This window comes from Burkholderiales bacterium, assembly GCA_035560005.1.
GTDB lineage: Bacteria > Pseudomonadota > Gammaproteobacteria > Burkholderiales > Eutrophovitaceae > DASRFY01.
In genome coordinates, this window is the sequence record DATMAN010000068.1 from 1 (window position 1) to 56,732 (window position 56,732).

The following is a 56,732-nucleotide window of genomic DNA, read 5'->3' on the forward strand; positions in this document are numbered from 1 at the left end:
ATTGTTAACGCGATATCGCCCAAGCCATTCCCCAATTTTAACTATCCGCAGTGTCCCGCGCTTGGACACCAGGCGGTGCTCCGCACGGCATCAGTCCTTGTGGATGGGATCAATCCATTTGACGGTCTCGGGCCGCTCGACCGGCTCGATGTCGAGATTGACGACCACGGCTTCTCCATCGCTCCGGACCAGGACGCATTGCAGCTCCTCGTCGGGCGAGGCGTTGATCTCCTGGTGCGGGACGTATGGCGGCACGTAGATGAAGTCGCCGGGCCCCGCTTCCGCGACGAACTCCAGGCGATCGCCCCAGCGCATGCGCGCCCTGCCGCTCACCACGTAGATCACGCTCTCCACCGGGCCGTGATGGTGGGCACCGGTCTTGGCCTTCGGGTGGATGAGGACCGTGCCGGCCCACAGTTTCTCGGCGCCGGTGCGCGCATGAGTGATCGCCGCTGCCCGGTTCATCCCCGGCGTCTGCGGCGTGTTGCTGTCCAGCTCGGTGCTTCTCACGACGCGAACGCCGTGGTACTTCCACTTCGGTTCCGCATCGACTTTCATGTGCGTCCTTCCCGGGCGAGCGTTCAGGCGAATTTCAGCATGAAGAGCAGCAGCGCGGTCGGCACGATGATGTTGATCAGTGCGAGCGCGTAGTAGGCGCGCGGCCCCTTGTCGCGTGCCGTTGCGTGCAGGAACGCGGCCACGCCGGATACGGCGACCACCACGCCGCCGACGGCGTAGAGCAGCGCGAACATCTGCAATCGGCTGTGGCGCTCCATCGGCGATGCATAGCCGAGCTGCCAGGCCAGATAGACGATGAGCGCGAGGTTGCAGGCCAGCGGGACAAAGTAGACCAGCGCCTGCCGCCACTGCAATTTCAAGCCGCACCCCCATCGAGCGCCCGGCGCAGCACGCGCGCGACGTGCCATGCGGGTCGACCGGCGCCGTCGCGTATCTGATGCCGGCAACTGGTGCCGTCGGCAACGAGCAGCGCCTCGGGCGCCGCGCGTACCGCCGGCAGCAGCGCCGCCTCGGCCATCTTGCGGCTGATGGCGAAATGCTCGGCCTCGAAGCCGAAACTGCCCGCCATCCCGCAGCAGCTCGATTCGATTTCCCGCACTTGCAGCCCGGGAACCAGTGCCAGGGTCTCGCGCACCGCGCCCATCGTATCGAAGGCCTTCTGGTGGCAATGCCCGTGCAGCAGCGCCAATCGTTCGAGCCGACCGAAGGGGGCAGCGAAGGAACCCGCGCGCGCTTCGCGCGCGATGAATTCCTCGAGCAGCAAAGCGCGCGCCGCGAGCCCATCGACATCGCCCCGCGGCAGCCCGAGCACCCGATACTCGTCGCGCAGGGTCAGCAGGCACGACGGTTCGAGTCCCACGATCGCGCGCCCGCGCAGCACGTCCGGGCGCAGCGCCTCGATCATCCTGCGCGCCTCCGCGCGCGCCTCATCCACGAACCCGGCAGCCAGGAAAGTCCGTCCACAGCACAGCGGGCGTCCGGCGTCCTTCGGTTGCGCGACCCGCACCGTGCAGCCGCCCGCCCGCAGCACCGCGATGGCGTCGTGCAGGTTCTCGGGCTCGAAGTAGCGGTTGAAGGTGTCCGCGAACAGGACCACCTCCGGCCCGGCGCTCTCGCCGCTGGAGACCCTCATCGAGGGCGACGAAAAGGGCCGCAGGCTCCAGGTCGGCAGCCGACGATGGCGACTCAAGCCGAGAGTCTTGTCCAGAAGCCAGGCCATGCCCGGGATGGCGGCGCCGAGATTGAGAATCGGCGCCAGCCGGGAGAGCGCCGGCGCGTAGCGGGGCAGGAAGGCGATCAGTTTCTGGCGCGCGCTCGCGCCGCGCCGCTGCACGTACTGGTGAAGAAATTCGATCTTCATGCGCGCCATGTCGACTCCGGTGGGACATTCGCGCCGGCAGCCTTTGCAGCTCACGCACAACGCCATGGTCTGCGCCATGGCCTGCGAGGTGAGCGCCTCCCGGCCGAGCTGGCCGGAGAGCGCGAGTCGCAGGGTGTTCGCCCGGCCGCGCGTCAAGTCCTGTTCGTCGCGCGTGACGCGATAGGAGGGGCACATCGTACCGGCGTCGAACTTGCGGCAGTGACCGTTGTTGTTGCACATCTCCACCGCTGGCCCGAATCCGCCCCATTCCGACCAGTCGAGCGCGGTGCGCAGTGGCGGGACGTGATAGCCGGGCCGGTAGCGAAAGAGCGTGCGCTCGTCCATGCGTGGCGGTGCGACGATCTTTCCCGGATTCATCAGCCCGCGCGGATCGAACAGGCGCTTCACCTCGGCGAGCGCCGCCGTGAGCCGGCTGCCGAGGATGGGTTCGATCCACTCGGAACGCACCAGCCCGTCGCCGTGCTCGCCGGAATAGGCGCCCTTGAACTCGCGCACCAGGGCGCAGGCTTCTTCCGCGATCGCACGCATCTTCTGCGCACCGTCGCGGCGCATGTCCAGAACGGGGCGTACGTGCAGCGTGCCGACCGAGGCGTGGGCATACCAGGTGCCGGTGGTGCCGTGCTTCTCGAAGACCCTGCTGAGCCGCTCGGTGTACTCGGCCAGATGCTCCAGCGGCACGGCACAGTCCTCGATGAATGACACCGGCTTGCCGTCTCCCTTCATCGACATCATGATGTTCAAGCCCGCCTTGCGCACTTCCCAGACATCGCGCTGCAGCCCCGCTTCGGTGATTTCGACCACGGCTGCCGGAAGGCCGAGGTCTGCCATCAATTCGGTGAGCCGTTTCAGCCGGGAGAGCAATGTCGGCCGCTCCTCGCCCGCGAATTCGACCAGCAGGATCGCCTCGGGCTCGCCGCGGATGAAACGCTCGACGGCCGGGCGGAAGGCCGCGATGTCGCGCGCGAGCCCGAGCATCGTGCGGTCGACGAGTTCGACCGCGTCCGGATCCAGCTTCACGATGTGCGGGGTGCATTCCATGGCCCGCCGGAAGCTCGGGAAGTGCACCACGCCAAGGACCTTGTGCGCCGGCAACGGGGCGAGCTTGAGCGCGAGCCGGCGCGTCAAGGCGAGTGTGCCTTCCGAGCCGACCAGGAGGTGCGCCAGATTGTGCGCGCGGTGCGGCTGGACCATGTCGAGGTTGTATCCCTGCACTCGGCGCAGCACGGTCGGCCAGCGCCGCGCGATCTCCTCGGCCTCGCGCCGCACCACCGCGTGGATCTTCTCCACCAGCGCGCGGTAGCGGGGCGGCCCGCAGGCAACCTCTTCGCTGGGACCGAAGCGATACAACTCGCCGTCGGGCAGCCAGGCTTCGATGGCCTGCACGTTGTGCACCATGTTGCCGTAGCGAATCGAGCGGGCGCCGCAGGAGTTGTTCCCCGCCATGCCGCCCACCGTGGCCTGCGCGGAAGTGGACACGTCGACCGGAAACCAGAGACGGTCGCGGCGCAGTTGCGCATTGAGCCGGTCGAGCACCAGGCCGGGTTGCACGATCGCCTCGCGCCGCTCGATGTCGAGGTTGACGAGGCGGTCCAGGTACTTGGAGCAATCGATGACCAGGGCGGCACCGACCGTCTGGCCGCACTGCGAGGTGCCGGCGCCACGCGGCAGGACCGGGACACCTTCCTCCACGGCGATCTGCAGCGCCGCGCGCGCGGCTTCTTCGCTGCGGGGAACGACCACGCCGACCGGCTCGATCTGGTAGATCGAAGCGTCGGTGCTGTAGCGGCCGCGGGAAAAAGCGTCGAACAGCACCTCGCCGTCGACGTGTCGGCGCAGCCTGGCGGCGAGCGGGTGCGCGGCGGACCGGAGGGTGCTTCGCACCGGCACGGTCGGAGCGTTCACTGCCTGGAACTCGAGGCGGACACGCAGCCATGATACCCGACGCGATCGGCGCCACCGGCTTGAGGAGTGCCGCGGTTTCGACTAGGCTCGGCGCCATTTCTCCAGCCTCGACCGGTCCATGAGCAGCCGCCGCGGACGCCACTTCCTCCAGATCCCCGGCCCGACCAATGTTCCGGACCGCATCCTGCGGGCCATCGACCGGCCGACGATCGATCACCGCGGGCCCGAGTTCGCGCGACTCGCCCATGAAGTGCTCGACGGCCTCAAGCAGATCTTCAGGACGCGCCACCCGGTCATCGTCTATGCGGCCTCGGGCACCGGCGCCTGGGAAGCCGCGCTGGTCAACACGCTCTCGCCCGGCGACCGCGTGCTGATGGCGGAGACCGGCCATTTCGCCACCCTGTGGATGAGGCTCGCGATCCGCCTCGGGCTGCAGGTCGACTTCCTGCCGGGAGACTGGCGACGCGGTGCCGATCCGGCGGCGATCGAAGCCAGGCTCGCGCAGGACCGGGCGCACGCGATCAAGGCGGTCTGCGTGGTCCACAACGAAACTTCGACCGGTGTGACAAGCCGCGTCGCCGAGGTGCGGAAGGCCATCGACCGCGCGGGACATCCGGCGCTGTTCATGGTGGACACCATCTCCTCACTGGCCTGCATCGACTACCGACACGACGAGTGGGGCGTGGACGTCGCGGTGGGCGGCTCGCAGAAGGGGCTGATGCTGCCGCCCGGGCTTTCGTTCAATGCGACGAGCGAGCGTGCGCTCGCGGCGTCGAAGTCGGCGAAGCTGCCGCGCGCGTACTGGAGCTGGGACGAGATGCTGGCCAGCAACCGCAACGGCTTCTTTCCCTACACCCCGGCGACCAATCTGCTCTACGGGCTCAAGGAAGCGATCGCCATGCTGCTCGAGGAAGGGCTGGACCGTGTGTTCGCCCGCCATGCGCGGCTGGCGGAAGCCACCCGTCGCGCGGTGCGCGGGTGGGGGCTGGAGATCCTGTGCGTCGATGCGGAGGAATACAGCCACTCGGTCACGGCAATCCTGATGCCGCCCGGCCACGATGCCGACCGGCTGCGCGAGATCGCGCTCGAGCGCTATGACCTGTCGCTCGGCGCCGGCCTCGGCAAGCTGGCTGGGAAGGTGTTTCGCATCGGGCACCTGGGCGACTTCAACGAGCTGATGCTGGCGGGAACGCTGTGCGGCGTGGAGATGGGGCTCACGATTGCCGGCGTGCCGATTCGCCGGGAAGGCGTGGCGGCCGCGCTCGATTACCTCGGCGCTGCGCCGGCCGCGACCCAGCCGCAGGCCCCGGCGACGGCTTCCGGGCGGAGCTGATCGATGCCGCGCTGGCTGCGGCGCAATCGCACGGTGGTCGCGCTGTCGGTGGCGGAAACGATGGGCGCGATCGGCGCGCTGGAAGACGCGGAGGACCGGCGCGTGGCGATCAGTCCCGAGCAGTCCGGGCGCGGTTCCGTCACGACCGTGGCGAACTGCTTCTCCGCCAGCGTGCGCGCGCGTTGCTGCTGAAGCTCCCACACCGGCGGTTCCTGTACCTGCTCAGCGCGTTGCTGGCGGCGGAGTTCGCGATCCTCGCGCTCGCGCCTCAGGACCGCAAGGACTGGCTGCTGGAAAACGTTCTGGTCGTGCTCTTCGTCGGCTTCCTGTACGCCACCTACCGCCGGCTCACGCTGTCGCGCGTTTCCTATTTCCTGATCTTCGTCTTCCTGTCGCTGCATCTGATCGGCGCGCACTACACCTATTCGCTGGTACCTTACGATCGCTGGTTCGAGGCGATCAGCGGGCGCAGCCTGAACGAGGTGCTCGGCTGGGAGCGTAACAACTTCGACCGCGTGGTGCATTTCTCCTACGGATTGCTGCTCGCCTACCCGATCCGCGAGGTCTTTCTGCGGGTGGCGATGCTGCGCGGATTCTGGGGCTACTTCTTTCCGCTCGACATCACGATGAGCACGTCGCTGCTCTACGAGCTGATCGAGTGGGGCGCGGCGGCTGCCTTCGGTGGCGAACTGGGTCAGGCCTTTCTGGGCACCCAGGGCGATGTCTGGGACGCGCACAAGGACATGGCTCTGGCCAGCAGCGGCGCGCTCGCGGCGATGCTGGTCACTGCGGCACTGAACTATTGGGTACAGCGCGATTTCGCCGCAGAATGGCTGGAGAGCCTGCGGGTGAAGGAATCCCGCCCGCTGGGCGAGGACGAGTTCAGACGCCTGAGGGACGGGGCGCGGCCGGAGCGCTAGAAACCGAAGCCGATCGTCAGCATCGCCCCCGCGGTCCCGAAGATGATGAGCTCGCCGCCCAGCGTCTTGCCGCGAAAGCCGAGCGCCGGCAGGACGGCCGGGGCCACGCCGTAGCCGTTCAGCGGGATTCGATCCTGGTACTCGTCCTTGTATCCGTGCAGCAGGCCGGCGGTGATCTTGGCGTAGAACGCCTCACGCGTATACGGCAGCGTGTAGCGCTTGCCGACGTAGACGTATTGCGCCGGCTGGTTGAACGAATTGCGGAAGTAGGCGCCGCCGATCAGCAAGCCTTCGTCCCAGTAGCGCTCGACGTTGAGCAGGCCCTGCTGGTTGTTGTGCTCGGGTTTGGGCTCGAAGTGCCGGGTCAGCAGGCTGGTCTGGAAGTAGTAGCGCGGGTCCTCGTCCGCCGCCGAGGGTCCGGCAAGCATCAAGAAAGCGGCCGCTCCGACCGCAGCCAAAGTCTTCATGTTCGACATCCGCTGTTTGCTCCACTGCCGATGAACGCACGGACCGCGAGAAAGTCGCACCGCGCGGACCGCGCCGGGATCGGTCGATTTCGCTTTCGACCGCGCTGAGGGGGCGACGCCGGGCGATCCCGGACGGGATCGAAAGCAAGAAGCGGACAACCGCTCGTGTCGCTACGTGCCGACAGCGGAGCGCTGCGCCCCCGAGTCCGGCAGCGCGGCGCGAACCAGGCGGTCGCGCACCGCCGCCCACTCCGGCAGGTCGGGAGGCAATTCCACCACGATGAGCGGGCAACTGGCGCTGTCGAGCCGCCGCAGCAGGGCATAGAGATGTTGCGCATATTCCTCGGGCGATTCCGGCGCGACCTGCCAGAGCGCCGCGCGCGTGTCGCGCGGCCGGCCGCGCCGTGCCAGCACGGCTACGGGTGAGCGCCCGCCCTCCTTGCGCAGGAAGTTCTCGAGGTCCTCGGGATCGACCAGCCTGAGCGGCGTTCTGGGTGCGTAGTGCGAGGGCAAGGTGCCGGGCGCCCGGGGCGCCCCAGCGCCCGGCGCGCGCACCTGGACCAGCAACGCGTCCTCGATCTGCTTGGCGCTGACGCGCCCCGGACGCAGGATCGCGGGCTGCGCGCCCGACAGATCCACGATCGTGGACTCGATGCCTACCGGGCACGCGCCGCCATCGAGAATCATGTCCACCGCGGCGCCGAGATCTTCGTGTACGTGCTGCGCCGTGGTCGGACTCAGGCGCCCGAACTTGTTCGCGGAAGGCGCGGCGACCCCCCCGCCGAAGGCCTTGAGCAGGCGTTGCGCCACCGGGTGCGCGGGCACGCGCAGGCCGATCGTGTTCTGCCCGCCGGTGACGACCTCCGACACATGGGCGGCGCGCTTCAGGATCAGGGTGAGCGGACCCGGCCAGAACTTTTCCGCCAGCAGCCAGGCGCCGCGTGGAACGTCGGCGGCCCAGTGCTTGAGCGCGCTCATGTCCGCGAGGTGAACGATGAGCGGATGATCGGCGGGCCGGCCTTTCGCGGCGAAGATCTTCCTGACCGCCGCCGCGTTCGAGGCGTCGGCGCCCAATCCGTATACGGTCTCGGTCGGAAAGGCCACCAGGCCCCCGGCCCGCAGGATGGCAGCCGCTTTCTCGATCTCCTCGTCGGTTACCAAGCGCTTTGTGCCACGGAGAGTGAAAGAATGCAGGGCAACTATAGAACAGCGGCGAGAGCCGAGAAACCGAGAGCGCTCCCGCATTCGCTTCCGGCTCCTGAATCTGTCCGCGCTTCCGTGTTTCTGCGGTTGACTTGCCGGATCACGAGGTCAGCAGCCGCAAGGCCTCTTCGTACTTGGCGGCGGTCCTGGCGAGGATGTCGGGCGGCAGTGCGGGAGCCGGCGGTTTCTTGTTCCAGTGCTGCGCTTCCAGCCAGTCACGCACGAACTGCTTGTCGAACGACGGCGGGCTCGCGCCGACGCGGTATTGCGATCGCGGCCAGAATCGCGACGAGTCGGGCGTGAGCGCTTCGTCGATCAGGAAGAGCGTCCCGGCGGCATCGAGCCCGAACTCGAACTTGGTGTCGGCGATGATGATGCCGCGCCCGGCGGCATACTCCGCGGCCTCGCCATAGAGCGCGAGCGCCTTGTCGCGCACCTGAGCGGCGAGCGTCTTGCCGATTGCGCTTTCGACCTCCCGGAAGGCGATGTTCTCGTCGTGGGTGCCGGCGGCGGCTTTGGTGGACGGGGTAAAAATCGGCTGGGGCAGTTTTTCCGCCTCGCGCAAGCCGGGCGGCAGGGCGATGCCGCAGATCGATCCGGTCTTCTGGTATTCCTTCCAGCCGGATCCGGCGAGATAACCGCGCACGATGGCCTCGACGGGCAGCGGTCTGAGTCTGCGCACGACCATGGCGCGGCCCGCAACCAGATCGCGCTCCTCCGCGGCCACGACCGACTCTGGGGCGATGTCCAGCAGATGGTTGGGCAGCACGTGCGCGAGCTTGCGGAACCAGAACAACGACAGCGCGGTGAGGACGCGGCCCTTGCCGGGTACCGGCGTGGGCAGCACGACGTCGAACGCGGAGAGTCGGTCGGTCTGCACCACGAGCAGCTTGTCCTCGCCAACCGCGAAGAGATCGCGCACCTTTCCTCGATGCAGGAAAGGCAGGGACTTCAGGCGCACTTCGAGAAGGGGGCGGTCGTTCATGCGCGCTGCACCTGGCGCGGTCCACCCGGGCCGGGCGCCGCCGCGTCGCAGACGAGCAGCGATTTGATCTCGATCGCCAGCCCGAGCGCCCTTTCGAGATCCTCGTCGAGCACCGTGAAGTGACCCATCTTGCGCCCCGGCCTGGCTTCCTGCTTGCCGTACAGATGCAGCTTCGCCCGCGGATGGCGCAGTACGTGCTCCCAGCGCGGCTCGCCGGCCGCCCACAGCTCGCCCAGCAGGTTCACCATCACCGCCGGGCAGTGCATCGCGGTGTCGCCGAGCGGCAGCCCGCAGAGCACCCGGACCTGCTGCTCGAATTGCGAAGTCACGCAGGCGTCGATCGAGTAATGCCCGCTGTTGTGCGGACGGGGTGCGATCTCGTTGACCAGCAACGCGCCGTGCGCCGGCACGAAGAATTCGACGCACAGCACGCCCCGGTAGTCGAGCCGCTCGGCCACGCGGATCGCCACCGCGCGCGCCTCTTGCGCCAGTTGCGGCGCGATGCGGGCCGGGACGATCGAAACGTCGAGGATGCCGTTGGCGTGGCGGTTCTCCGCCACAGGCCAGGTTCTCACCGTGCCGTCGAATCCGCGCGCGACGATCACGCTGACCTCCTTGTCCAGCGCCAGCAAGCGCTCCAGCACGCACGGCTCGCGCTGAAGCCGCGCGAATGCGCCGGGAAGTTCGCCGCGGCCTGCCACACGGATCTGGCCCTTGCCGTCGTAGCCGAAGCGGCTGACCTTGAGCACCCCCGGCAGCAGGGCGTCGATACCGGGAGCGGTCAGATCCGATTCGCTGCGCACGACCGCGAACGGCGCGACGTCGAACCCGCTGTCGCGCAGAAAGGTCTTTTCGCGGATCCGGTCCTGCGCGATCGACACGCTGTCGGCCCCCGGGCTCACCACGCAGCTCGCCGCGAGCGTGCGCAGGCTCTCGGCCGGCACGTTCTCGAACTCCGTGGTGGCGGCCGCGCAGCGCCTGCCGAGGTCGGCGAGCGCGGAAGGGTCCAGATAATCCGCCGCAATGTGCAGGTCGGCCACGCTGCCCGCGGGGCTGTGCGCGCCGGGATCGAGCACCGCGACCTTGTAGCCCATGCTCTGCGCGGCCATGGTGAACATGCGGCCGAGCTGCCCGCCGCCGAGCAGTCCGAGCCAGGCGCCGGGTGCGATCATCGACCGACCGCCTTCGGCAACTTCATCGCCCGCACCTTGGCGCGCTGGCGGGCCCGGAACGCCGCCAGCTTGCGCGCAAGGCCCGCGTCGTACACGGCGAGCATCGCGACCGCGAACAGCGCGGCGTTGGCGGCGCCGGGCTCGCCCACCGCGAACGTGCCGACCGGCACGCCTCTGGGCATCTGCGCAATCGACAGCAGCGAGTCCAGCCCCTTGAGCGCGCGCGAAGTGACCGGCACCCCGAGCACCGGCAGCACGGTCTTCGAAGCGAGCATGCCGGGTAGATGCGCGGCGCCGCCCGCGCCGGCGATGATCGCGCGCAGCCCGCGGCGCGCTGCCTGCTCGGCGTACCGAAACATCTCGTCGGGCGTGCGGTGCGCGGACAGCACGCGCGCCTCGAAGGGCACGCCGAACTCGCGCAGCACCGCCGCCGCGTGCTGCATGACCTTCCAGTCGCTGTGGCTGCCCATCACGACGCCAACGAGGGGCTTGGGGCTGCGGATGGCGCGCGCCATGGTTCAGTGGGGCGACGTGAGCTTGAGTCCGACGATGCCGGCGACGATGAGGGCAATGCACAACAGCCGCGCCAGCTCCTTCGACTCGTTGAACAGCACGATGCCCAGCACCGCCGCACCGACCGCACCGATGCCGGTCCACACCGCGTAGCCGGTACCCACCGGAATCTCGCGCAGCGCCAGGGCGAGAAACACCACGCTGAGAATCATCGCCACCACGGTGATCGCACTGGGCCACAGCCGCGTAAAGCCGTCGGTGTACTTCAGGCCCACCGCCCAGACGATCTCCAGCAATCCGGCGAGCAAAAGCATGAGCCAGGCCATGGTCAACGCACTCCGCGCTGCGCCGGCCGCGGGAGAACCACGCAGCCGCCGCGCACGAAGGCCGCGGCGCGCAGGCCAAGATGTCGGATCAGTGCCGGCGCCATTTGCTATTTGCTCAGGGCCGGCGATGCTCGCCGACCTTCACGATCTTCATGGTGTTGGTTCCGCCCGGCGCGCCGATCGGCTCGCCGAACGTGATCACGATCAGGTCGCCTTCCTGGACCACACCGTTCTTGACCAGCTGCTCTTCGGCCTCCTGCAGCAACTGATCGCGGTCGTGGCCCTGATAGCCGATCATGAAGGGGAAGACGTCGCGGAACAGGCTCATCCGGTAGCGCGTCGAGACCTCGGGGGTGAGCGCGTAGATCGGCACCCCGGCATTCAGACGCGAGATCCATAGCGCCGTGGATCCGGACTGTGTGAGCGCGGCGATCGCCTTGACCTTCAGATGGTAGGCGGTGAACAGCGCCGCCATCGCGATCGACTGGTCGATGCGTGTGAACACGCGATTCAGAAAATCCCGGTCCAGCGTCACTTCCGCCGACTTCTCCGCCTCCAGACAGATGCGCGCCATCGCCTCTACCGTTTCCACCGGGTATTTTCCGGTGGCGGTTTCGGCGGAAAGCATGACCGCGTCGGTGCCATCGAGCACGGCGTTGGCGACGTCGGAGACCTCGGCACGGGTCGGCACCGGGCTGGAGATCATGGACTCCATCATCTGGGTCGCGGTGATCGTGAGCTTGTTGCGCTCGCGTGCCGTGCGAATCATGCGCTTCTGCAGCGCCGGCACCGCGGCATCGCCGACCTCCACCGCGAGATCGCCGCGCGCGACCATGATGCCGTCGCAGGCGGCGAGCAGATCCTCCAGCGCGTTGATCGCTTCGGCGCGTTCCATCTTGGCGATCAGCATCGCGCTGCCTCCGGCGGCGCGCATCAGCTCGCGCGCCATGTACATGTCGGCGCCGCTCTTCGGGAAGGACACCGCCACGAAGTCGGTCTTCATGGCCACCGCGGTCTTGATGTCTTCCATGTCCTTCGCGGTGAGCGCCGGCGCGGTGAGTCCGCCCCCCTGCCGGTTGATGCCCTTGTTGTTGGACAACTCGCCGCCCACGCGCACGGTGGTGACGATTTCCTCGCCGGCCACCTTCTGCACGTCAAGCACGATCCTGCCGTCGTCGAGCAACAGCACGTCGCCGCTTCGCACGTCGCGCGTAAGTTCCTTGTAATCCAGACCGACGCGCTCCTGGTCGCCTTCCTCGCAACGCGCGTCCAGGATGAAGACCTCACCCCTGGACAGCTGGATGCGCCCGTTCCTGAAACGGCCGATGCGGATCTTGGGACCCTGCAGGTCGCACATGATGCCGACCGTGCGCTCCAGCGAGCGTGCCACTTCGCGCACCGTTTGCGCGCGTGCCAGGTGTTCCTCGCGCGTGCCGTGGGAAAAGTTCATGCGCACCACGTCCACGCCTGCCGCGATCATCCGGGCGAGCACGTCGCGATCGCCGGAGGCGGGGCCGAGCGTGGCTACGATTTTCGTGCTTCGTTGCATGTCCAGCCAGACTGACCAGGAGAGGGCGCGGCGTGCGCTTTTCCTTGTGTCTGCAGGGGGGACAATCAGCCCCCGCGCTGCTCGAGGATCTCGATCGCCGGCAGCTTCTTGCCCTCGAGGAACTCGAGGAAAGCGCCGCCCGCGGTGGAGATGTAGCCGATGCGATCCGCGATCCCGAACTTGGCGATCGCCGCGACCGTGTCGCCGCCTCCGGCGATCGAGAACGCTTGCGAGTTGGCGATCGCGGCAGCCAGCGTCCGGGTGCCGGCGGAGAACTGCTCGTACTCGAAAACGCCGACCGGACCGTTCCACACGATGGTCCCCGCGCCCGAGAGCATCTCGGCGAGCTGCTTCGCGCTCCGGGGTCCGATGTCGAGGATCCGGTCGTCGTCGGCCACGTCCTTGACGTCCTTCACAGTAGCCTGCGCGGTCGCGGACAGCTCCTTCGCGCATACCACATCCACCGGCAATGGCACGTTGCCGCCGTTGGCCGCGACGGCTTCCATGACCTTGCGCGCCTCGGCCACCAGCTCGGGCTCTGCCAGCGACCTGCCGATCTTCCATCCCTTGGCCAGTAGAAACGTGTTGGCGATCCCGCCGCCGACGATCAGATGATCCACCTTCCTGGCCAGCTCGCTCAGGATGGTGAGCTTGGTCGAGACCTTGGCACCGGCCACGATGGCGATCAGCGGGCGCTTCGGAGAGGACAGGGCCTGCGTGAGCGCGTCGATCTCGGCGATCATCAGCGGACCGGCGCAGGCCACCGGCGCATATTTGGCGATGCCGTGGGTGGTGGCTTCGGCGCGGTGCGCCGTGGCGAAGGCGTCGTTGACATAGACGTCGCACAGCCTGGCCATCTTCCGGGCGAGCGCCTCGTCGTTCTTCTTTTCGCCCTTGTTGACCCGGCAATTCTCCAGCAGCACGACCTGGCCGGGCTCGACCTGCACGCCCTCCACCCACTCGGTCTTGAGCGGCACCGGCAGGCCGAGCAACTCGGAGAGGCGCGCGGCGACCGGCGCCAGTGAATCCTCGGGGCGCAATACGCCCTCGGTGGGACGGCCCAGATGCGAGGTCACCATCACCGCCGCGCCCGCGTCCAGCGCATGCCGGATGCCGGGAAGCGCGGCGCGAATGCGCGTGTCATCGGCGATCCTGCCCGCGTCGTCCAGCGGCACGTTCAGATCGGCACGGATGAACACTCGCTTGCCGCGCAGGTCGAGGTCGGTCATTCGCAGGATGGGCATCGGTGTGGCGCCTGGCTGGGCGCGGCGACAGCGCCGCGCGAATCCTACTTCGCGTTCATCAGAGCGACCGCCACGTCGAGCATGCGGTTGGAGAAGCCCCACTCGTTGTCGTACCACGAGCAGACCTTCACCAGCGCGCCATCGGAGACTTTGGTCAACGTCGCGTCGAAAATCGAGGAGGCCGGATTGTGATTGAAGTCGATCGACACCAGCGGCTCCTTGCTGTACTCGAGAATGCCCTTCAGGTCGGACTCCGATGCGTCCCTGACGGCCCGGTTCACTTCCTCGACCGAAGTCGCGCGTTTGGCGACGAAAGACAGATCCACGATCGAGACGTTGATGGTCGGTACACGGATCGCGAAACCATCGAGCCTGCCGTTGAGTTCCGGCAGCACCAGACCCACCGCCGCCGCCGCTCCGGTCTTGGTGGGAATCATCGACATCGTGGCCGAACGCGCCCGGCGCAGGTCCTTGTGATAGACATCGGTGAGCACCTGATCGTTGGTATAGGCGTGGATGGTCGTCATCAGACCGCTGGCGATGCCGATGCGGTCGTTGAGGGCCTTCGCCAGCGGCGCCAGGCAGTTGGTGGTGCAGGAAGCGTTGGAGATGACGGTATGCGAGGCCTTGAGCGTGCCGTGGTTCACGCCATAGACCACGGTGGCGTCGACGTCCTTCTCCCCGGGCGCGGAAATGATGACTTTCTTCGCGCCCGCCGAGATATGCGCGCTCGCCTTGGCCTTGCTCGTGAACAGGCCGGTGCACTCGAGCACCAGGTCCACGCCCAGTTCCTTCCAGGGCAGGTCCGCGGGATTCTTCTGCGCGCACACCCGGATGCGATCGCCGTTGACAATCAGGTAATCGCCGTCCACGGCCACACTGCCTGGAAACTTCCCGTGCGCGGTGTCGTAACGCGTGAGATGGGCGTTGATCTGCGCATCGCCGAGATCGTTGATCGCGACGATCTCCAGCGCGTGCTTCTTGCCGGCTTCGTAGTGGGCGCGAAGAATGTTGCGGCCGATGCGGCCGTACCCGTTGATCGCTGCGCGTATGGGCATATCGCCTCCAGCACGGAAAAACGGGAATTCTACACGCGACGCATTGCCCGGCGCGCTCCACAAACGGTCCCGGGTTGTCTATAGTGATCGCGCGCTGCCCGGAGGTCACAAGACCAGACAGCCCAGAACGAAACGAATCGTACCTATGGAGGAGATCCCGTGAAATCGCGTCCCATTCGCAAGACGTTGCTGTTGACCGCGTTGCTGCTGGCCGCTGGCGCGCTGCGCGCCGGCGAAGTGGAAGTGCTGCACTGGTGGACTTCCGGCGGCGAGGCGAGGTCGGTGGCCGAATTGAAGAAGATCCTGGAAAGCAAGGGCGACAAGTGGAAGGACTTCGCCGTGGCGGGCGGCGGCGGCGAGACGGCGATGACGGTGCTGAAGTCGCGAGTGGTATCGGGCAAGCCGCCCACGGCGGCCCAGGTCAAGGGTCCCGGGATCCAGGAGTGGGCGCGCGAGGGCGTGCTCGCCAACCTCGACGCGGTGGCGAGGGAAGGCCAGTGGGACAGTCTGCTGCCGCCAGTGGTCAGCAACGTCATGAAATATCAGGGGCACTATGTCGCAGTCCCGGTCAACGTGCATCGCGTGAACTGGATGTGGGCCAATCCGGCGGTGTTTCAGAAGGCCGGCGCCAAGATCCCCACCAACTGGGACGAGTTCGCGGCCGCGGCGGAGAAGATCCAGAAAGCGGGATTCATCGCCGTTGCCCACGGTGGTCAGCCCTGGCAGGACGCCACGGTGTTCGAGTCGATCGCGCTCGGCGTCGGCGGCGCCGACTGGTACCGCAAGGCGTTCGTCGACCTGGACCCCAAGGCGCTCAACAGCCCGACGATGGAAAAGGCCTTCGCCACGTTGCGCACCTTCCAGAAGTATGTCGACAAGGACGCCGCCAATCGCGACTGGAACCTCGCCACCGCGATGGTGATCAACGGCAAGGCCGCAATGCAGCTCATGGGCGACTGGGCCAAGGGCGAGTTCACCGCCGCCGGCAAGGTGCCGGGCAGGGACTATGCGTGCGTGCCGGCGCCGGGAACCCAAGGCGCCTTCACCTTCAACATCGACAGCTTCATCATGTTCAAGCAGAAGGACCAGGAAGCGCAGAAGGCCCAGGCTCACCTCGCGGCGGCCATCATGGAACCGAAGTTCCAGGAAGTGTTCAACCTGAACAAGGGCTCGATCCCGGTGCGCATGGGCATGGACCTCTCGAAGTTTGACCAGTGCGCCAAGGACTCGGCGGCCGAATTCTCGGCGGCGGCCAAGAACAACCGCCTGGTGCCGAGCTGGGCGCACGAGATGGCGATGCCGCCCGCCAACAAGGGGGCGATGTTCGACGTGGTCACCGCGTTCATGAACACGCCCTCCATGACGCCGAAGATGGCCGCCGAGCGCATGGCCGCGGCAGGCAAGAAATAGGCGAACAGGCTCCGCTGCGGGGACGGCCCGGCACCGTCCCCGCGATGCAGCGAAATCTTCTCGATCGCGCGGGACCATGAATGCCTCAGCCGCCCGGGCGGCGGCGCCGCCGGCCCGGCCGCGGTTCAGGGACGCCACCGACGTCGTGCTGCCCAAGATCGTCCTGGGACCGACGCTGCTGTGCGCGCTGATCTTCATCTACGGGTTCATCCTGTGGACGGCGTGGCTGTCCTTCACCGAATCGCGCCTGCTGCCGCGCTACGACTTCGCGGGACTCGTTCAGTACATCGCGCTGTTCGAGAACGAGCGCTGGTGGACCGCGCTCAGGAACCTTGCGGTGTTCGGCAGCCTGTTCATCGCCGTGTGTCTCGGCACGGGACTGCTGCTGGCGATTCTGCTCGATCAGCGCATCCGTGCGGAAGGCTTCCTGCGCGCCGTGTATCTCTATCCGATGGCGCTGTCTTTCATCGTGACCGGAACCGCGTGGCGCTGGATCCTCAATCCCGGTCTCGGATTCCAGCATCTGATGCGAAGCTGGGGGTTCGAGGATTTCACCTTCGACTGGATCGTCACGCCCGGCATGTCGATCTACACGGTCGTGATCGCCGGCGCCTGGCAGTCCACCGGATTCGTGATGGCGCTGTTTCTGGCCGGGCTGCGCGGCGTGGACGAGTCCATTATCAAGGCCGCTCAGGTCGATGGGGCCGGACTGGTGCGCATCTACACGCGCATCATCATTCCTTCGCTGCGCCCGGTGTTTTTCAGCGCACTCATCATCCTGGCGCACATCGCGATCAAAAGCTTCGATCTGGTGATGGCTCTGACCGGCGGAGGACCGGGCTTTTCCTCCGACCTGCCGGCGACGTTCATGTACACCTTCGCCTTCAATCGCAATCAGATCGGACTCGGCGCGGCGAGCGCGATGATGATGCTCATCACGGTGGTGGCGGTGATCGTGCCCCTGATGTATTCCGAGACGCGCAGGACGCACCGTGGCTGACACGTATCGCGAACGCGTAGCCGGCCCCCGGCTGCTCGGGCGTGTGGTCGTCTACACGCTGCTGATCCTGTTCGCGCTGTACTACCTGATGCCGCTGTTCGTGATGATCACGACATCGCTCAAGACGCTGGACGACATCCGCGCCGGCAACCTGGTCGCACTGCCGCGGGAGATCACCTTCGAAGCCTGGGCCAAGGCCTGGGCCAGCGCCTGCACCGGCGTGGACTGCGACGGGTTGAAAGGCAACTTCTGGAACTCGGTGAGCTTTGTCGTCCCGGCGGTGGTGATCTCGACGCTGATCGGCGCGCTCAACGGCTACGTGCTCACCAAGTGGCGCTTTCGCGGAAGCGACCTCTTCTTCACCCTGCTGCTCCTGGGCTGCTTCATTCCGTTCCAGGTGGTGCTCCTGCCGATGGCCCAGACGCTGGGTTACCTCGGTATCGCCAACTCCATTACCGGCCTGATCTTCGTGCACGTGGTCTACGGGCTGGCGTTCACGACGCTGTTCTTCCGCAACTTCTACGTCACGGTTCCCGACGACATGGTGAAAGCCGCGCGCATCGACGGAGCCGGCTTCTTCACCACGTTCTGGCGCATCATCCTGCCGCTGTCGCCGCCGATCGTCGTGGTGTGCGTGATCTGGCAGTTCACCCAGATCTGGAACGATTTCCTGTTCGGGGTCGTGTTCTCCTCGGGGCAAAGACAGCCCATCACGGTGGCGCTCAACAACCTGGTCAACACCTCCACCGGGGTGAAGGAGTACAACGTCGACATGGCCGCGGCGATCATCGCCGGGCTCCCGACGCTGTTCGTCTATCTGGTCGCCGGCAAGTACTTCGTGCGCGGGCTCACCGCCGGCGCGATCAAGGGGTAGGACGTCTCATGGCCGCGCTGTCCATCCGCAACGTGCACAAGGCATTCGGTCCGGTCCGGGTGCTCAAAGGGATCAACCTCGAAGTCGAGTCCGGCGAATTCCTGATCCTGGTGGGCCCTTCGGGGTGCGGCAAGTCCACGCTGCTCAACATGATCGCCGGCCTGGACACCGTGACCGCGGGAGAGATCTGGATCGGAGGCAAGCTGGTGAACAAGCTCTCGCCCAAAGACCGCGACATCGCGATGGTATTCCAGTCCTACGCGCTGTATCCGACGATGAACGTGCGCCAGAACATCTCCTTCGGCCTCGAAATGAGAAAGGTGCCCAAGGAGGAGCAGCGACGCATCGTCGAGAAGGTTGCGAAGATCCTCCAGATCGAGCATCTGCTCGAACGCAAGCCGTCGCAGCTCTCCGGCGGCCAGCGCCAGCGCGTGGCGATGGGACGCGCGATTGCGCGCGACCCGCAGTTGTTCCTGTTCGACGAGCCCCTGTCCAACCTCGACGCCAAGCTGCGGGTGGAAATGCGCATGGAGATCAAGCTGCTGCACGAAAAGCTGCGCGCCACCATCGTCTACGTAACCCACGACCAGATCGAAGCGATGACCCTGGGCAGCAAGATCGCCGTCATGAAGGAGGGGGAGATCCGCCAGATCGGCACGCCGCAAGAGGTCTACGACGATCCCGCCGATCAGTTCGTGGCAGGGTTCATCGGCTCTCCGTCGATGAATTTCCTGCCCACTCGCGTCATCGAGCGCGACGGCGGGCTGGGACTGGAAATGCGCGGCAGCGCGGGCGACTTCGTGCTTCCCGTGCACCGGCAGGCCGGGAAGCTGCGCGCCTGGGTCGGCAAGGAGGTCGTGCTCGGCATACGGCCCGAGCAGATCACCGACGTGCAGCAGTCGCGCGCCGATGGCGAGGTGCATCGCCAGCGCCTCAAGCTCGAACTCACCGAACCAACCGGTCCGGACACCCTCGCCTTCGTGCGGCTGAACGAGGTCAACGTCTGCTGCCGCGTGCGCCCGGATCAGTGCGCGCCAGCCGGACAGGTGATGGAGTTGCTGTTCGACCTGTCCAAGGCGGTGTTCTTCGAGCCCGGCTCCGAGAAACGGATCGCCTGAGGCGCAGCGTCCACCTCGCCTGCCGCACGGCGCGCCAGCTGTGAGGAGCCGGATTGGCGGAGCCACCTTCTACGGAAGCGTGATGTCGTCGTCGCGCGGGCGATGGCGTGCATAGCGGATCTTCAGCGCGATGATGGTCAGCGCCAGGACCAGGGTGACGACATTGGCCAGAATGATCGGCAGCGATCCGATCAGCAGGCCGTAGACGAGCCACAGCGCGACTCCGGTCGAAAAGATCAGAAACGTGCGCAACGACACGTCGCGCCCCGACCGGGTGGCGTAGATCTTCAGCAGCTGCGGAACGAAGGCGAGCGTGGTGAGTATCCCGGCCGCCAGGCCGATCCATTCGATGTAACGCGGATTCATTCTCCGCCGTCGAACACGCTGGCCAGTCCGCGCAGGGCCAGCGTCTGAGCCAGGATCACGTACGTCGGAATGGCGCGCAGGTACGCGCTGAAGCGGCCTTTGCATTCGAAGCGCGCGCGAAACGGCGAACGCCCGAAGTAGTCCCCCAGCTTGGGAACGATGCCACCGCCGATGTAGAGGCCGCCGCGCGCCCCCAAGGTGACGGCGAGATTGGCCGCGGCGGTTCCGAGCATGGCGCAGAACATCTCCAGAGTCTGCACGCAACGCGCCTCGCCGCCCCCCAGCGCCTGCCGGGTGATCTGCGCCGGGTCGGCGAAAGCCGGCCGCGCCCCGTCGAGCTCGCACAGCGCGCAATAGAGATTGAGCAGCCCGGGACCGCTCACCAGGCGCTCGGTCGACACGTGCTCGCCGAAACGCCGGCGCAGAACCCGCAGCACGGCGTCTTCGCGTTCGCTCATCGGACTGAAGGCGGTGTGTCCGCCTTCGCCTTGGATGGCGAGCCAGCGGCGCCCGTGCGGCAGCAGACCCGATACCCCCAGCCCGGTGCCGGCGCCGATGACGCCGATCGCCGCGCCGGGCACGGGCGCGCCGGCACCGATCTGCTGCTTTTCGGTGTCCTTCAGCAACGGCACGCCAAGCGCGAGCGCGGTGAAATCGTTGATCACTTCGAAGCGCCGCAGCGCCAGGGCCCGGCGCGTCGCCTCGATGGAGAAACCCCAAGGACCATTGGTGAGCCGAACGAAGTCGCCGGTGATCCCGGTGGCCACGTCGAATGCCGCTTCATGGACGACAGGGCAGCCTGCGTCGGCGAGATAGCGACGCACGGCTTCCACCGGGCCGGGAAAATCGGCGCACAGCAAAGTGCGCTCGTGCTGCGGCTCGATGCTGCCCGCCGCCACCAGCGCAAAGCGCACGTGCGTGCCGCCGACATCAGCGACGAGCCGGGGAGGTGGCTCGGTCATGACCAGGCCACGCCGATGCGCTAAGCCCCGAGCACGCTGTGCACCGCAGCCGCCACGGCCTCGGCGGTGAAACCGAAATGCTTGAACAGCTCGCCGGCCGGGGCCGACTCGCCGAAGCGGTCGATGCCGACCACCGCACCCTTCAGACCCACGTACTTACGCCAGAAATCGGTCACGCCTGCCTCCACGGCCACGCGCGGCAGGCCGACGGGCAGCACGGCCGCACGATACGCCGCGTCCTGGCGGTCGAAGACGCTGGTACACGGCATCGATACCACGCGCACCGCGACCCCTTGCTGCGCCAGCAGTTGGCGCGCCTCCATGGCCAGTGCCACTTCGGAGCCGGTCGCGATGATGATCGCCTGCGGCCGTTCGGCATCCGCAAGCACGTAACCGCCGCGCCGAATGACTTTGAGCTGCTCCGGCGAACGGGCCTGATGCGGGACGTTCTGGCGCGTGAGTAGCAGACTGGTGGGCCCGTCGCGGCGTTCGATGGCGGCAATCCACGCCGCCGCGGTCTCCACCGCGTCGCACGGACGCCAGACGTCCATGTGGGGGATGTAACGCAAGCTCGCCGCGTGCTCGACCGGCTGGTGGGTGGGGCCATCCTCGCCCAGCCCGATCGAGTCATGGGTAAAAACGAAGATGCTGCCGACTTTCATCAGCGCCGCCAGCCGCAGCGCGCTGCGCGCGTAATCGGAGAACACGAGAAACGTCCCGGCATAGGGGATGAATCCGCCGTGCAGGGCGAACCCGTTCACCGCCGCGGCCATGGCGAACTCGCGCACTCCGTAGAAGACGTAGTTGCCGCCGGCTTCGCGCGTCACCGGCCTGGAACCGGACCACATGGTCAGGTTCGAGCCTGCGAGGTCGGCCGAGCCGCCGATTAGCTCCGGAAGCGCCGGCCCGAACGCCTCGAGCGCGTTCTGCGATGCCTTGCGCGTGGCGATCTTCTCCGCCTTCTGGCCCAGGTTGGCGAGCAACGCCTGGGCACGTTCATTCCAGTCCGGCGGCAGCCGGCCGTGCATGCGGCGCGTCAGTTCCTCGGCTTCCTGCGGATAGCGGCGCGAATAGGCGCGCAGCTTCTCGTTCCACTGCGCTTCGAGCTGGGCTCCGCGGCCGCGTGCGTCCCAGGCCCGGTAGATTTCCTCCGGAATCGCGAACGGCGGATGGTGCCAGCCCAGGGCCGCGCGCGCTGCGGCGACCTCCTCCTCGCCAAGGGGCGCACCGTGGGCCGCGCCGGTGTTCTGCTTGTTGGGCGCGCCCTTGGCGATCACCGTCTTGCAGCACACCAGCGAGGGTTTATCAGTGACCGATCGAGCCTCGCGAATGGCGCGGTCCACCGCGTCGAAGTCGTGCCCGTCCACGCCGTCGATGACGTGCCAGCCGTAGGCCTCGAAACGCTTGTGGGTCTCGTCCGAGAACCACAGGCTGATATGCGCCTTCTCGGAGTCGATGGAAATGCCGTTGTCGTCGTAGATCACGATGAGCTTGCCCAGTCCGAGCACGCCGGCGAGCGAACAGGCTTCGTGCGAGATGCCCTCCATCAGGCAGCCGTCGCCCGCAAAGACATATGTATGGTGATCGACGATGTCGAAGCCCGGCCGGTTGAAGCGGGCGGCGAGCAGCTTTTCGGCCAGCGCCAGACCCACGGCATTGGCCAGCCCCTGGCCCAGTGGTCCGGTGGTAGTCTCCACGCCCGGCGTCACGCCGTACTCGGGATGACCGGGCGTTCGGGAGTGCAGTTGCCGGAACTGGCGCAACTCCTCGATCGGCAGGTCGTAGCCGGTGAGGTGCAGCACCGCGTAGAGCAGCATTGAGCCGTGACCGTTGGAGAGCACGAAGCGGTCGCGGTTGAACCATTGCGGATTGGTCGGATTGAAGCGCAGGTGATGGCGCCACAGGACCTCGGCAATGTCGGCCATCCCCATGGGCATGCCGGGATGTCCGGAGTTCGCCTTCTGCACCGCGTCCATCGCCAGCGCGCGAATGGCATTTGCCAGTTCGAGTCTTGTCGCCATTGCCTGCCCTGAGAGGAGGAACACAAGGACCCCGCGAGCGGGATCGCAGTGTCCGCGATTCTAGCGCAGCAGCGCTGGCAGACCCCCGCGATGCCGAGGCGGCAGGACCTGGAACCTAATCGTCGCTGCGCCGGGGCAGCTTCACGCCGAGTTGCCTCAGCTTGCGGTACAGATGCGTGCGCTCCATGCCCACCCTGGCCGCCACGCGACTGATGTTGCCGCCTTCGCGCCCGAGGTGGTATTCGAAGTAGATGCGCTCGAATGCGTCGCGCGCCTCGCGCAGTTCGCGGTCCAGCGGCAGAGACAGCGCGGCGCTGGGCAGCGGCGCCTCCAGCGTGGCCAGCGCATGCGTTACATCGGCGAGGCCGATCTCGGCGCCGCTGGCAAGTTGAGCGCAGGTCTTGACGACGCTTTCGAGCTGCACCAGGTTGCCGGGCCAGTGGTAGTTGCGCAGCGCGTTCAGCGCCGCTGTGTTGAAGCTGCGGGGCGGCGATTCCTTGGCCTCCACGACCCGCGCAAGGATCAGGCTGGCGAGTTCTGGCACGTCTTCGGCGCGCTCGCGCAGGCTGGGAACGCGCACGATGAGTCCGGCGAGCACTGCATAGAGCCGCGGATCGAACTCGCCGGCCGCGATGCGATCCGGCAGCGACGCCGAGGTGGCCGAGAGCACGCGCACCGCGGCTTGCTCCAGCCGACCCATCTCCTGCAGCAGGCGCAGTTGCGTTTCGCGATCGAGTTCGTGCACAGCGCGCAAGAACAGCACGCCTTCCGCGGCGCGCTGCGGCAGCGTCTCGGCCTCCGCGAGCAGCCTCGCCCCATCCTCCGGAGCGACCCACGGCGTGTTGGGCGCGTGCAGGTGACGCGCGCACAGTTCCGCCCCGGCCCCCGGCTCGGCCACGAACAGCACCGAGGTGCGCAACCCCTTCAACCGCTCTAGCTGGGAGCGCAGCCTTTCCACCGCCAGCGATTTGCCCACTATGACCAGCGCCGGTGCCACCGGGCCGCGAGTGGCGCCCTGCCGCAAGGCCGAACCCACGGTCGCCAGCAGCTTCTGCAATGCGATCGGTTTTTCCAGAAAGGCGTAGGCGCCGATGCGGGTCGCTTCCACGGCGGTATCGATGGTGCCGTGGCCGGACATCATGACCACGGGCATGGTGAGCTGGCCGGTGGCGGCCCATTCCTTGAGCAAGGTCACGCCATCGGTGTCCGGCATCCAGATATCAAGCAGCACGAGATCGGGCCGCGAGCGCGAGCGCAACTGGCGAGCTTCCTGAGCATTCTGCGCCAGTCGCACCTGGTGACCTTCGTCACGCAGGATCTCGGAGAGCAGCTCGCGGATGCCGACTTCGTCGTCGACGACCAGGATCTGGCTCACTGGTTGATCGCCTTGGGCGCGCTCGGCGCTATGGCCGAGGCGCGCGGCAGCACGATTTCGACGCACGCCCCGCCGCGGGCGGAGTTGGCGACCGAAATCGTCCCATTGTGTTCCTCGACGATCTTCTTGACGATCGCCAGCCCCAGGCCGGTGCCCTTGGTCTTGGTCGTCACGTAGGGCTCGAACAGGCGGCCGATCAGCGCTTCGGGAAAGCCGGGGCCGTTGTCGATCACGCTTACGCGCACCCCGCCCTCGATCGCCTGGGTGCGCACCGTCACCCGCGGCACGGAGCTGCCGACGACCGCGTGTTCCGCGTTCTGCAGCAGGTTGTGGATCACCTGCCGCAGCTTGCCGGAGTCGCCAGCCACGGAAGGCAAACCCGGCTCCAAGTCGGGCACGAGCTGCATGCGCGAAGCGGCATACAGGTCGAGCACCTCGCGGATCAGCAGGTTCAGATCCACCGGCCGCAGGTCCGGCTCGGGGGAGCGGGCGTAAAGGCTGAAGGCGTCCACCATGCCCTTGAGCGCGGCCACCTGGTTCACGATCGTCTGTGTCAGGCGGCGCAGCAAGTCGGCTTCGGCAGCTTCGAGCCGACCCGCGAGACGGTGCTCGATGCGTTCCGCCGAAAGCTGAATGGGCGTCAACGGATTCTTGATCTCGTGCGCCAGCCGGCGAGCCACCTCGCCCCATGCGGCATAGCGTTGTGCCTGCAGCAGATGCGTGATGTCGTCGAACACCACCACGCAGCCCAGTTCTCCGTCGGACGCAAGGCTCGATCCACGCAGCAGCAGGACCTGCTTGCCGGTTTGCGTGTGGACTTCGATCTGCTGCTCCCAGGAACCGCCGCGCGAGCGCGCAAACAGCGCCTGCGCGGCGCGCCCCACCCTGGCCAGGCGCGGTGCAGCGCTGTCCCACTGCTCGGCCACGGTGCCGACCAGCGATCCGAGTTCCATGCCCAGAATGCGCTCGGCGCTGCGGTTGGCGGCGCGCAGCCGGAATTGCGCGTCGAACGAGATGACGCCGGCCGACAGATTGGCGAGCACGCCCTCGAGGTAGGCCTTGGCGGCGGCGAGTTCGTCGCGATGGCGTTGCGCAGCGGCCTGCGCTTCAGCGAGCTGGCGCGTCATGGCGTTGAACGACTCGGTGAGCACGCCCAGTTCGTCGTGGGCGCGCACCGGTGAACGCTGACTGAAGTCGCCCTGCGCCACCGCGCGCGTGCCGGCGGCCAGGAATCCAAGCGGAGCCGAAAGTCTCTCGCTGAACATGATCGCGAGCAGCAACGCCGAGAGCAGCGCCAGCCCCAGCGAAAGAGTGAGCGTCAAGGTGTACAGGCGCTTCAGTCCGCCGCGCGAGAACGACAGCTCCTGGTAGTCCCGATAGGCTTCCTGCACCATGGCCGCGTCGCGCGCCAGTTGCGGGGCAACCGGGTGCATCAGCTGCAGCGCCAGTGTGCGACCCGCGCGATCGTTGACCGGTACGACCACCCGCAGGTGCAACTCACCCGGACCCGCTTCTTCGATTGCCGAATACGGTCGCTGCATGCGCACCTGCCGCAGCACCGTGGGCGATGGCAGCCTGGGCATCAACTCCTTGGGATCCACGCTGGAAAAGGCGAGGATGGTGCCGTCGCCCGCGAGCAGGGCCGCCTGGTGCGCCGCGGCTTGCTCGCGCAGAAGATCCAGCGCCGCCACCTGCCTGGCGCCGCCCTGATCGGCGAGCGCTAACGCCATCGTGTCGGCCTTGGCGCGCAGTTCGCGCAGCCGCGCCTCCAGCGTAAGGCGCCCGAGGCTCAAGCCGCCTTCGAGCGCCTTGTCGACCCGGACATCGAACCAGGATTCGATGGAACGCGCCAGGAACTGCACTGAGACCGCGTACACCAGCACGCCGGGCAAGACGGCGACCAGGGAGAACAGCAACGTTAGCCGCAGCGTCAGCTTGGAGCCGAAGACGCGCGCGCGCACCCGCCGCCGCAGCACCAGGAGCTGATAACCCACGAGCAGCATCAGCACCACCATCATCGCCACGCCGAGCCCGAGCAGCAGCGGCAGATCCTCCGCGAACAGGCTCGTGTTGGCGCTGGCGGTCGACAGCAGATAGAGCATCGACGCACCCAGCCCGAGCGCGACCGCAGCCAGCAGACGCATGCCTCGTGTCATGAGCAGCCGGCGCAACCGGCGCACGCTCTCCTTCATGGCGTCAAGGTCCAGCGATACCATTCGGAGGCGAGGCTCCAATCACGCGACGCCAACGCGTCGATCTGGAACGGCTTGGGCAGCTGCTTGGTGTCCAGCGCCATGCGGATCTGGGCCTCGTAGACCCTGCCGCTGACCAGCGCGTCGGTGTCGAGCACCCGCCGCCGGCTGAAGCGACCCAGCAGCGCGAGCGCTTCTTCCAGCGTATCGAAGCTCTGGTGAAGCGAGTCGATACTCAGCCGGTACTGGCGCGTGAGCGCGTTGTAGGCCAGGCGATAGCGCTGCTCGTGGGCAACGATGCGACGGTTCCACAGGTACAGGGTATACCAGCGCGGATAGATGACCTCGAACTGCACGACGAAATGCAGAGCCACGCCGCGAACCAGCGCCTCCTCGAGCGTCGAGTTCAGCTCGACTTCGAAGTTCGCCGAAAGATAGTACTCGCCTGCATTGGCGACGAGTTCCGCGGACTTGACGTGAATACCTTGCCCGGCCGAATTGAACGACCACAACAGCGCCAGCACACCGAGCAGCCGAGGCAGGTCAGGCCTTTTCCAGTAGGGCGTGAAAGAAACCATCGTGCTCTTCAGTGGGGAGCAGCAGTCCGCCGCCGGCGCAGGCGGGGGGAAGGAGGCGGGCGTCGGGATGCCGCGCCGTGAAACCCTCGATCTGCGTCTGACTCTCCTCTCTGAAGATCGAGCAGGTGACGTAGAGCAATTTACCACCGGGGCGCACGACCTGCCACAACGCGTCCAGCAGCGCGGACTGTTGCGCGCAGAAGCGCGCAATGTCGTCCGGGCGCCTCAACCACTTGATGTCGGGATGACGGCGCACTACTCCGGAGGCCGAGCAGGGCGCATCGAGCAGGACCCGGTCGTACGGCCTGCCATCCCACCACTGCGCCGGCGCCGCCGCGTCGGCTACGCGAACTTGCGCCGCAAGGCCCAGGCGGGAAAGATTCTCTTCGATGCGCGCCGCGCGCAGCGGATCGCGATCCAGCGCGAGGAGATCGATGTCGGCGAGCTCCAGCAGATGCGCAGCCTTGCCTCCCGGCGCGGCACAGGCATCCAGCACGCGCATCCCGGCGCGCGCTTGGAGCATGGGCGCCGCAAGCTGGGCGCCGGCGTCCTGCACCGAGACCTCGCCTGCGCTGAAGCCGGGCAACCCCTCAACTGGCACCGGCTGCGCCAGAATCACGCCCGATTCCCCAACCGGTCTGGCATCCATCGATGCGGCCTTGAGCTTTCTCAGGTAGTCCTCGCGCGAGATGCGGCGGCGGTTCACGCGCAGGCTCATGGGCGGTTGTGTATTTCCAAGCTCGAGTACGGCGGCGGCCGCAGCGCCGAGTTCCTGCTGCAGGCGCTCGATCCACCAGCCCGGGTAGGACCAGCGTGCTTGCGGGTCCTGTTGCGCGGAGGCGCGGATCTGCGCGCAGCGGCGCTGGTAGGCGCGCAAGATGGCGTTCGCGAAACGCTTTTGTGCGGCACCCCCGAGCGCGCCCGCGCATTGCACGGCTTGATCGACCACTGCGTAAGGCGCTTCCGGTGTGTACTCCAGCTGATAGAGCGCGACGTAGAGCAGGGCCGACAATCGTGCATCCTTCGGCGGGTAGGGCGCCAGCATCGCCAAGGCGAAACGCAGGTAGCCGAGCTGACGCAGCGTGCCGTAGGAAAGCGCGCGTGCGGCCCGGCGCTCAGCATTGGCACCGAGCGTGGTCTCCGCGTCTTCCAACGCAACCGACAGGTTGCGCCCGGCGAGCACGCCCGCGACAGCTTCTGCGGCTAGGCGTTGCGCATTGAACACGATCGCTCAAGCACCCAAACGCATTCCCGGCGCGAGCCGGTGACCGCGCAGGAACTCCTGGGCCCGCAGGCGTCGGCCCCCTGCTCGCTGCAGTTCGCTGATCGCCAAGGCGTCGGTCCCACAGGCGACGACGATTCCTCGCTCGTCGAGCGAGACGATCTGTCCCCCGGTTGCGCCAGCGGGCAGGGAGGCCAACTGCGCCGACCAGATCTTGATCCGCTCGCCGTTGAGCGTGGTTTGCGCGCCGGGAACCGGATTGAAGGCGCGTATCAGGCGTTCGATGGATTGCGCCGCACAGCTCCAGTCGATGATGGCTTCTTCGTTGGCGATCCTCGGTGCATAGGTCGCACCGAGCGCCGCTTGCGGGCGCGGCTCGATCCGGCCGGCCTCGATATCCTCCAGCGTCCGGATCAGAAGTCGGGCGCCCAGCGCCGCAAGCCGGTCGTGCAGCGTACCCGCCGTGTCCCGCGAGCTGATCGCTACCCGCTCGGACAGATACACGGGGCCGGTGTCAAGACCGGCGTCCATGCGCATGATGCACACGCCGGTCTCGGAATCGCCCGCGAGCAGCGCGCGTTGAATCGGTGCCGCACCGCGCCAGCGCGGCAGCAACGAAGCGTGGACGTTGATGCAGCCGCGGACAAAGAGATCGAGAACGGCTTGCGGCAGGATTTTGCCGTACGCCACCACCACCATGGCGTCGGCACCTGAGGCGCGCAGGCGCGCCAGCGCCGTTTCGTCTTTCAGCGTCGGAGGCTGGAACAGCTCGAGCCCGTGGCCTCGCGCGAGCGCTTTGACTTCGCTGATGGTCTGGGTCATCCCCCGACCGGCAGGTCGATCCGGTTGAGTAAGCACCAACACTATTTCGTGGCGGCTGGCGATCAACGCCTGTAGGGCGACCGCGGCGAAGCCAGGCGTTCCGGCAAACACCAAGCGCATCGCTAGAGGGGCCGCGCCGCGCTCAAAGGACTACGCGCTCCGCCTTCCTGAGCTTCTTGACGATGCGTTCGCGCTTGAGCGGCGAGAGGTATTCGACGAAGACCTTGCCGGCAAGATGATCCATCTCGTGCTGGATGCAGATCGCCAGCAGCCCGGACGCCTCCATTTCGAACGACCGGCCTTGCTGGTCGAGTGCACGCACGCGTACCCACTCCGCGCGCGTGACTGTCTCGAATACACCCGGCACGGACAGGCAGCCTTCCTCGCACTCGGTCTGCCCACGTGATTCCAGGATTTCGGGGTTGATCAGCACCAGCAGGCGATCCTTGGTTTGCGAGATGTCGATCACGATCACCCGCAGATGGACATCGATCTGGGTGGCAGCCAGCCCGATACCTGGCGCCGCATACATCGTTTCGGCCATGTCCGCGACCAGCGCGCGAATCTCGTCGTTGACTTCGCGCACCGGTGCCGCGACTTTGCGCAGTCGCGGATCGGGATAGCGAAGGATAGGGCGCAATGCCATAAATGCTTGCTAATTTAATAGACTATATGCAGAATTTAAACCAAAGTATTTGATTGCTGCGGGAACCGCAGTTCGTCACGCACGATGACGCGCCATCGGCGCAACCAAGAAACGGGGGCCTAGGATGGGCAAGAACATTATATCGGCGGCACTGGCTGTGCTCTGCATCTCGTTCGCCGCAGCACAGGACCAAGTGACGCCGGACAGCGAACCGATGCAGGCGGCGCCGCAGGAGGCTCCCGCGCTGGTCGAAAGCCCGCCTTCGCGATACGTCGTGGTGAAGGGCGACACTCTGTGGGGCATTGCCACGCGTTTCCTGCGCGATCCATGGCGCTGGCCCGATATCTGGGGGCTGAACCGGGACCAGATCAAGAACCCGCACTGGATCTACCCGGGCGACGTCATCGTTCTTGACCTGTCGGGCGCCACCCCGCGGCTGCGCTTCGAAGGCGACGGCGACTGGCAACTGCTCGTCACGCGGCTGCGGCCGCGCATACGCACTCAAGGTCTGCCGCCCTCGGCGATCCCGAGCATTCCGGCGGCCAATCTCAACGCCTTCCTGACCCGGCCGCTGATCGTGGCGCCGCACGAGCTCGCTTCCGCGCCGCGGATCATCGCAGCGCAGGAGACACGCGTTGTCCTCGGGCCCGGCGACACGGCCTATGCCCAGGGTCTCGTGCCATCGAAGGGCACACGCTATCACGTCATTCGACCGGGACGGCGCTTCGTCGATCCTGACACCCGGGAGTTGCTGGGCCTCGAAGCCCAGTACCTCGGCGAAGCAGGCGTGCAGGAGTTCGGCGAAGTGAGCACTCTAAAGATCGTGGGCGCCGTGCAGGAGATCGCACCGGGCGATCTGCTGGTCGACGCTCCGCCGACGAGCGCCGATCCCTACATGCCGCGAGCACCGCAGAGCATGGTGAGAGGAAAGATCATCGCCGGACCGAGCGACGCCGTCTCCGAGATCGGACCGCAATCGGTCGTGGTGCTCAATCGCGGCGCGCGCGACGGCCTCGAACTGGGCCATGTCCTGGCCATCCTGCGCGCCGGCGAGCGAGTGCAGCCGGCCGGGGCAACCAATGCCAGGGCGCGGGTGAAATTGCCGGACGAGCGCTACGGGATCGTCTTCGTGTTCCGGGTGTTCGACCGTCTGTCCTATGCGTTGGTGATGAATACCACTCGCCCCGTGCACGTCAACGACATCATCCGGACGCCCTAGAGTCAGCGGTCTTGCGGAGCATGCTCACGTGACGGAAACCGAGGCGTGGCTGCGCCTCGGACTCGTCTCGGGCGTGGGCCCGGTAGCCTTCCGCCAACTGCTATCCACGTTCGGCGAGCCCGAAGCGGCGCTTGGCGTCGGCGCTGGCGAGCTGCGCCACCTGGTCGGCGAAGAACTGGCGAGCGCCATCGCGCGCGGTCCCGATCCAGCGCTGCTCGATGCGACCCTGCAATGGCTGACCGTCCCGGGGCATCGACTGCTCACTTGGGCGGACGCCGATTACCCTAGACGACTGCTGGAAATCGCCGATCCGCCTCCGCTGCTGTTCGCAAAGGGTCAGTCATCGCTGCTGTCCCGCGCCGCGATCGCGATCGTGGGCAGCCGCAACGCAACCGCGTCGGGAGCCGCCAACGCCGAGGCATTCGCCCGCGAGCTGGCCGACAGCGGACTTACCATAATCAGCGGGCTTGCACTGGGCATCGACGCAGCCGCGCACCGGGGCGGACTGAGTGGCGCTGCCAGTTCCATCGCGGTGGTCGGCACGGGCCTGGACATCGTTTATCCAGCGGGCAACCGCGTGCTCGCGCACCAGATCGCCGAGCGTGGTCTGCTGTTGTCCGAGCTGCCGCTGGGAACCAAACCGCTCGCGGGAAACTTTCCGCGCCGCAACCGCCTCATCAGCGGCCTGGCGCAGGGGGTTCTGATCGTGGAGGCCGCCCTGCACAGCGGCTCGCTCATCACGGCGCGCTTCGCGCTGGAACAAGGGCGCGAAGTGTTCGCCGTTCCCGGCTCTATCCACTCCCCGTTGTCCAAGGGATGTCATCTGCTCATCAAGCAGGGCGCCAAGCTGACGGAGAGTGCGCGCGACATTCTCGAGGAGCTGCAAGTTCCATTTCGTGCTCCGGACATCGGCCCCGCGCGCGGCAACTCCGATTCCGAGTTGCTCGCCGCAATGGGCTATGACCCGATTGATCTCGACACGCTGTGCGCGAGAAGCGGCTTGACGGCGGAAACGGCTTCGGCGATGCTGCTGACACTAGAACTCGACGGCCGGATCGAACGCTTGCCGGGCGGAAAGTTCCAGCGCATACACTAGCTTGAGCGGGCGCATGTTCGACATCCTGGTGTACCTGATCGAAAACTATTTTCCGAACGGTGACTGTCCCGATGCCGAAACGCTTTCCAAGCGCCTGTGCGCCGCAGGTTTCGAAGAAGAAGACATCGCGGCCGCGCTGGCGTGGCTGAGCGGGCTCGAATCCCCGAATCGCGACGCAGACTGCGGCGAATTCGACAACAGCCGCGGCTTCCGCGTCTACACCGAGCAGGAGCTGGCGAGGACGACTCCGGAAGCGCGCGGGTTCCTGGTATTTCTTGAGAACTCGGGAATGCTCAGCGCGCCCCAGCGCGAGCTAATCATCGAGCGCGTGACCGCGCTGGAGGAGCCCGGCATCGGGCTGGAGAAGCTCAAGCTCGTCGCGCTGCTGGTGCTGTGGAATCAGAAACAAACGCTCGATCCGCTGGTCGTAGAAGAGCTGCTGGCAGGAACCGAGGAGCGGCAAGCAAACTGAAGACCTGCTGATGCGGGGTCTTGCGATCACGACTTGCCGCTCCCGCGGCAAGTTCTTATCATCTCGCCCTCTTTTTGCCCGGGCATCCACATGTCGCACAACGTAGTGATCGTCGAGTCGCCTTCGAAGGCCAAGACCTTGAAGAAATATCTGGGTCGTGGCTTCGACATCGTGGCGTCGTACGGGCACGTGCGGGATCTCGAGGCCAAGGAAGGTGCGGTCGATCCCGAACGCGGTTTCGAGATGAAGTACACGCTGGTCGAGAGAAACCAGAAGCACGTCGACGCGATTGCCAAGGCAGTGGCCAAGGCCTCCGATGTCTATCTCGCGACCGACCCCGATCGCGAAGGCGAAGCCATCGCATGGCACCTGGCCGAGATCCTGAAGAGCCGCAAACTGCTCAAGAACAAGAAGCTGCACCGCGTCGTGTTCTACGAGATCACCGAATCCGCGGTGAAGGAGGCGGTAAGGCACCCGCGCCACATCTCCATGCCGCTGGTGAACGCGCAGCAGGCGCGCCGCGCGCTCGACCACCTGGTCGGCTTCAACCTCTCTCCGCTGCTGTGGAAGAAGATCGGGCCCAGCCTTTCCGCCGGCCGCGTCCAGAGTCCCGCGCTGCGCCTGATCGTCGAGCGCGAGCAGGAGATCGAGAACTTCCGGAAGCAGGAGTACTGGACGATTCACCTGGACACGCACAAGGGACGGCACGCGTTCAGCGCCCGCCTGTACCAGTACAAGGGCGAGAAAGTCGAGCAGTTCTTCGTGCGCAGCGAGGCGGCGCATCGCAAGCTGATCGCAGATCTGGACAAGCTCGCCAAGGGCTCGGTCACGGTCGCGCGGGTCGAGCGCAAGCCCAAGTCGCGCCAGCCGGCGCCGCCGTTCACCACGTCGACGCTGCAGCAGGAGGCCGTCCGCAAGCTCGGCATGACGACCCAGCGGACCATGCGCACCGCGCAGCAGCTCTACGAGGGTGTGGACATCGGCGGCACCACGGTCGGGCTGATCACTTACATGCGTACCGACTCGCTGGCGCTGGCGGACGAAGCGCTGCGCGAGATCAGGGACTACATCCACCGGCACTTCGCGCCCGACTACCTGCCCAAGGCGACAGTGCACTACCGCAACAAGTCCAAGAACGCTCAGGAAGCCCACGAGGCGATCCGACCCACTTCCATCTTCCGCACGCCCGAGATGGTGAGGGCTCATCTTTCCGCGGATCAGGCCGCTCTATATGAGATGATCTGGAAGCGCACCCTCGCCTGCCAGATGACCGCGGCGAAGTTCGACACGACCACGGTCGATCTCTCCGCGGGCCGAGACGACACGCTGTTCCGCGCCACCGGTCAGACGCTGGTGTTTCCCGGCTTCATCGCGGTTTACGCCGAAGACAGCGACGATGCGCAGCCGGAAGAAGAGGCCAAACTCCCGCCGCTTGAGGAGAAGGAGCGCCTGCCGGTGGACCGCCTGTTCGGCGAGCAGCATTTCACTCAGCCACCGCCGCGGTACACCGAGGCAAGCCTGGTCAAGACCCTGGAGGAGTACGGCATCGGCCGGCCCTCGACCTACGCCACGATCATTTCCACGCTGCAGGAACGGGGCTACGCGATTCTGGACAAGAAGCGCTTCGTGCCGACCGACATCGGCCGGCTGGTCAACGCGTTTCTCACCTCGCACTTTCACCACTACGTGGACTACGGCTTCACCGCCAATCTCGAGGAAGAACTCGACGAGATCTCCAACGGCTCGCTGGAATGGATCAAGGTGCTGGAGGAATTCTGGGCCGACTTCTCCGCCGAGCTGGACCACAAGGAGCAGGTATTCCGAGGCGTGCCGATTCCCGAGGCCACACCTCGCGTGAGCACATGGAGCGACTATTCCAAAGGGCTGCTCGATCCGGCGTGGCAGGAACGAGGTCGGCCACCGGAGAAGTGCCCCAAATGTGGCAGGGCCGTGCTGCTCCAGAACAGCAGCCGCGGATTGTTCGTCGGTTGCAGCGGCTATCCTGAATGCGACTACACGCGCCCCTGGGGCGGTGGCGCGGCGGGCCCTGTGGTTCTAGGCAAGGATCCCGTCTCGGGCAAGGACCTGTTGCTGCTCAAGGGTCCCTACGGTCATTACGTGCAAGTGGGACAAAGCGCGCAAGGCGCTGCCGAAAAGCCCAAGCGCGCCGCCTGGCCCAAGAACGTGCCCGTTCCCTCCGCCGCCACGCCCGAGGCGTTGGAGGTCGCCTTGAAAGCGCTATCGCTGCCCCGCCAGCTCGGCCTGCACCCGGCAACCGGTAAACCGGTCGAGGCCAACGTCGGTCGCTTCGGGCCCTACGTGAAGCACGACGGAAGTTTCAAGTCGATTCCCAAGAGCGAAAACGTGTTCTCGATCACGCTGGAGCGCGCCCTGGAGCTGTTGGCCGAGAGCAAGGCCACGGGCGGCCGCGCGGGCCGGAGGCTCGGCGTGCACCCTGCGGATCAGCGGCCGGTCAGCCTGCACAGCGGGCGCTATGGGCCCTACGTCAGACATGGCTCGGTCAACGCCACGCTGCCTCGAGACGTGGACCCGGAAAAGCTCACCCTCGAGCAAGCCGTGGAGATTCTCGCCGCAAAGACGCAACGAGCGTCGAGCCAAGCCGCGGCCGGCAAGCGAGAGAAAGCCACAGCGGCGAAGCCGCCATCCCGAAGCGCCAAGGCCGCGTCGAAACGTGCAGGCTAGCCCGCACGCTTCAGACGTCCAGATTTCGCACCCCGAGCGCGTTGCTTTCGATGAAAGCGCGGCGCGGTTCGACCAGATCGCCCATTAAAGTCGTGAAGATCTCATCGGCCGCGATGGCGTCCTCGATCTGCGTTTTCAGCAAGCGCCGTGAGGCCGGATCCATGGTCGTTTCCCACAGCTGCTCGGGGTTCATTTCTCCCAGTCCCTTGTAGCGCTGGATCGAGATGCCCTTCTTCACTTCCTCTAGCAACCAGTCCAGCGCCTGCTTGAAGTCGCTCACCGCGCGCTCCTGATCACCCCGCTTGACGTAGGCGCCCTCGCGGACCAGGCCGTGCAGCACCTGGGCGGTCTGACGGATTTGCGCGTAGTCTCCGGTATCCAGAAAGTCGTTGTCGAGGTAGGTGGTGCGCAGATTGCCATGCTGCATGCGCTTGATCGCGAGCAGGTGCGCTTCGTTCCTGGCATCGAAGTGGGGCTCGACGACAATGCCCTCGTTCGCGCAGGCCGCTGACAGGTAGCGCGCCGCAGCGGCGGCGCTCTCCGCGTCACGCAGGCTGACGTCGGGATTGCGCAGCAGGGCATTCAATATCGCGGGATCGATCCGCCGCCCCACGCGCTCGATGACGGCCTCCGCGAGAATGTAGGACCTCGCCACTTCCTCGAGCGCTTCGCGCGCGAGCGCCGGGCGCCCTTCTCCGGGGTGCAGCTCGGCATCCTTTAGTGCCAGGCGCAGCAGGAACTCCTTCAGCTCGTGATCGTCCTTGAGGTAGCGCTCTTCCTTTCCGTGCTTGACCTTGTAGAGCGGCGGCTGGGCGATGTAGACGTGGCCGCGCTCGATCAGGTCCGGCATCTGACGGTAGAAGAAGGTCAGCAGCAGCGTCCGGATGTGCGAGCCGTCCACGTCCGCGTCGGTCATGATGATGATGCGGTGATAGCGCAGCTTCTCGGGCTTGTAGTCCTCCTTGCCGATGCCGGTACCGAGCGCTGTGATGAGCGCGGCGATCTCCTGCGAGGACAGCAGCTTCTCGAAACGCGCCTTCTCGACGTTCAGGATCTTGCCCTTGAGCGGGAGGATCGCCTGGAACTTGCGGTCCCGCCCCTGTTTCGCGGAGCCGCCGGCGGAGTCCCCTTCGACCAGATAGAGTTCGCACAGCGCCGGATCCTTCTCCTGACAGTCGGCCAGCTTTCCGGGCAGGCCGAAGCCGTCCAGCACACCCTTGCGACGCGTCATTTCGCGCGCTTTGCGCGCCGCTTCGCGCGCCCGTGCCGCCTCGATGATCTTGCTGACGATGATCTTGGCGTCCACCGGCTTTTCCAGCAACCATGCGCCCAGCCTTTCTGAGATCGCGTCCTCGACCACCGGGCGTACCTCCGAGGAGACCAGCTTGTCCTTGGTTTGCGAGGAGAACTTCGGATCCGGAAGCTTCACCGACAGCACACAGGTCAGGCCCTCGCGCATGTCGTCGCCCGTGGTTTCAACCTTCGCTTTTTTTGCCAGCTCGTTCGCCTCGATGTACTGATTCAGCGTGCGCGTCATGGCGTTGCGCAGCGCTGTGAGGTGCGTCCCGCCGTCGCGCTGTGGGATGTTGTTGGTGAAACAGAGCACCTGCTCCTGATAGGAGTCGTTCCACTGCATTGCCACTTCGACGGTGATCCCTTCGCGCTCGTAGACCGTGTGGAAGATGTTCGGATGCAGAACGTTCTTGGTCCGGTTGATGTATTCGACGAATCCCCTGACGCCGCCGGCGAGCTCGAACACTTCCTCCTTGCCGCTGCGCTGATCTTGCAACTCGATGCGTACGCCATTGTTCAGAAACGACAGCTCGCGCAGCCTTTTGGCCAGAATGTCGTAATGCAGCTCGATGTTTCCGAACACCGCCTTGCTGGGCAGGAAGTGCACTTCGGTGCCGCGCCTTTCCGTCTGGCCCACCTGGCGCAGCGGAGCGACGGGGTCGCCATTGCGAAACTCGATGAAGTGCACCGCACCGTCGCGCCGGATGGTGAGCTTCAGCCACTCGGAGAGTGCGTTCACCACGGAGACGCCCACGCCGTGCAGGCCGCCGGATATTTTGTAGGAGTTGCCGTCGAACTTGCCGCCCGCGTGCAGCACGGTCATGACGATCTCGGCCGTGGATCGACCCAGCTCGTCCTCGGGGTGCACGTCGGTCGGGATGCCACGCCCATTGTCGATGACGCTGACCGAGTTGTCGCTGTGCAGGATCACCTTGATCTCGTCGCAGTATCCGGCCAGCGCTTCGTCGATCGAATTGTCCAGCACCTCGAAGACCATGTGATGCAGGCCGGTACCGTCGCCGGTGTCGCCGATGTACATGCCCGGGCGCTTGCGGACCGCTTCCAGTCCTTTCAGGACCTTGATGCTGTCCGCGTTGTAATCGCTCTCCGCCATTGTTGAGTTCCAGTCCTAGATGCGCATCGGCATCACCACATACTTGAAGTTCTTGTCGCCAGGCACCGTCATTAGCATGCTGCTGTTGGCATCGCCAAGCGCGCAGTCCACCTGCTCGACGCCGAGGTTGTTCAGCACGTCCAGCAGATAGGTAATGTTGAACCCGATGTCCAGCGGTTCGGACGCGTACTCGACTTCCAGTTCCTCTTCCGCTTCTTCCTGCTCGGCATTGGTGCAGACGATCTTTAGGCTATTCGCGGTGAGAACCCAGCGCACGCCACGAAACTTCTCGTTGGAGAGAATCGCGGCTCTCTGAAGCGACTGCTGCAGCAGGCTGCGCGAAATGGTCAGATGCTTCTTGTAGTTGCTGGGAATGACGCGCGTGTAGTCCGGGAACTTCCCATCGATAACCTTCGATACCAGGTCTATCCCGCCGAACAGGAAGCGCGCCTGCGCGGCCGACAGCTGCATCCGGATGGGATCCTCGGAATCGGCTAGCAGCTTCACCAGTTCGAGCACCGCCTTGCGCGGAACGATAACCTCGATTCTGGGATAGCTCTTGTCGAGATTGTTCACGGCATATGCAAGCCGGTGTCCGTCGGTCGCGACCATGGTGAGCTGCTTGTCATCGACGAGGATCAGCAGCCCGTTCAGATAGTAGCGGATATCCTGCTGGGCCATTGCGTACTGAACGAGGTGCAACATCGATCTGAGCTGGCGCTGCGGCAGCTCGATCGAAGTCGCGTCATTCGTCGTGTCGCTCATGCGCGGGAAGTCCTGTGCCGGAAGCGTCTGCAAGTGGAACCGGCTCCTTCCTGCCTTGAGAACCAGTTTGCCGTTCTGTGCATCGAACGTCACGACGCTCTTTTCGGGCAGGGAGCGCAAGATATCCTGCAGCTTCCGCGCCGAGACTGTCACGGCGTGCTGAACATCCGTACGTTCGGCCGCCGCCTGGGTAGCGACCTGGATTTCGAGGTCGGTAGCCATAAGCTTGACGGCCCCTGAATCGGTCTCCAGAAGAACGTTGGACAAAATGGGGAGAGTGTGGCGCCGCTCGACGATTCCAGAGACGGCCTGCAGAGGTTTCAGGAGCGTGTCTCTTTCAATGTCCAGAAGTTTCATTTGTAAATAGTGGTAAGACTAGAACCAGCGTTGAAATGCGAGCGAACCGGTTTTTGACAAAGCGCCCAGTGGGTTAACAAGCATCGATGCAGCGGGACAGTCGTGTACTGAATGTGGACAGCCTGTTGACGGAAGACCCAGAGTTTGTCCGAAGACGAACGATGCACAGGTTGTACACAGCTTGTCAGCTTCTCAGCGCCTGCAGTAGTGCTTCGAAATCGCGCGACACATCAGGATTGGAGTTGCGCAGCTCGGCGATCTTTCGGCAAGCATGCAACACCGTGGTATGGTCGCGTCCCCCAAACGCATCCCCGATATCCGGCAGGCTCAGGGAAGTCAGTTCCTTGGCCAGGGCCATGGCCATCTGGCGCGGCCTGGCCACGGTACGGGAACGCTTCTTGGAATACATGTCCGAGACCTTGATCTTGAAGTAATCGGCCACGATGCGCTGGATGTTCTCCACCGAAACCTGGCGGATCTGGACAGCGAGCAGATCGCGCAACGCTTCACGGGCCAGTTCGACCGTGATTGCGGCGTTGGCGAACTTGGCATAGGCGAGCACGCGCTTCAAAGCGCCTTCCAGCTCGCGCACGTTGGACTGGATGTGATTGGCGATGAAGAACGCGACGTCTTCGGGCAGGCGCACGCGTTCAGCGTCGGCCTTCTTGAGCAGAATCGCCACACGCATTTCCAGCTCCGGCGGCTCGATGGCCACCGTCAATCCCCAGCCGAAACGCGAGATCAGTCGATCTTCCATTCCGGCGATTTCCTTGGGATAGCTGTCGCATGTGATCACTACCTGCTTGTGCGCCTCGATGAGCGCGTTGAAGGCGTAAAAGAACTCTTCCTGCGTGCGCGTCTTTCCGCTGAAGAACTGGATGTCGTCAATCAGCAGCACATCCAACGAGTGGTAATAGCGCTTGAAGCCGTCGAAGGCCTTGTGCTGATAAGCGCGGACGACATCCGAGACATATTGCTCCGCGTGAATGTAGCGGACTTTGGCGGCCGGGTTGCGCTCCTGCACGAGGTTGCCGATGGCCTGTATGAGGTGCGTCTTGCCCAAGCCGACGCCGCCATAGACGAACAGCGGGTTGTAGGCAATCCCGGGATGCTCCGCGACTTGCAGTGCGGCTGCCCGGGCGAGCTGGTTGGCCTTTCCCGTCACAAAGGAGTCGAAGGTGAAGATCGGGTTGAGACGGCTATGCTCCTTGACCTTTGGCTTTGCCGCAGGAGCCTGCACGGGCTCGCTTCCCAATTCCTGTACCGGAACGGCGGGTTCGCACAGCGAGAGGGAAATCTCCACTTCGCGATGCAGCAGTTCGGCCGACAGCCTGCGGATATCCTCGAGGTACTTGTCCTTTACCCACTCCAAGACGAAGCGGTTAGGCGCCGCGATGTGCACCGTTGCGCCTTCCACACGTGCCTGAAGCGGCTGAATCCATGTCCTGAACTGCTGCGCCGGGACGGCCTTTTCGAAGTGCCGGAGACAATGGGTCCAGAAACTGTCCATCAGCGCAAGCTTGGTTCCGGGAGGTGAGCTGCAGAGCGCAGCGGTGGCGAAAAACACTGCATTTTAGCAATGCGTGGCTCAGTTATCCACAGGGCCTTTAATGGATCTGCGATTGACAAGCAGCTAACAAATCCGTGTAATAGCGCGCTTTTTCAAGCGTTTTCGGAGCATCAAATGAAGCGCACCTATCAGCCCTCCGTGACCCGACGCAAGCGCCGCCATGGCTTCCTGGTCCGGATGCGCACCCGCGGAGGCCGTGCCGTGCTCAATGCCAGGCGGGCGAAGGGGCGCAGCCGCTTGGCGGTGTGAAGGACGATGCCGGGAAGCTGCCTCGCGGCGCGCGGCTCGATACTCCTGCGCAGTTTACCGGGTACTTTTCGCGCCGTTACCAGGGACACTGGTATCAGGTCCTGGCCAGACCGAACGGTAGACCGCAACCGGCCCGGCTCGGGTTGATCGTTGGGCGAAAGGTGGCGGCCCGGGCAGTGGACCGCTCGCTTGCTCGGCGGCTGGCCCGCGAAGCGTTTCGCAGGAAGCGCTCGCCGCTCGCTGGTCTGGACGTCGTAATACGGCTCGTCGCTCGCGTTGCGAACACCGAACGGCGCGCGGCAAGTCACGAGCTGCAAGAACTCCTTGCACGCCTTGGATCATGAAGCGGTTACTGCTGGCTTTGATTCGCGCTTATCAGTACTTGGGGAGTCCCTGGGTGGGGAACCAGTGCCGGTTCTACCCGACCTGTTCCGAGTATGCGCGCGAAGCGATCGGCCGCTACGGTGCCCTGCACGGCGGGCTGCTCGCAGCGCGGCGGCTGTTCCGCTGCCACCCGTGGTGCGAGGGCGGAGCAGACCCGGTGCCCTGAGAAGCGACACCATGGATAATCTTCGGATCTTCGCCGGCATTGTATTCGCCGTGTCGGTGTTCTTGCTGGTGGAGGCGTGGGTTCGGGAGCAGCAGCCGCAGCCGGGTCCGGCGCCCGCGCCGACGAGGCCCGCGGTATCGAGCCCACCACAGAGCACCCCGCCCCGGCCGGGGGAGCCGCCACCCGTCGCAGGGATTGTCGCCAAGCCGGCAGCGCCGACGAAGCCCATCACGGTCAAGACGGATCTGCTGATCGCGGAGATCGATCCACTGGGCGGCGTCCTGAGGCGTCTGGAGCTGTTGCAGCATCGGGACACGCTCGACAAGACCAAGAACTTCGTGCTCTTCGAGCAGTCCGCCGAGCGCACCTACATGGCTCAGACCGGTCTGATCGGTCCGGGACTGCCCAATCACACAACGCCGTACCGCGCGAGCGCGGAGAGCTATGAGCTGCACCCGGGCGAGGACCGGCTCGTGGTTACGCTTGCGGCAGAGACGGGCGACGCTTCCGTGGTGCAGCGCTACACGTTTCATCGCGCCAGCTACCTCGTGGACATCGAATACGAGCTGCGCAATCGCGGCAGCGCACCGCTGCAGCCCTACGCCTATTTCCAGCTCTTGCGAGACAGCAAGCCGCCGGCCGGCGACTCGAAGATGGTGCCGACCTTTACCGGCGCCGCCGTATATACGGAAGTCTCTAAATTCAAGAAAGTCGCCTTTGGGGACATGGACAAGGGAAAGGTGGACTACCCCAAGCAGGCCGACAACGGCTGGGCGGCGATCGTCCAGCATTATTTCGTGGCTGCGTGGTTGCCGGGCAAAGGCGTAGTACGGGAATTCTTCACCCGCGCGCTCGGTGGGGATCTGTATGCCGTCGGCGTCATCCTGCCGGTGGGCGAAATCGCCCCTGGCGCTGCTGCCAAGGTCGGCGCTCCCCTGTACGCGGGGCCGCAGGAGCAGGACAAGCTCGCGAAGCTCGCACCCGGTCTGGATCTGACGGTCGACTACGGCTGGCTGACCATCATCGCCGTGCCGATGTTCTGGTTGCTTGCCGCGATCCACAGATGGGTCGGCAACTGGGGCGTAGCCATCATTATCCTGACTGTGGTCATCAAGCTCCTCTTTTATCCGCTGTCGGCTGCGAGCTACAAGTCGATGGCGAAGATGCGCGTGCTGGCGCCCAAACTGCAAAAGCTCAAGGAACTGTACGGCGACGACCGACAGCGGATGCACCAGGCGATGGTGGAACTCTACAAGACGGAGAAGATCAACCCGCTCGGCGGCTGCCTGCCGATCCTGGTGCAGATCCCGTTCTTCATCGCTCTTTACTGGGTTTTGCTTGCGAGCGTCGAACTGCGCCACGCGCCTTTCGTGTGGTGGATCACGGACCTCTCGGCGAAGGATCCGTATTACGTGCTTCCGGTGCTGATGGGTTTGTCCATGATCGTGCAGACGCGGATGAACCCGGAGCCGCCCGACCCGGTGCAGGCCAAGGTCATGAAGATCATGCCGATCGTGTTCAGCGTGTTCTTCTTCTTCTTTCCGGCGGGACTGGTGCTGTACTGGCTCGTGAACAACCTGCTGTCCATTGCGCAGCAGTGGCAGATTACGCGGGCGATCGAGCGCGCCAAGCCCGCTGATGCCGCCCGCTGACACGATCGCCGCGATCGCAACTGCGCCGGGCCGCGCAGGGATCGGGGTGGTGCGTGTTTCAGGGCCTGCCGCGCGGACGATCGCCTCGGCACTGACGGGCGCCTTACTCGCTCCGCGGCGCGCCACGCTGGCGCGCTTCTCCGATGGCCACGGCGAGCTAATCGATCAAGGCATTGCGCTCTTCTTTCCGGCTCCCCATTCCTATACCGGCGAGGACGTCTTGGAGCTGCACGGTCACGGTGGACCGGCGATCCTCAGGCTCCTGCTGCACCGCTGCTTCGAGCTGGGAGCACGCCCCGCGCAGCCCGGCGAGTTCACGCTACGTGCGTTTTTCAACGGCAAGCTCGACCTTGCGCAAGCGGAGGCGGTGGCAGATCTGATCGACGCCAGCTCGGCAGCAGCCGCGCGGGGGGCGATGCGGTCACTCGCCGGAGCCTTCTCGAAACAGGTGCGGCAGCTGCGTGACGGTTTGCTCGAATTGCGCGCATTCGTCGAAGCAGTGCTGGATTTCCCGGAAGAGGACGTGGATCTGCTCGAGCGCGACGCGGCGCTTTCCCGACTGGAGGCGCTGCGCGCCCGGCTCGCCGAGATAATCAAGACCGCGAAGCAGGGAAACTTGCTGCGCGAGGGCGTGCGAACAGTACTGCTCGGACGACCCAATGTAGGGAAGTCCAGCCTCATGAATCTGCTGGCGCAAGAAGAAGTGTCGATCGTGACCGAAGTGCCCGGCACCACGCGCGATGCGCTCAGACGCGATTTGACGATCGAGGGGGTGCCGATTCACCTGGTCGATACCGCGGGATTGCGGGAGAGCGCCGACCTGGTCGAGCAACTGGGCGTGCAACGCTCGTGGGATGAAATCCGCCGAGCGGATTTGCTTCTGCATGTGTACGACGCCACGCACGCCATCGAGCCGGAAGACGAGGCGATTGAGCGCGCCCTTCCCAGAAGCGCTAGAAAGATCAGAGTCTTCAATAAGATAGATCTTCTTGGCGAGGTTCCGCGAGTGTCATCAGGCGACGCAGAAACACACATCTGGCTGTCGGCCAAGACCGGCGCCGGCGTCGAGCTGCTGCGGCGCGCGCTTCTCGAAGCGGTAGGCTGGCAAAACCTTGAGGAAGCCCCCTTCATGGCGCGCGAGCGCCATTTGGCGGCACTGGCGAAGGCCGAGAGCGCGCTAGTGCGGGCCTCGGCCGAGCTCCACCAGCTTGAGCTGTTGGCGGAGGAGCTGCGCCTTGCTCAGCTTGCGCTTGGCGAAATTACCGGGGAAGTTACTTCCGACGATCTGCTTGGCGAGATCTTCTCTCGTTTCTGCATCGGCAAGTAACGCATGGACGAGCTATTGCTCCTGTGCGGCTTCGCCTTCTTCGCCGGGCTGGTCGACGCGGTGGCCGGTGGTGGCGGGCTGATACAAGTGCCGGCGCTCTTCGCGCTGTTTCCAGCCGCTGAGCCCGCGATGCTGTTGGGCACAAACAAGGTCTCTTCCATCGCGGGTACAGCGGCAGCCGTTGTGCGCTACGCCCGCAATGTACCGATACCCTCACGCAGCCTGCGAAGCGCGGCCATCGGGGCCGCATTGGGCTCTGTTCTCGGGGCTTGGTCAATCAGCTATTTGCCGGCTGAAGCGGTGCGTGGCGTGGTGGTCCTGCTCCTGGTCTTGGTTGGTGGGTACGTCTGGATCCACGGCCGTTTCGGGCTGGCCCGCCAGGGACACTCCCAAGCCTGGCCGGGAGGCCAGGTGGCTTACTGCACGGGCTTGGGGTTCTATGATGGTTTTCTAGGTCCAGGCACGGGAAGCTTCCTCATCTTCGGGCTGGTGCGCTGGTTTCGCCACGATTTTCTTGAAGCCGCTTCGTATGCCAAGGTGATCAACCTGACAACGAACGCGGGTGCGCTGGGCTATTTTGCCGCTGCGGGCAAAGTGGACCTAGGCATCGGAATCCCGATGGCGGTGGCCAATCTCGTGGGCGGTTATCTCGGAGCGTCGGCTGCCGTTCGGCGTGGCGCCCCGTTTATCAGAAAGGTATTTCTGCTGGTCACGGCAGCGCTCATCGCCAAAATGGCCCTGGATTTGAGCGACTAGCTGCTGTTTCACGTGGAACAGGGGCGGTTGCGGTTTCACGTGAAACCGTCGCTCTGTGTTACCGCGACCCTTTCGGGTACCATTGCGCGGCCATGGATTACACGCGCGAGTTTGACGTCATTGTCGTCGGGGGCGGCCATGCCGGCACCGAGGCCGCATTGGCTGCGGCGAGGATGGGCTGCCGCACGCTGCTCATCACCCACAGCATCGAAACGCTCGGACAGATGTCCTGCAACCCGTCTATCGGCGGCATCGGAAAAGGCCATTTGGTCAAGGAGATCGATGCGCTTGGCGGCGTGATGGCCGAAGCGGCGGACGAGGCCGGCATCCAGTTCCGGATTCTCAATGCCAGCAAGGGTCCTGCGGTCCGCGCAACCCGGGCGCAGGCCGACCGCGTCCTCTATAAGCAGGCCATTCGGCGTCGTCTGGAGAACCAGCCTAACTTGGTCCTGTTCCAGCAGCCGGTGGACGATCTGAGCGTGGAAGGTGACCGCATCACAGGCGTCGTCACCCAGATCGGCCTCCGGTTCCGGGCGCGCGCGGTGGTGCTGACGACCGGGACCTTTCTGTCCGGACTGATTCACGTCGGGCTTCAGAATTATCAGGCGGGACGCGCCGGGGAGCCGGCTTCGGTCAATCTCTCACGGCGGTTGCGCGAACTTCGGTTGGCAGTGGGGCGGTTGAAGACCGGTACTCCACCGCGGCTTGACGGGCGAACCATTGACTTCACGGTGATGGAAGAACAACCGGGCGACGTCCCGGCCCCCGTATTCTCGTTCTTGGGCTCAGCCAGCCAGCATCCGCGGCAGGTCTCTTGTTGGATTACTCAGACCAACGAGCGCACTCACGAAATCATTCGCGCCAACCTCGACCGCTCGCCCATGTTTGCCGGCGTGATCGAAGGCATCGGTCCACGGTATTGCCCGTCAATCGAGGACAAGGTCACCCGGTTTGCACACAAGGCTTCTCATCAGATCTTTCTCGAGCCGGAAGGCTTGGAAACCAACGAGGTCTATCCAAACGGAATCTCGACCAGCCTCCCGTATGACGTGCAAGTCGAAATTGTTCGTTCGATCAAGGGCTTGGAGAACGCACATATCGTTCGACCCGGCTATGCAATCGAATACGACTATTTCGATCCGCGCGGTTTGAAGCCTTGGCTCGAAACCAAAGCCATTCGCGGCCTGTTCTTTGCCGGCCAGATCAATGGGACAACGGGTTACGAGGAAGCGGCTGCCCAAGGTCTGCTGGCGGGAATCAACGCTGCGCTGCAAGTCCGGGATTGGGCGCCGTGGTATCCACGGCGGGATGAAGCCTATCTCGGCGTGCTGGTCGACGACTTGGTCACCCGAGGAGTCAGCGAGCCATACCGAATGTTCACTAGCCGCGCCGAATATCGGCTGAGCCTGCGCGAGGACAATGCCGATCTTAGGCTGACTGAAATCGGGCGGACGCTGGGGCTGGTCAACGATGCCCGCTGGACGGCATTCGAACGCAAGCGCGAGGCCATCGAGCGCGAACTGGAGCGGCTCAAGACCACTTGGGTGCGTCCCCGGCTGCTCGACGCCGAACGGATGCGCTTCCTGTTCGGGCACGCGCTTGAACGCGAGCACACTGCCCAAGAGCTGCTGCGGCGACCGACGGTGCGCTATCGCGATCTGATGAGCATCGAGGGCGTGGGGCCGGGGTTGGCGGATCCTTCGGCCGCGGAGCAGGTCGAGATCCAAGTCAAGTATCAAGGGTACATCGAACGGCAGCGGGACGAAGTCCGGCGATTCGAGCAGCTCGAAAACCTCCGGCTTCCCGCGGACCTGGACTACCGTAGCGTGCGCGGCCTCTCGATCGAGGTTCAGCAGAAGTTGGAGCAGTATCGACCGGAGACACTCGGGCAGGCAGCGCGGATTTCCGGCGTAACGCCGGCAGCGATCTCACTGCTTCAAGTGCATCTGAAGCGCGGGCTCGTCGCGGCGCAACCACCGCTGCGGGCTCGAGCGGGCAGCGGTTGACTGCGCAGGCGCTGCGGTCCGGCGCGAGCGCCTTGGGGATTGCGCTCGGCGAGCGGGAAATCGCGACCTTGGTCGGCTACCTCGATCTGCTCGCGAAGTGGAATCGGGTCTATAACTTGACCGCGATTCGGGACCCGAGCCGATGGGTCGTGCTGCACCTTCTCGACAGCCTTGCGGTGGCTCCGCATCTGCCCGAAGGGCGCGTACTGGATGTCGGATCGGGAGCCGGCCTGCCGGGGATCCCACTGGCGGTGGTGAACCGTGCGCGTGGGGTGACGCTGCTCGACAGCAGCCACAAGAAGGGCGCGTTTTTGCGCCAAGCGGTGGGAGAGCTTGGGCTTACCAACGTCCGGGTCGAGATCACGCGTGTCGAGAACTATCAGCCCAAAGAGAAATTCGACGTCGTCATTTCACGTGCGTTTGCCGAGCTCGCGGATTTCGCTCGTTTCGCGCGGCGCCTGTGCGCGGCGGCCGGCCGGCTAATAGCGATGAAGGGCATCTATCCGCACGAGGAGCTGGCCCAGTTGCCGGCCGCCGCGATCGAGCGGGTTGAACGGCTGAGCGTTCCGGGGCTTGAGGCAGAGCGGCACTTGGTCGTCATCGATCCTTCGCGACTGCTCGAGTGATGATGGCGCGCATTCTGGCGGTGGCCAACCAGAAGGGCGGGGTCGGCAAGACCACGACGAGCATCAACCTGGCGGCGGGACTTGCGATGGCGGGGCGGCGGGTGCTGCTCATCGATCTCGACCCGCAGGGCAACGCCACAACGGGCAGCGGTGTGGACAAGCGCTCTCTGAGGGCCACCATCTACCAGGTGCTGCTGGGCACTGCATCGCTGGCCACGGTGCGCACGCGCAGCGCCTCAGGAGGGTACGACCTGATTCCTGCAAACCGCGACTTGGCAGGTGCCGAAGTCGAACTGGTGGAGCTTCCGGAGCGGGAGACCCGGCTCAAGCGCGCGCTCGACGCGGTGCGCAACCTGTACGATTACGTGCTGATCGATTGTCCTCCTGCACTCAACCTGCTCACCGTGAACGGTCTCACCGCCGCCCATGCGGTCATGATCCCGATGCAGTGCGAGTATTACGCGCTCGAAGGCTTGAGCGACCTAGTGCAGACGATCAAGAAAGTGCGCGCTCACCTGAATCCTGGTCTCGAGATCGAAGGGCTACTGCGCACCATGTACGACCCGCGCAACACGCTGTCGCAACAGGTTTCTGACCAGCTGCAGCAGCATTTCGGCGATAAGGTCTACCGTACCGTGATCCCGCGTAACGTGCGCCTGGCCGAAGCCCCGAGCCATGGTGTCCCCGCAATGACCTTTGATCGCCAGTCAAAAGGGGCACTGGCCTATCTGGCATTGGCCGGCGAGGTGCTCGGCAAGCGCACATGAAAGGGAACGCAATGGCAAAGCTGAAAGGACTGGGCCGCGGGCTCGATGCGCTGCTGGCCGGCGATGAGCCGCAGGCCGAAGACAAGGTGGGCGAACTGCCGATTGGCGCGCTGCGCCCAGGGCGCTACCAGCCGCGCACGCGCATGGACCCCGACTCCATCGCGGAACTGGCCGAGTCGATCAAGGCGCAGGGGTTGCTGCAGCCCATCCTGGTGCGGCCCGCGGACGATGGTCAGTACGAGATCATTGCCGGCGAGCGGCGCTGGCGCGCGGCCCAGCTCGCCGGACTGAGACAAGTTCCAGTCCTGATCCGAAACGTCGCGGACCGGGCGGCGCTGGCCATCGCGCTCATCGAAAATATTCAGCGCGAGAATCTCAATCCCCTGGAGGAAGCAGCCGGCCTGCAGCGGCTGCTCGACGAGTTTGGAATGACGCATGAAACGGCCGCGCAAGCGGTGGGCCGTTCCCGTTCTGCGGTGTCCAATCTGCTGCGTCTGCTCTCGTTGGCCAAGCCGGTGCAGGAGCTGTTGACGAGCGGGGCGCTCGACATGGGGCACGCCCGCGCGCTGCTCTCGCTCGCCCCGGCACGTCAGATCGAACTCGCACAACGGGTGGTGGCTCTGGGACTGTCGGTGCGCGAGACGGAGCAACTGGTCAACGAAGGTGTCTCCGTCGGCAAAAGGCACAAGCGCGTGGCGCGCAAGGACCGGGACATCGCAGCGCTGGAGGAGGAGCTATCCGAAGCGCTCGGGGCGAGGGTACGAATCGCGCACGGGAAGACCGGCCGCGGTCGCTTGATCATCGAATACGCGAGCCTCGACCAGCTGGACGGACTGTTGCAGAGGCTGCGGCGCTGATCATTCGTTCCGCAAGCCGGTGTTTCGTTGACACGCCGGCGACGGCAACAATAGAATTCCCGTCTTTTTGCGGGCGCTGCCGTTTCATCACAGCCGGCAAATGGTCTCCCACAGAAGAGGCCACGTGATTCGGGTGTTGCTGTCGATTCTGGGTCTGCAGGTCGCGGTGAGCCTGGCGCTGGGCGCAGCATTCCTCGCCACCCTGGGATTGCAGGCGGGCGTTTCGGCGTTGCTCGGCGGAGCAATCGCGGTAGTGCCTGCTGCCTACTCCGCTTGGTGCGTGATTCGTGCCCGCAACGCGTCCGCGCACAGCATACTGCGGGCGCACTATGCCGCCGAGTTCGGCAAACTCGCGCTGACGTTTGTCCTGTTCGGCGGGACTTTCGCGTTGGTAAGGGAAGTTTCTGCGTTGCCGTTGATTGCCGCGTACATCGCGACCCTGGCGGTGTACTGGGCGGCGCTGGTGATGGTTGACAGAGTCTGAAGATCGACAAGATGAGTACGCCCGAACAAGTCGCGCCCAGCTCGAGCGAGTACATCGTTCACCACCTCACCAATCTTCATGTCGGCCACGGTTTCTGGAGTCTGCACCTCGATACGCTGATCGTTTCCGGGGCGCTCGGGCTACTGGTGTTCGGGCTGATGTGGAGCGTGGCGCGGCGCGCGACCAGTGCGGTTCCGGGTGGCCTGCAGAACTTCTTCGAGATGGTCGTGTCGATGGTCGACGCTCAGGTCAAGGACACCTTTCACGCCAAGAGCGCCTTGGTCACCCCGCTGGCGATCACCATATTCATCTGGGTGTTCGTGATGAATGCGATGGACCTGATCCCGGTGGACTTCATCCCGATGGCCGTGCATGCCGCCGGGGTGGAGCATTTCAAGGTTGTCGCCACCACCGACCCCAATCTGACCTTCGCGATGTCGCTCACGGTCTTTGCGATCATGATCGCCTTCAACTTCAAGTACAAGGGCGTTGGCGGATTTCTCCACGAGGCCCTGACCGTGCCCTTCGGAAAGTGGCTGTTCCCGGTCAATCTGCTGTTCCGCATCATCGAGGACGTCGCCAAGCCGATTTCGCTGGCGCTGCGGTTGTTCGGCAACATGTACGCCGGAGAGATGGTTTTCATCCTGCTCGCGGTCTGGGCCGGCGCCGGCTGGCTGTGGTCGCCGTTCAGCGCCACGCTGAGCCTGGGCTGGGCGCTGTTTCACATCCTGATCATTACGCTGCAGGCTTTCGTGTTCATGATGCTCACCATCGTGTACATGAGCATGGCTGCCGAGCATCACTAGGCTTCGCGGATTCACTCACCTCTATCGATCATTCGTACCGCAATCTTTAGGAGAAGAAAATGGAAATCGCATCGGTTCTGGGCATGACGGCAATCGCGGTCGCGCTGCTGATCGGCATGGGCGCGCTGGGCACCGCGATCGGCTTCGGTATCCTCGGGGGGCGTTTCCTCGAAGGGTCTGCGCGCCAGCCGGAAATGATCCCGACGCTGCAGGTGAAGATGTTCATCGTGGCCGGCTTGCTCGACGCGGTGACGATGATCGGTGTGGGTATCGCGCTGTATCTGTTGTTCGCCAACCCGTTCATTGCGGCCGTGCAGCAGGCCATCGGCGGCTGAGCGTTTCTCATCATTACCCGGCTCGGGAGGCGAGCGTGAACATCAACGCTACTCTGTTCGGCCAGATGCTGTGGTTTGCCCTGTTCATCTGGCTCACGATGAAGTTCATCTGGCCGTATCTGCAGAAGGCCATGCACGAGCGCCAAAAGCAGATTGCGGACGGCCTGGCCGCGGCAGAGCGCGGTCGTCAGGACCTCGAGCTCGCCGCGAAGCGTTCCGCGGAACTGCTGCAGCAGGCGCGCGACCAGGCCGGCGAGATCATCGCCCAGGCAGAGAAGCGCGCGGCGCAGGTCATCGAAGAGGCGCGCGCCAACGCCAAGGCCGAGGGCGAGCGCATCGTGGCCGCGGCCAAAGCCGAGATCCAGCAGGAAGCCAACCGCGCGCGCGAACAGCTGCGCACCCAGGTGGCTGCGCTGGCGCTGGCCGGAGCGGAAAAGATCTTGCGCCGCGAAGTTGACGCCAGGGCACACGCCCAACTGCTTCGAGGCCTGGAAGCCGAGCTCAGGTAATTCGCGATGGCTGAGTTGGTCACGATCGCGCGGCCCTATGCGGAGGCGGTGTTCGCTCTGGCCAAGGAGCGGGGCGAGCTGCCCAAATGGTCCGAGATGCTGGCGCTCATGGCCGGCGTCTATACCGATCCGCAGACGCAGGCGGCGCTCGCCAATCCCAAGGTCACCACCGCCGACGTCGAAAGAATCATGCTGTCGGTGTGCGGCGAGCGCATCGACGGCGCGGCGCGCAACCTGATCCAGGTGCTGGCCCACAACCACCGGTTGCCAGCACTGCCCCACATCCGTGAGCTCTACGAGCACCTGCGCGCCGACGACGAAGGCGTGGTGGAAGCCAGGATCAGCAGCGCTTTCCCTCTGGATGACGGCCAGCTCGAGCAGATCGTGCGGCTCCTGTCCAGGCGCTATCAGAAGCAAATCAGTCCGACCGTATCCATCGATCCCGAACTGATCGGCGGCGTCCGAATCCAGGTCGGGGACAAGGTCTGGGACGCCTCGGTGCGCGGCAAGTTGCAGAAAATGGCCGCGGCCCTCACGAAATAGGAGCATCCATCCATGCAGTTGAATCCGTCCGAGATCAGCGAACTGATCAAGAGCAAGATCCAGGATCTTGCCGCCGCTGCAGAGGCCCGCACCCAGGGCACCGTGGTATCGGTTACCGATGGCATTTGCCGCATCCACGGTCTGTCCGACGCGATGCAGGGCGAGATGCTCGAGTTCCCGCGCAACACCTACGGACTCGCGCTGAATCTGGAGCGCGACTCGGTCGGCGCCGTGGTCCTCGGCGATTACCAGCACATCACCGAAGGCGACGTCGTGAAGTGCACGGGGCGCATTCTCGAAGTGCCGGTGGGCATGGGCCTGATCGGGCGGGTGGTCAACGCGCTCGGCCAGCCGATCGACGGCAAGGGCCCGATCAACGCCGAGGAAACCGACGTCATCGAAAAGGTCGCCCCCGGCGTGATCTGGCGCAAGTCGGTCTCGCAACCGGTACAGACCGGGCTGAAGGCGATCGACTCGATGGTGCCGATCGGGCGCGGCCAGCGAGAGCTCATCATCGGAGATCGCCAGACCGGCAAGACGGCGGTCGCGGTGGACACCATCATCAACCAGAAGGGCAAGGACCTGTTCTGCATCTACGTGGCGATCGGCCAGAAGGCCTCCACCATCGCCAACGTGGTGCGCAAGCTCGAAGAGCACGGCGCCATGAGCTACACCATCGTGGTGGCTGCCTCCGCATCGGAGTCCGCGGCGATGCAATACATCGCTCCCTATGCGGGCTGCACGATGGGCGAGTACTTCCGCGATCGCGGAATGGACGCGCTGATCATCTACGATGACCTGACAAAGCAGGCGTGGGCCTATCGCCAGATTTCGCTGCTCCTGCGCCGCCCGCCCGGGCGCGAAGCCTATCCGGGCGACGTGTTCTACCTGCACTCGCGGCTGCTGGAGCGGGCGGCCCGCGTGAACGAGCAGTACGTCGAGCGCTTCACCAAGGGCGCGGTCAAGGGCAAGACGGGGACGCTCACTGCGCTGCCCATCATCGAGACGCAAGCAGGCGACGTGTCGGCGTTCGTGCCGACGAACGTGATCTCGATCACCGATGGCCAGATCTTTCTCGAGACCGATCTGTTCAACGCCGGCATCCGCCCGGCGATCAACGCCGGCATCTCCGTGTCGCGCGTGGGCGGCGCGGCACAGACCAAGATCATGAAGCGCAAGGACACCGGCGGCGGCGTGCGTCTGGCGCTCGCGCAGTATCGCGAGCTGGCCGCGTTCGCGCAGTTCGCGTCGGACCTGGACGAGGCTACGCGCAGACAGCTCGAACGCGGCCGCCGGGTAATGGAACTCATGAAGCAGCCGCAGTATCAGCCGCTGCAGGTCTGGGAGATGGCGTTGACCCTGTTCGCGGTGAACAACGGCTTCTTCGACGATATCGACGTGAAGAAGGCGCTGGCCGCTGAGAAATCGATGCGCGACTATTTGAAGGGCAAGTACGCAGACCTCGTCAAGCGCATGGAGGAGAAGAAGGACCTGTCCGGCGAGGACGAAAAGGCCTTGACGGCGGCGATCCAGGACTGGAAGAAGAACGGTTCGTACTGACCACATCCAGAAGCCCGGAACGAAGAACATGGCAGGCACCAAGGAGATTCGAGCCAAGATCCGCAGCGTGCAGAACACGCGCAAGATCACCAAGGCCATGGAAATGGTCGCGGCCTCCAAGATGCGCAAGGCCCAGGAGCGCATGCGCACGGCGCGGCCCTATTCGGAGAAGATCCGCAACGTCGCGGCGCACATATCGCACGCCAATCCGGAATACCGCCATCCGTTCCTGATCGAGCGCGACACGGTCAAGCGCGTGGGCGTGATTGTCGTGACCACAGACAAGGGTCTGTGCGGCGCGCTAAACACCAACGTGCTGCGGCTGCTGCTCAACCAGTACAAGGAGTGGCAGGCAGAGGGCGAGGCGATCGACGTCTGCTGCATCGGCACCAAGGGCCTGAGCTTCATGCAGCGCCTGGGCGCCAACATTGCCTCTCAGGTTACCGGGCTGGGCGACCGGCCGCGGCTCGAGCAGCTGATCGGTGCGGTCAAGGTGATGCTGGACGGCTACACGCAAGATCGCTTCGATCGCGTCGTGCTGTTCTATACGCGCTTCATCAACACGATGAAGCAGGAGCCGGTGATGGAGCAGTTGCTGCCCCTGAGCGGAGAACGGCTCGGGGTGCCGGAGGGATCGTGGGACTATATCTACGAGCCCGAGGCCAAGACGGTCCTCGACCAGGTGCTGATGCGCTACGTGGAGGCGCTCATCTACCAGGCGGTCGCGGAGAACATGGCCTCGGAGCAGTCGGCACGGATGGTCGCGATGAAGGCCGCTTCGGACAATGCGGCCAACCTGATCGACGAGCTGACGCTGATTTACAACAAGTCGCGGCAGGCCGCCATCACCAAGGAGCTGGCCGAGATCGTCGGGGGGGCCGCGGCGGTCTGAGTCTCGGACAGAATCGGATTCGAATGGACAGATACTCATGACACAAGCAAGCGGAACCATCGTTCAGTGCATCGGTGCGGTGATCGACATCGAATTTCCGCGCGAGGCGATGCCCAGGGTTTACGACGCGCTGGTGCTGGAGGATTCCGGCGACACCAGCCTGGCGGAGAAGGGACTGACTTTCGAAGTCGAGCAGCAGCTGGGCGATGGCGTCGTGCGCTGCATCGCGCTCGGCTCCAGCGACGGGCTGCGGCGCGGAATGAAGGTCAGGAGCACCGGGGCGCCGATCTCGGTACCGGTGGGCCACGGCACTCTGGGCCGCATCATGGACGTGCTGGGCCGGCCGATCGACGAAGCCGGGCCGATCAAGGCCGACGAACGGCGGCCGATTCACCAGCCCGCGCCGCAGTTCGTGGAACTGTCGCCCTCGGTGGAATTGCTCGAGACCGGGATCAAGGTCATCGACCTGATCTGCCCATTTGCCAAGGGGGGCAAGATCGGACTGTTCGGCGGCGCCGGCGTGGGCAAGACGGTGAACATGCTGGAGCTGATCAACAATATCGCCAAGCAGCACTCGGGCCTGTCGGTGTTCGCGGGGGTGGGCGAGCGCACCCGCGAAGGCAATGACTTCTACCATGAAATGTCCGAGGCCGGCGTCATCAAGCTCGACAACCTGGGCGAGTCGAAAGTGGCCATGGTCTTCGGCCAGATGAACGAGGCGCCGGGCAACCGCCTGCGCGTGGCGCTCTCCGGACTGACCATGGCGGAGAAGTTCCGCGACGAGGGCCGCGACATTCTCTTTTTCGTCGACAACATCTACCGCTACACGTTGGCCGGTACCGAGGTCTCGGCTCTGCTTGGCCGGATGCCCTCGGCGGTGGGGTATCAGCCCACGCTCGCCGAAGAGATGGGCAAGCTCCAGGAACGCATCGTGTCGACCAAGGTGGGCTCGATCACCTCGGTGCAGGCGATCTACGTGCCGGCGGACGATCTGACCGATCCCTCGCCGGCCACGACGTTCGGGCACTTGGACGCCACCGTAGTGCTCTCGCGCGACATTGCCGCGCTCGGCATCTATCCGGCCGTGGATCCACTCGACTCCACCTCGCGCCAGGTCGATCCCAACATCATCGGCGAGGAGCACTACAACACCACGCGCGCGGTACAGGCCACGCTGCAGCGCTACAAGGAGCTGCGCGACATCATCGCCATCCTCGGGATGGACGAGCTCTCCCCGGAAGACAAGCTGGCGGTGGCGCGCGCGCGCAAGATCCAGCGCTTTCTGTCCCAGCCTTTCCACGTGGCCGAGGTGTTCACCGGTACGCCGGGCAAGTTCGTGCCGCTGAAGGATACGATCCGCGGGTTCAAGATGATCGTCAACGGCGAATGCGATCAGTTGCCGGAGCAGGCCTTCTACATGGTGGGCGGTATCGAGGAAGCCTTCGAAAAGGCGAAGACGCTGCAGTGACGCCGGGCGCACGGGGGTAGTCCAATGGCCAACACCATCCACGTCGACGTGGTGAGTGCGGAGGAGTCCATCTTCTCCGGCGAAGCGGAATTCGTCGTGCTGCCGGGCGAGGCCGGGGAGCTGGGCATCTATCCGCGGCACACGCCGCTGATCACACGGATCAAGCCCGGCGCTGTGCGCATTCAGCCGGCGGGCGGCGGAGAGGAGAGCCTGATCTTCGTGGCTGGCGGGATTCTGGAGGTGCAGCCCTCGGTCGTGACGGTGCTGGCCGATACCGCGATCCGCGGTCACGATCTGGACGAGGCCAAGGCGCTGGAAGCGCAAAAGCGCGCCGAGGAAGCGCTGCGCAGCGCCAAGGACAAGCAGGAGGTGGCCACCGTCGAGGCCGAACTCGCCATGCTCGCGGCACAACTGGCGGCGATCCGCAAGCTGCGCAAGAAATAGCCGCTTTCGGTACTGCCGGCAGCTACACAGGAGCGGTCATGCCGCTTTTTTTGTCTGCTTGCCGCTGGGGTCTCGCGTTGACAAGGCGGTGAGCCTGCTCATAGGCTCGCAGCCTTTCCTGAATTGGCCTCGGTCGCGGAGTGCACACCATGCGCATATTGATTCTGGCTCTGGGTTTGCTGATCGGCCTCGTGATGGCGGGTGCGGCGCCCGCGAAGCAGACCGTGCGCATCGCGTTCATCGGGCCGCTGACCGGTGGGGTCGCGGCAAACGGGCTGGGCGGGCGCAACTCCGCGGATCTCGCAGTGCGGCTTCGCAACGCCGAGCCCGGAGCGAAGTATCGCTACGAGCTCCTGGTGCTGGACGACGAGTGCAAACCCAACATCGGCGTGCAGGTTGCGACCAAGGCGGCGGCGGATCGCAAGGTGATCGCGGCCGTCGCGCATTACTGTTCGACCGTGGCGATGGGGACCGTGGATGTCTATCACCGCTTCGGGCTGCCGGTCGTCGTCTGGGGGGCAGTGTTGCCCGACATCACTTACAAGAACGACTTCGACGAAGTGCATCGCGTCAACGGCACGATGATCAATCAGAACGAGGTGGCCGCACAGTTCATGACCGGACTGAAGTACCGGCGCTGGGCGCTGATCCACGACACCACCGATTACGGCAAGGGGCACAACCGCTATTTCTCCGAGGCGCTGCGCAAACACGGCGGGCAGATCCTCGGCACTTTCCCGGTCGGGGCCGATCAGCAGGACTTCAACGCCGAACTCACCAAGATCAAGGAGCTCAGGCCGGAAGTGATCTATTTCGGCGGACTGACCCCGATCGGCGTGCGTATCCGCTCGCAGATGGACCGGCTCGGTATCAAGGCGGCTTTCCAGGGTACCTCAGGCATTGTCTCGGATGCCTTCATCGAAGGACTCGGCCCGCTGGCCGAGGGCACGCTCGCGTTCCGGGAAGGAGCGCCAGCCGAGAAGCTGCCCGGCGGCAAGGTCTTTCTCGAGCAGTATGCCCGGCATAACTATGGTGAGCCGCCGGAAGCCTACGGGCCGTTTGCCTTCGCCGCCGCGAATCTCATCATGGATGCGATCGAGAAAGTGGGTCCCGATCGGCGCAAGGTAGTCAAGGAGCTGAATGCCACGCGCGAT

At 65.2% G+C, this 56,732-nt stretch carries 54 protein-coding genes and 3 pseudogenes (1 of these 57 running past the window's edge); 31 read left to right on the top strand and 26 right to left on the bottom strand.

Annotated elements, in window-relative coordinates; all coding sequences use genetic code 11:
• Window positions 1-90: 90 nt before the first annotated feature.
• Genes VNM24_09960 through VNM24_09970 form a run of 3 tightly spaced genes read right to left on the bottom strand, consistent with a single transcriptional unit; the run spans window position 91 to window position 3,802 of the window.
• The gene (locus VNM24_09960; GenBank protein HWQ38917.1) at window positions 91-558 is read right to left on the bottom strand and encodes a cupin domain-containing protein; all 468 of its coding nucleotides are present in this window, start codon (window positions 556-558) and stop codon (window positions 91-93) included.
• Between the two features lie 23 nt (window positions 559-581).
• The gene (locus VNM24_09965; GenBank protein ID HWQ38918.1) at window positions 582-878 is read right to left on the bottom strand and encodes a hypothetical protein; all 297 of its coding nucleotides are present in this window, start codon (window positions 876-878) and stop codon (window positions 582-584) included.
• Window positions 875-3,802: an FAD-linked oxidase C-terminal domain-containing protein gene (locus VNM24_09970; GenBank protein HWQ38919.1), complete on the bottom strand. Its 2,928-nt coding sequence runs from the start codon at window positions 3,800-3,802 to the stop codon at window positions 875-877. The genes VNM24_09965 and VNM24_09970 overlap by 4 nt, the downstream gene beginning before the upstream one ends.
• 118 nt (window positions 3,803-3,920) lie before the next feature.
• Between VNM24_09970 and VNM24_09975 the strand changes: the two genes are divergently transcribed.
• From VNM24_09975 to VNM24_09985, 3 genes are read left to right on the top strand one after another with little or no spacing between them, the layout of a single operon-like run.
• Window positions 3,921-5,135 carry an aminotransferase class V-fold PLP-dependent enzyme gene (locus VNM24_09975; protein ID HWQ38920.1) on the top strand — a complete coding sequence of 405 codons (1,215 nt, stop codon included), beginning with the start codon at window positions 3,921-3,923 and terminating at the stop codon, window positions 5,133-5,135.
• Window positions 5,136-5,138: 3 nt separating this feature from the next.
• Window positions 5,139-5,327 (top strand): hypothetical protein, encoded by a 189-nt coding sequence (locus VNM24_09980; GenBank protein HWQ38921.1) that lies wholly within the window; start codon window positions 5,139-5,141, stop codon window positions 5,325-5,327.
• Window positions 5,324-6,055, top strand: coding sequence for a DUF2238 domain-containing protein (locus VNM24_09985; GenBank protein ID HWQ38922.1), 732 nt, complete (start codon window positions 5,324-5,326; stop codon window positions 6,053-6,055). Before VNM24_09980 ends, VNM24_09985 begins: the two co-directional genes overlap by 4 nt.
• Here the strand turns inward: VNM24_09985 and VNM24_09990 are convergent.
• The 9 genes from VNM24_09990 to gap form a co-directional block, all read right to left on the bottom strand.
• Window positions 6,052-6,522, bottom strand: coding sequence for a sn-glycerol-3-phosphate transporter (locus VNM24_09990; GenBank protein HWQ38923.1), 471 nt, complete (start codon window positions 6,520-6,522; stop codon window positions 6,052-6,054). The genes VNM24_09985 and VNM24_09990 overlap by 4 nt on opposite strands.
• 171 nt (window positions 6,523-6,693) lie before the next feature.
• Window positions 6,694-7,683 carry an L-threonylcarbamoyladenylate synthase gene (locus VNM24_09995; GenBank protein ID HWQ38924.1) on the bottom strand — a complete coding sequence of 330 codons (990 nt, stop codon included), beginning with the start codon at window positions 7,681-7,683 and terminating at the stop codon, window positions 6,694-6,696.
• 142 nt (window positions 7,684-7,825) lie between these two features.
• Window positions 7,826-8,710, bottom strand: coding sequence for a phosphoribosylaminoimidazolesuccinocarboxamide synthase (locus tag VNM24_10000; GenBank protein ID HWQ38925.1), 885 nt, complete (start codon window positions 8,708-8,710; stop codon window positions 7,826-7,828).
• Window positions 8,707-9,882, bottom strand: a complete 1,176-nt coding sequence (locus VNM24_10005; protein ID HWQ38926.1) for a 5-(carboxyamino)imidazole ribonucleotide synthase — start codon at window positions 9,880-9,882, stop codon at window positions 8,707-8,709. The genes VNM24_10000 and VNM24_10005 overlap by 4 nt, the downstream gene beginning before the upstream one ends.
• Complete coding sequence (gene purE, locus VNM24_10010) at window positions 9,879-10,397, bottom strand: 5-(carboxyamino)imidazole ribonucleotide mutase (protein HWQ38927.1); 519 nt, start codon at window positions 10,395-10,397, stop codon at window positions 9,879-9,881. The genes VNM24_10005 and purE overlap by 4 nt, the downstream gene beginning before the upstream one ends.
• Before the next feature lie 3 nt (window positions 10,398-10,400).
• Window positions 10,401-10,721, bottom strand: a complete 321-nt coding sequence (sugE, locus tag VNM24_10015; protein ID HWQ38928.1) for a quaternary ammonium compound efflux SMR transporter SugE — start codon at window positions 10,719-10,721, stop codon at window positions 10,401-10,403.
• Between the two features lie 115 nt (window positions 10,722-10,836).
• Window positions 10,837-12,270 carry a pyruvate kinase gene (pyk, locus tag VNM24_10020; protein HWQ38929.1) on the bottom strand — a complete coding sequence of 478 codons (1,434 nt, stop codon included), beginning with the start codon at window positions 12,268-12,270 and terminating at the stop codon, window positions 10,837-10,839.
• A 65-nt stretch (window positions 12,271-12,335) separates the two neighbouring features.
• Window positions 12,336-13,514 (bottom strand): phosphoglycerate kinase, encoded by a 1,179-nt coding sequence (locus VNM24_10025; GenBank protein HWQ38930.1) that lies wholly within the window; start codon window positions 13,512-13,514, stop codon window positions 12,336-12,338.
• A 44-nt stretch (window positions 13,515-13,558) separates the two neighbouring features.
• On the bottom strand, window positions 13,559-14,572 hold the full coding sequence (gene gap, locus VNM24_10030) for a type I glyceraldehyde-3-phosphate dehydrogenase (protein ID HWQ38931.1): 1,014 nt from the start codon (window positions 14,570-14,572) through the stop codon (window positions 13,559-13,561).
• Between the two features lie 159 nt (window positions 14,573-14,731).
• On the opposite strand from gap, the gene VNM24_10035 reads away from it, so the two are divergent.
• From VNM24_10035 to ugpC, 4 genes are all read left to right on the top strand, one after another.
• Window positions 14,732-15,982 (top strand): ABC transporter substrate-binding protein, encoded by a 1,251-nt coding sequence (locus VNM24_10035; protein ID HWQ38932.1) that lies wholly within the window; start codon window positions 14,732-14,734, stop codon window positions 15,980-15,982.
• Window positions 15,983-16,058: 76 nt separating this feature from the next.
• A complete protein-coding gene (locus VNM24_10040) occupies window positions 16,059-16,982 on the top strand; it encodes a sugar ABC transporter permease (GenBank protein ID HWQ38933.1) in 924 nt (307 codons plus the stop codon).
• 88 nt (window positions 16,983-17,070) lie between these two features.
• Window positions 17,071-17,856: a carbohydrate ABC transporter permease gene (locus VNM24_10045; protein HWQ38934.1), complete on the top strand. Its 786-nt coding sequence runs from the start codon at window positions 17,071-17,073 to the stop codon at window positions 17,854-17,856.
• 8 nt (window positions 17,857-17,864) lie between these two features.
• Window positions 17,865-18,974, top strand: coding sequence for a sn-glycerol-3-phosphate ABC transporter ATP-binding protein UgpC (gene ugpC / locus VNM24_10050; protein HWQ38935.1), 1,110 nt, complete (start codon window positions 17,865-17,867; stop codon window positions 18,972-18,974).
• A gap of 69 nt (window positions 18,975-19,043) precedes the next feature.
• Here ugpC and VNM24_10055 read toward each other — a convergent pair whose 3' ends face one another.
• The 11 genes and pseudogenes from VNM24_10055 to def all read right to left on the bottom strand — a co-directional run bounded on the left by VNM24_10055 (window position 19,044) and on the right by def (window position 29,158).
• A complete protein-coding gene (locus VNM24_10055) occupies window positions 19,044-19,340 on the bottom strand; it encodes a SemiSWEET transporter (protein ID HWQ38936.1) in 297 nt (98 codons plus the stop codon).
• Complete coding sequence (gene glk, locus VNM24_10060; GenBank protein HWQ38937.1) at window positions 19,337-20,302, bottom strand: glucokinase; 966 nt, start codon at window positions 20,300-20,302, stop codon at window positions 19,337-19,339. Before glk ends, VNM24_10055 begins: the two co-directional genes overlap by 4 nt.
• A 20-nt stretch (window positions 20,303-20,322) precedes the next feature.
• Window positions 20,323-22,323 carry a transketolase gene (tkt, locus tag VNM24_10065; protein ID HWQ38938.1) on the bottom strand — a complete coding sequence of 667 codons (2,001 nt, stop codon included), beginning with the start codon at window positions 22,321-22,323 and terminating at the stop codon, window positions 20,323-20,325.
• A 115-nt stretch (window positions 22,324-22,438) separates the two neighbouring features.
• A pseudogene (locus VNM24_10070) lies at window positions 22,439-22,606 on the bottom strand (helix-turn-helix domain-containing protein).
• A gap of 291 nt (window positions 22,607-22,897) precedes the next feature.
• A pseudogene (locus tag VNM24_10075) lies at window positions 22,898-23,320 on the bottom strand (sigma 54-interacting transcriptional regulator).
• Window positions 23,321-23,323: 3 nt separating this feature from the next.
• Window positions 23,324-23,698: pseudogene (locus tag VNM24_10080) on the bottom strand (response regulator).
• Complete coding sequence (locus VNM24_10085) at window positions 23,695-25,914, bottom strand: ATP-binding protein (GenBank protein HWQ38939.1); 2,220 nt, start codon at window positions 25,912-25,914, stop codon at window positions 23,695-23,697. Before VNM24_10085 ends, VNM24_10080 begins: the two are co-directional and overlap by 4 nt.
• Window positions 25,887-26,468, bottom strand: coding sequence for a DUF4390 domain-containing protein (locus VNM24_10090; GenBank protein ID HWQ38940.1), 582 nt, complete (start codon window positions 26,466-26,468; stop codon window positions 25,887-25,889). Before VNM24_10090 ends, VNM24_10085 begins: the two co-directional genes overlap by 28 nt.
• The gene (gene rsmB / locus VNM24_10095) at window positions 26,434-27,693 is read right to left on the bottom strand and encodes a 16S rRNA (cytosine(967)-C(5))-methyltransferase RsmB (GenBank protein HWQ38941.1); all 1,260 of its coding nucleotides are present in this window, start codon (window positions 27,691-27,693) and stop codon (window positions 26,434-26,436) included. Before rsmB ends, VNM24_10090 begins: the two co-directional genes overlap by 35 nt.
• Before the next feature lie 6 nt (window positions 27,694-27,699).
• Complete coding sequence (gene fmt, locus VNM24_10100) at window positions 27,700-28,632, bottom strand: methionyl-tRNA formyltransferase (protein ID HWQ38942.1); 933 nt, start codon at window positions 28,630-28,632, stop codon at window positions 27,700-27,702.
• 22 nt (window positions 28,633-28,654) lie between these two features.
• A complete protein-coding gene (gene def, locus VNM24_10105) occupies window positions 28,655-29,158 on the bottom strand; it encodes a peptide deformylase (protein HWQ38943.1) in 504 nt (167 codons plus the stop codon).
• Between the two features lie 124 nt (window positions 29,159-29,282).
• On the opposite strand from def, the gene VNM24_10110 reads away from it, so the two are divergent.
• From VNM24_10110 to topA, 4 genes are all read left to right on the top strand, one after another.
• On the top strand, window positions 29,283-30,377 hold the full coding sequence (locus VNM24_10110) for a LysM peptidoglycan-binding domain-containing protein (protein ID HWQ38944.1): 1,095 nt from the start codon (window positions 29,283-29,285) through the stop codon (window positions 30,375-30,377).
• A 28-nt stretch (window positions 30,378-30,405) separates the two neighbouring features.
• Window positions 30,406-31,473, top strand: a complete 1,068-nt coding sequence (gene dprA / locus VNM24_10115) for a DNA-processing protein DprA (protein ID HWQ38945.1) — start codon at window positions 30,406-30,408, stop codon at window positions 31,471-31,473.
• Between the two features lie 13 nt (window positions 31,474-31,486).
• Window positions 31,487-31,945: a DUF494 domain-containing protein gene (locus tag VNM24_10120; GenBank protein ID HWQ38946.1), complete on the top strand. Its 459-nt coding sequence runs from the start codon at window positions 31,487-31,489 to the stop codon at window positions 31,943-31,945.
• A gap of 90 nt (window positions 31,946-32,035) precedes the next feature.
• The gene (topA, locus tag VNM24_10125; protein HWQ38947.1) at window positions 32,036-34,648 is read left to right on the top strand and encodes a type I DNA topoisomerase; all 2,613 of its coding nucleotides are present in this window, start codon (window positions 32,036-32,038) and stop codon (window positions 34,646-34,648) included.
• A gap of 10 nt (window positions 34,649-34,658) precedes the next feature.
• Here topA and gyrB read toward each other — a convergent pair whose 3' ends face one another.
• The 3 genes from gyrB to dnaA form a co-directional block, all read right to left on the bottom strand.
• On the bottom strand, window positions 34,659-37,055 hold the full coding sequence (gene gyrB / locus VNM24_10130; protein HWQ38948.1) for a DNA topoisomerase (ATP-hydrolyzing) subunit B: 2,397 nt from the start codon (window positions 37,053-37,055) through the stop codon (window positions 34,659-34,661).
• Between the two features lie 15 nt (window positions 37,056-37,070).
• Window positions 37,071-38,177: a DNA polymerase III subunit beta gene (dnaN, locus tag VNM24_10135; GenBank protein ID HWQ38949.1), complete on the bottom strand. Its 1,107-nt coding sequence runs from the start codon at window positions 38,175-38,177 to the stop codon at window positions 37,071-37,073.
• Window positions 38,178-38,361: 184 nt separating this feature from the next.
• Window positions 38,362-39,687: a chromosomal replication initiator protein DnaA gene (gene dnaA / locus VNM24_10140; GenBank protein HWQ38950.1), complete on the bottom strand. Its 1,326-nt coding sequence runs from the start codon at window positions 39,685-39,687 to the stop codon at window positions 38,362-38,364.
• Between the two features lie 174 nt (window positions 39,688-39,861).
• On the opposite strand from dnaA, the gene rpmH reads away from it, so the two are divergent.
• The 20 genes from rpmH to VNM24_10240 all read left to right on the top strand — a co-directional run.
• Entirely contained in the window at window positions 39,862-39,996 is a 135-nt protein-coding gene (gene rpmH / locus VNM24_10145; GenBank protein ID HWQ38951.1) for a 50S ribosomal protein L34, read from the top strand.
• Complete coding sequence (locus VNM24_10150; GenBank protein HWQ38952.1) at window positions 39,993-40,340, top strand: ribonuclease P protein component; 348 nt, start codon at window positions 39,993-39,995, stop codon at window positions 40,338-40,340. Before rpmH ends, VNM24_10150 begins: the two co-directional genes overlap by 4 nt.
• Window positions 40,334-40,546: a membrane protein insertion efficiency factor YidD gene (gene yidD / locus VNM24_10155; GenBank protein HWQ38953.1), complete on the top strand. Its 213-nt coding sequence runs from the start codon at window positions 40,334-40,336 to the stop codon at window positions 40,544-40,546. Before VNM24_10150 ends, yidD begins: the two co-directional genes overlap by 7 nt.
• An 11-nt stretch (window positions 40,547-40,557) precedes the next feature.
• The gene (yidC, locus tag VNM24_10160; GenBank protein ID HWQ38954.1) at window positions 40,558-42,198 is read left to right on the top strand and encodes a membrane protein insertase YidC; all 1,641 of its coding nucleotides are present in this window, start codon (window positions 40,558-40,560) and stop codon (window positions 42,196-42,198) included.
• Entirely contained in the window at window positions 42,185-43,525 is a 1,341-nt protein-coding gene (gene mnmE / locus VNM24_10165) for a tRNA uridine-5-carboxymethylaminomethyl(34) synthesis GTPase MnmE (GenBank protein ID HWQ38955.1), read from the top strand. The genes yidC and mnmE overlap by 14 nt, the downstream gene beginning before the upstream one ends.
• Before the next feature lie 3 nt (window positions 43,526-43,528).
• Window positions 43,529-44,281, top strand: coding sequence for a TSUP family transporter (locus VNM24_10170; protein HWQ38956.1), 753 nt, complete (start codon window positions 43,529-43,531; stop codon window positions 44,279-44,281).
• A gap of 92 nt (window positions 44,282-44,373) precedes the next feature.
• Window positions 44,374-46,287 carry a tRNA uridine-5-carboxymethylaminomethyl(34) synthesis enzyme MnmG gene (gene mnmG / locus VNM24_10175; protein ID HWQ38957.1) on the top strand — a complete coding sequence of 638 codons (1,914 nt, stop codon included), beginning with the start codon at window positions 44,374-44,376 and terminating at the stop codon, window positions 46,285-46,287.
• Window positions 46,284-46,913 carry a 16S rRNA (guanine(527)-N(7))-methyltransferase RsmG gene (rsmG, locus tag VNM24_10180; GenBank protein HWQ38958.1) on the top strand — a complete coding sequence of 210 codons (630 nt, stop codon included), beginning with the start codon at window positions 46,284-46,286 and terminating at the stop codon, window positions 46,911-46,913. The genes mnmG and rsmG overlap by 4 nt, the downstream gene beginning before the upstream one ends.
• A gap of 2 nt (window positions 46,914-46,915) precedes the next feature.
• The gene (locus tag VNM24_10185; protein ID HWQ38959.1) at window positions 46,916-47,680 is read left to right on the top strand and encodes an AAA family ATPase; all 765 of its coding nucleotides are present in this window, start codon (window positions 46,916-46,918) and stop codon (window positions 47,678-47,680) included.
• The gene (locus tag VNM24_10190; protein ID HWQ38960.1) at window positions 47,677-48,537 is read left to right on the top strand and encodes a ParB/RepB/Spo0J family partition protein; all 861 of its coding nucleotides are present in this window, start codon (window positions 47,677-47,679) and stop codon (window positions 48,535-48,537) included. Before VNM24_10185 ends, VNM24_10190 begins: the two co-directional genes overlap by 4 nt.
• Before the next feature lie 124 nt (window positions 48,538-48,661).
• Window positions 48,662-49,021, top strand: coding sequence for an ATP synthase subunit I (locus VNM24_10195; GenBank protein ID HWQ38961.1), 360 nt, complete (start codon window positions 48,662-48,664; stop codon window positions 49,019-49,021).
• Between the two features lie 11 nt (window positions 49,022-49,032).
• Complete coding sequence (gene atpB / locus VNM24_10200) at window positions 49,033-49,827, top strand: F0F1 ATP synthase subunit A (GenBank protein HWQ38962.1); 795 nt, start codon at window positions 49,033-49,035, stop codon at window positions 49,825-49,827.
• A 59-nt stretch (window positions 49,828-49,886) separates the two neighbouring features.
• On the top strand, window positions 49,887-50,162 hold the full coding sequence (atpE, locus tag VNM24_10205; protein HWQ38963.1) for a F0F1 ATP synthase subunit C: 276 nt from the start codon (window positions 49,887-49,889) through the stop codon (window positions 50,160-50,162).
• A gap of 35 nt (window positions 50,163-50,197) precedes the next feature.
• Window positions 50,198-50,671, top strand: a complete 474-nt coding sequence (locus VNM24_10210) for a F0F1 ATP synthase subunit B (GenBank protein ID HWQ38964.1) — start codon at window positions 50,198-50,200, stop codon at window positions 50,669-50,671.
• A gap of 6 nt (window positions 50,672-50,677) precedes the next feature.
• Entirely contained in the window at window positions 50,678-51,214 is a 537-nt protein-coding gene (locus VNM24_10215; protein ID HWQ38965.1) for a F0F1 ATP synthase subunit delta, read from the top strand.
• A gap of 12 nt (window positions 51,215-51,226) precedes the next feature.
• Complete coding sequence (atpA, locus tag VNM24_10220; GenBank protein ID HWQ38966.1) at window positions 51,227-52,774, top strand: F0F1 ATP synthase subunit alpha; 1,548 nt, start codon at window positions 51,227-51,229, stop codon at window positions 52,772-52,774.
• A gap of 28 nt (window positions 52,775-52,802) precedes the next feature.
• The gene (gene atpG / locus VNM24_10225; GenBank protein HWQ38967.1) at window positions 52,803-53,666 is read left to right on the top strand and encodes a F0F1 ATP synthase subunit gamma; all 864 of its coding nucleotides are present in this window, start codon (window positions 52,803-52,805) and stop codon (window positions 53,664-53,666) included.
• Between the two features lie 37 nt (window positions 53,667-53,703).
• Window positions 53,704-55,134 carry a F0F1 ATP synthase subunit beta gene (gene atpD / locus VNM24_10230; GenBank protein ID HWQ38968.1) on the top strand — a complete coding sequence of 477 codons (1,431 nt, stop codon included), beginning with the start codon at window positions 53,704-53,706 and terminating at the stop codon, window positions 55,132-55,134.
• Window positions 55,135-55,158: 24 nt separating this feature from the next.
• Entirely contained in the window at window positions 55,159-55,578 is a 420-nt protein-coding gene (locus tag VNM24_10235; protein HWQ38969.1) for a F0F1 ATP synthase subunit epsilon, read from the top strand.
• A 194-nt stretch (window positions 55,579-55,772) separates the two neighbouring features.
• A protein-coding gene (locus tag VNM24_10240; GenBank protein HWQ38970.1) for a branched-chain amino acid ABC transporter substrate-binding protein crosses the window boundary here: on the top strand, window positions 55,773-56,732 show its 5' portion. It continues 150 nt past the right edge of the window; only the first 960 of its 1,110 coding nucleotides appear in the window; the start codon lies at window positions 55,773-55,775; its stop codon lies off the right edge, out of view.

Coding starts and splice junctions, on each gene's coding strand:
- ugpC (HWQ38935.1), top strand. CDS start 17,865: ATGGCCGCGCTGTCCATCCGCAACGTGCACAAGGCATTCGGTCCGGTC.
- VNM24_10235 (HWQ38969.1), top strand. CDS start 55,159: ATGGCCAACACCATCCACGTCGACGTGGTGAGTGCGGAGGAGTCCATC.
- VNM24_10215 (HWQ38965.1), top strand. CDS start 50,678: ATGGCTGAGTTGGTCACGATCGCGCGGCCCTATGCGGAGGCGGTGTTC.
- VNM24_09980 (HWQ38921.1), top strand. CDS start 5,139: ATGCCGCGCTGGCTGCGGCGCAATCGCACGGTGGTCGCGCTGTCGGTG.
- glk (HWQ38937.1), bottom strand. CDS start 20,302: ATGACCGAGCCACCTCCCCGGCTCGTCGCTGATGTCGGCGGCACGCAC.
- dnaN (HWQ38949.1), bottom strand. CDS start 38,177: ATGAAACTTCTGGACATTGAAAGAGACACGCTCCTGAAACCTCTGCAG.
- VNM24_09960 (HWQ38917.1), bottom strand. CDS start 558: ATGAAAGTCGATGCGGAACCGAAGTGGAAGTACCACGGCGTTCGCGTC.
- VNM24_10190 (HWQ38960.1), top strand. CDS start 47,677: ATGAAAGGGAACGCAATGGCAAAGCTGAAAGGACTGGGCCGCGGGCTC.
- atpB (HWQ38962.1), top strand. CDS start 49,033: ATGAGTACGCCCGAACAAGTCGCGCCCAGCTCGAGCGAGTACATCGTT.
- VNM24_10170 (HWQ38956.1), top strand. CDS start 43,529: ATGGACGAGCTATTGCTCCTGTGCGGCTTCGCCTTCTTCGCCGGGCTG.
- def (HWQ38943.1), bottom strand. CDS start 29,158: ATGGCATTGCGCCCTATCCTTCGCTATCCCGATCCGCGACTGCGCAAA.
- VNM24_10005 (HWQ38926.1), bottom strand. CDS start 9,882: ATGATCGCACCCGGCGCCTGGCTCGGACTGCTCGGCGGCGGGCAGCTC.
- dnaA (HWQ38950.1), bottom strand. CDS start 39,687: ATGGACAGTTTCTGGACCCATTGTCTCCGGCACTTCGAAAAGGCCGTC.
- atpD (HWQ38968.1), top strand. CDS start 53,704: ATGACACAAGCAAGCGGAACCATCGTTCAGTGCATCGGTGCGGTGATC.
- VNM24_09990 (HWQ38923.1), bottom strand. CDS start 6,522: ATGAAGACTTTGGCTGCGGTCGGAGCGGCCGCTTTCTTGATGCTTGCC.
- VNM24_10120 (HWQ38946.1), top strand. CDS start 31,487: ATGTTCGACATCCTGGTGTACCTGATCGAAAACTATTTTCCGAACGGT.
- VNM24_10040 (HWQ38933.1), top strand. CDS start 16,059: ATGAATGCCTCAGCCGCCCGGGCGGCGGCGCCGCCGGCCCGGCCGCGG.
- VNM24_10025 (HWQ38930.1), bottom strand. CDS start 13,514: ATGCCCATCCTGCGAATGACCGACCTCGACCTGCGCGGCAAGCGAGTG.
- mnmE (HWQ38955.1), top strand. CDS start 42,185: ATGCCGCCCGCTGACACGATCGCCGCGATCGCAACTGCGCCGGGCCGC.
- atpE (HWQ38963.1), top strand. CDS start 49,887: ATGGAAATCGCATCGGTTCTGGGCATGACGGCAATCGCGGTCGCGCTG.
- VNM24_10110 (HWQ38944.1), top strand. CDS start 29,283: ATGGGCAAGAACATTATATCGGCGGCACTGGCTGTGCTCTGCATCTCG.
- sugE (HWQ38928.1), bottom strand. CDS start 10,721: ATGGCCTGGCTCATGCTTTTGCTCGCCGGATTGCTGGAGATCGTCTGG.
- VNM24_09975 (HWQ38920.1), top strand. CDS start 3,921: ATGAGCAGCCGCCGCGGACGCCACTTCCTCCAGATCCCCGGCCCGACC.
- VNM24_10085 (HWQ38939.1), bottom strand. CDS start 25,914: ATGGTATCGCTGGACCTTGACGCCATGAAGGAGAGCGTGCGCCGGTTG.
- purE (HWQ38927.1), bottom strand. CDS start 10,397: ATGGCGCGCGCCATCCGCAGCCCCAAGCCCCTCGTTGGCGTCGTGATG.
- VNM24_10090 (HWQ38940.1), bottom strand. CDS start 26,468: ATGGTTTCTTTCACGCCCTACTGGAAAAGGCCTGACCTGCCTCGGCTG.
- gap (HWQ38931.1), bottom strand. CDS start 14,572: ATGCCCATACGCGCAGCGATCAACGGGTACGGCCGCATCGGCCGCAAC.
- VNM24_10055 (HWQ38936.1), bottom strand. CDS start 19,340: ATGAATCCGCGTTACATCGAATGGATCGGCCTGGCGGCCGGGATACTC.
- atpG (HWQ38967.1), top strand. CDS start 52,803: ATGGCAGGCACCAAGGAGATTCGAGCCAAGATCCGCAGCGTGCAGAAC.
- rpmH (HWQ38951.1), top strand. CDS start 39,862: ATGAAGCGCACCTATCAGCCCTCCGTGACCCGACGCAAGCGCCGCCAT.
- VNM24_10185 (HWQ38959.1), top strand. CDS start 46,916: ATGGCGCGCATTCTGGCGGTGGCCAACCAGAAGGGCGGGGTCGGCAAG.
- fmt (HWQ38942.1), bottom strand. CDS start 28,632: ATGCGCTTGGTGTTTGCCGGAACGCCTGGCTTCGCCGCGGTCGCCCTA.
- VNM24_10045 (HWQ38934.1), top strand. CDS start 17,071: ATGCCGCTGTTCGTGATGATCACGACATCGCTCAAGACGCTGGACGAC.
- gyrB (HWQ38948.1), bottom strand. CDS start 37,055: ATGGCGGAGAGCGATTACAACGCGGACAGCATCAAGGTCCTGAAAGGA.
- pyk (HWQ38929.1), bottom strand. CDS start 12,270: ATGCAACGAAGCACGAAAATCGTAGCCACGCTCGGCCCCGCCTCCGGC.
- mnmG (HWQ38957.1), top strand. CDS start 44,374: ATGGATTACACGCGCGAGTTTGACGTCATTGTCGTCGGGGGCGGCCAT.
- tkt (HWQ38938.1), bottom strand. CDS start 22,323: ATGGCGACAAGACTCGAACTGGCAAATGCCATTCGCGCGCTGGCGATG.
- topA (HWQ38947.1), top strand. CDS start 32,036: ATGTCGCACAACGTAGTGATCGTCGAGTCGCCTTCGAAGGCCAAGACC.
- yidC (HWQ38954.1), top strand. CDS start 40,558: ATGGATAATCTTCGGATCTTCGCCGGCATTGTATTCGCCGTGTCGGTG.
- VNM24_10000 (HWQ38925.1), bottom strand. CDS start 8,710: ATGAACGACCGCCCCCTTCTCGAAGTGCGCCTGAAGTCCCTGCCTTTC.
- atpA (HWQ38966.1), top strand. CDS start 51,227: ATGCAGTTGAATCCGTCCGAGATCAGCGAACTGATCAAGAGCAAGATC.